The 57,671-nt window shown below is 65.6% G+C and carries 49 protein-coding genes (2 of these 49 only partly in view); 26 read left to right on the top strand and 23 right to left on the bottom strand.

Annotation, left to right across the window (positions count from 1 at the left end):
- The 4 genes from VGM20_14870 to VGM20_14885 form a co-directional block, all read left to right on the top strand.
- Nucleotides 1–298 carry the 3' portion of a hypothetical protein gene (locus VGM20_14870; GenBank protein HEY4102150.1) on the top strand. It extends 56 nt beyond the left edge of the window, so 298 of the gene's 354 nt are visible here — the last part of the coding sequence; its start codon lies beyond the left edge, outside the window; it ends in the stop codon at nt 296–298.
- 104 nt (nt 299–402) lie between these two features.
- Nucleotides 403–2,031: an L-glutamate gamma-semialdehyde dehydrogenase gene (gene pruA, locus VGM20_14875; GenBank protein ID HEY4102151.1), complete on the top strand. Its 1,629-nt coding sequence runs from the start codon at nt 403–405 to the stop codon at nt 2,029–2,031.
- Complete coding sequence (locus tag VGM20_14880) at nt 2,031–3,440, top strand: M20/M25/M40 family metallo-hydrolase (GenBank protein HEY4102152.1); 1,410 nt, start codon at nt 2,031–2,033, stop codon at nt 3,438–3,440. The genes pruA and VGM20_14880 overlap by 1 nt, the downstream gene beginning before the upstream one ends.
- A gap of 24 nt (nt 3,441–3,464) precedes the next feature.
- Complete coding sequence (locus tag VGM20_14885; protein ID HEY4102153.1) at nt 3,465–4,760, top strand: Xaa-Pro peptidase family protein; 1,296 nt, start codon at nt 3,465–3,467, stop codon at nt 4,758–4,760.
- Here the strand turns inward: VGM20_14885 and VGM20_14890 are convergent.
- The 4 genes from VGM20_14890 to VGM20_14905 are packed head-to-tail and all read right to left on the bottom strand — an operon-like array spanning nt 4,757 to nt 9,465.
- Complete coding sequence (locus tag VGM20_14890) at nt 4,757–6,343, bottom strand: DHA2 family efflux MFS transporter permease subunit (protein HEY4102154.1); 1,587 nt, start codon at nt 6,341–6,343, stop codon at nt 4,757–4,759. The two genes, VGM20_14885 and VGM20_14890, sit on opposite strands and share 4 nt — an antisense overlap.
- Nucleotides 6,344–6,346: 3 nt before the next feature.
- On the bottom strand, nt 6,347–7,393 hold the full coding sequence (locus VGM20_14895; GenBank protein HEY4102155.1) for an HlyD family secretion protein: 1,047 nt from the start codon (nt 7,391–7,393) through the stop codon (nt 6,347–6,349).
- A gap of 27 nt (nt 7,394–7,420) precedes the next feature.
- Nucleotides 7,421–8,752, bottom strand: coding sequence for a TolC family protein (locus tag VGM20_14900; protein HEY4102156.1), 1,332 nt, complete (start codon nt 8,750–8,752; stop codon nt 7,421–7,423).
- Complete coding sequence (locus VGM20_14905; protein ID HEY4102157.1) at nt 8,749–9,465, bottom strand: TetR/AcrR family transcriptional regulator; 717 nt, start codon at nt 9,463–9,465, stop codon at nt 8,749–8,751. Before VGM20_14905 ends, VGM20_14900 begins: the two co-directional genes overlap by 4 nt.
- A 191-nt stretch (nt 9,466–9,656) precedes the next feature.
- Between VGM20_14905 and VGM20_14910 the strand changes: the two genes are divergently transcribed.
- From VGM20_14910 to VGM20_14925, 4 genes are all read left to right on the top strand, one after another.
- Nucleotides 9,657–10,778, top strand: a complete 1,122-nt coding sequence (locus VGM20_14910; protein HEY4102158.1) for a tetratricopeptide repeat protein — start codon at nt 9,657–9,659, stop codon at nt 10,776–10,778.
- 61 nt (nt 10,779–10,839) lie between these two features.
- Nucleotides 10,840–13,494 carry a pitrilysin family protein gene (locus VGM20_14915; GenBank protein HEY4102159.1) on the top strand — a complete coding sequence of 885 codons (2,655 nt, stop codon included), beginning with the start codon at nt 10,840–10,842 and terminating at the stop codon, nt 13,492–13,494.
- A 10-nt stretch (nt 13,495–13,504) separates the two neighbouring features.
- On the top strand, nt 13,505–14,047 hold the full coding sequence (locus VGM20_14920) for a CDP-alcohol phosphatidyltransferase family protein (GenBank protein HEY4102160.1): 543 nt from the start codon (nt 13,505–13,507) through the stop codon (nt 14,045–14,047).
- On the top strand, nt 14,044–14,457 hold the full coding sequence (locus tag VGM20_14925) for an OsmC family protein (protein ID HEY4102161.1): 414 nt from the start codon (nt 14,044–14,046) through the stop codon (nt 14,455–14,457). Before VGM20_14920 ends, VGM20_14925 begins: the two co-directional genes overlap by 4 nt.
- Nucleotides 14,458–14,490: 33 nt before the next feature.
- Here VGM20_14925 and VGM20_14930 read toward each other — a convergent pair whose 3' ends face one another.
- A complete protein-coding gene (locus tag VGM20_14930; GenBank protein ID HEY4102162.1) occupies nt 14,491–14,778 on the bottom strand; it encodes a hypothetical protein in 288 nt (95 codons plus the stop codon).
- A gap of 241 nt (nt 14,779–15,019) precedes the next feature.
- On the opposite strand from VGM20_14930, the gene VGM20_14935 reads away from it, so the two are divergent.
- Complete coding sequence (locus VGM20_14935; GenBank protein HEY4102163.1) at nt 15,020–15,721, top strand: thioredoxin domain-containing protein; 702 nt, start codon at nt 15,020–15,022, stop codon at nt 15,719–15,721.
- The gene (locus tag VGM20_14940) at nt 15,718–17,646 is read left to right on the top strand and encodes a potassium transporter Kup (protein HEY4102164.1); all 1,929 of its coding nucleotides are present in this window, start codon (nt 15,718–15,720) and stop codon (nt 17,644–17,646) included. The genes VGM20_14935 and VGM20_14940 overlap by 4 nt, the downstream gene beginning before the upstream one ends.
- A gap of 30 nt (nt 17,647–17,676) precedes the next feature.
- Here the strand turns inward: VGM20_14940 and VGM20_14945 are convergent, their stop codons facing one another.
- Together VGM20_14945 and VGM20_14950 are read right to left on the bottom strand one after the other, a co-directional pair.
- Nucleotides 17,677–18,120, bottom strand: coding sequence for an SgcJ/EcaC family oxidoreductase (locus tag VGM20_14945; protein HEY4102165.1), 444 nt, complete (start codon nt 18,118–18,120; stop codon nt 17,677–17,679).
- The gene (locus VGM20_14950; protein HEY4102166.1) at nt 18,117–18,776 is read right to left on the bottom strand and encodes a helix-turn-helix domain-containing protein; all 660 of its coding nucleotides are present in this window, start codon (nt 18,774–18,776) and stop codon (nt 18,117–18,119) included. Before VGM20_14950 ends, VGM20_14945 begins: the two co-directional genes overlap by 4 nt.
- A gap of 170 nt (nt 18,777–18,946) precedes the next feature.
- Between VGM20_14950 and VGM20_14955 the strand changes: the two genes are divergently transcribed.
- Nucleotides 18,947–19,744 (top strand): DUF5602 domain-containing protein, encoded by a 798-nt coding sequence (locus VGM20_14955; GenBank protein ID HEY4102167.1) that lies wholly within the window; start codon nt 18,947–18,949, stop codon nt 19,742–19,744.
- Nucleotides 19,745–19,803: 59 nt separating this feature from the next.
- Here the strand turns inward: VGM20_14955 and acs are convergent, their stop codons facing one another.
- Nucleotides 19,804–21,750: an acetate--CoA ligase gene (gene acs, locus VGM20_14960; protein HEY4102168.1), complete on the bottom strand. Its 1,947-nt coding sequence runs from the start codon at nt 21,748–21,750 to the stop codon at nt 19,804–19,806.
- A 215-nt stretch (nt 21,751–21,965) separates the two neighbouring features.
- Here acs and VGM20_14965 point away from each other — a divergent pair, with 215 nt between their 5' ends.
- From VGM20_14965 to ccsA, 4 genes are all read left to right on the top strand, one after another.
- Nucleotides 21,966–22,277, top strand: coding sequence for an STAS domain-containing protein (locus tag VGM20_14965; GenBank protein HEY4102169.1), 312 nt, complete (start codon nt 21,966–21,968; stop codon nt 22,275–22,277).
- Nucleotides 22,278–22,347: 70 nt separating this feature from the next.
- Entirely contained in the window at nt 22,348–23,058 is a 711-nt protein-coding gene (gene ccmA, locus VGM20_14970; GenBank protein HEY4102170.1) for a heme ABC exporter ATP-binding protein CcmA, read from the top strand.
- Entirely contained in the window at nt 23,055–23,732 is a 678-nt protein-coding gene (locus VGM20_14975) for a heme exporter protein CcmB (GenBank protein ID HEY4102171.1), read from the top strand. The genes ccmA and VGM20_14975 overlap by 4 nt, the downstream gene beginning before the upstream one ends.
- Nucleotides 23,729–24,424 carry a cytochrome c biogenesis protein CcsA gene (gene ccsA / locus VGM20_14980; protein HEY4102172.1) on the top strand — a complete coding sequence of 232 codons (696 nt, stop codon included), beginning with the start codon at nt 23,729–23,731 and terminating at the stop codon, nt 24,422–24,424. The genes VGM20_14975 and ccsA overlap by 4 nt, the downstream gene beginning before the upstream one ends.
- 131 nt (nt 24,425–24,555) lie before the next feature.
- Here ccsA and VGM20_14985 read toward each other — a convergent pair whose 3' ends face one another.
- Together VGM20_14985 and VGM20_14990 are read right to left on the bottom strand one after the other, a co-directional pair.
- Nucleotides 24,556–25,134 carry a hypothetical protein gene (locus VGM20_14985; GenBank protein HEY4102173.1) on the bottom strand — a complete coding sequence of 193 codons (579 nt, stop codon included), beginning with the start codon at nt 25,132–25,134 and terminating at the stop codon, nt 24,556–24,558.
- Between the two features lie 28 nt (nt 25,135–25,162).
- Nucleotides 25,163–25,342: a hypothetical protein gene (locus VGM20_14990; GenBank protein ID HEY4102174.1), complete on the bottom strand. Its 180-nt coding sequence runs from the start codon at nt 25,340–25,342 to the stop codon at nt 25,163–25,165.
- Between the two features lie 63 nt (nt 25,343–25,405).
- Here VGM20_14990 and VGM20_14995 point away from each other — a divergent pair, with 63 nt between their 5' ends.
- Nucleotides 25,406–26,332: a fibronectin type III domain-containing protein gene (locus VGM20_14995; protein HEY4102175.1), complete on the top strand. Its 927-nt coding sequence runs from the start codon at nt 25,406–25,408 to the stop codon at nt 26,330–26,332.
- Between the two features lie 81 nt (nt 26,333–26,413).
- On the opposite strand, the gene VGM20_15000 is transcribed toward VGM20_14995, so the two are convergent.
- Genes VGM20_15000 through VGM20_15035 form a run of 8 tightly spaced genes read right to left on the bottom strand, consistent with a single transcriptional unit; the run spans nt 26,414 to nt 32,139 of the window.
- On the bottom strand, nt 26,414–27,100 hold the full coding sequence (locus tag VGM20_15000) for an aquaporin (GenBank protein HEY4102176.1): 687 nt from the start codon (nt 27,098–27,100) through the stop codon (nt 26,414–26,416).
- 57 nt (nt 27,101–27,157) lie between these two features.
- A complete protein-coding gene (locus tag VGM20_15005; GenBank protein ID HEY4102177.1) occupies nt 27,158–28,408 on the bottom strand; it encodes a beta-ketoacyl-[acyl-carrier-protein] synthase family protein in 1,251 nt (416 codons plus the stop codon).
- Entirely contained in the window at nt 28,401–28,877 is a 477-nt protein-coding gene (locus VGM20_15010; GenBank protein HEY4102178.1) for an SRPBCC family protein, read from the bottom strand. The genes VGM20_15005 and VGM20_15010 overlap by 8 nt, the downstream gene beginning before the upstream one ends.
- Before the next feature lie 6 nt (nt 28,878–28,883).
- Nucleotides 28,884–29,630, bottom strand: a complete 747-nt coding sequence (locus VGM20_15015) for a methyltransferase domain-containing protein (GenBank protein ID HEY4102179.1) — start codon at nt 29,628–29,630, stop codon at nt 28,884–28,886.
- Nucleotides 29,627–30,133, bottom strand: a complete 507-nt coding sequence (locus tag VGM20_15020) for a flavin reductase family protein (GenBank protein HEY4102180.1) — start codon at nt 30,131–30,133, stop codon at nt 29,627–29,629. The genes VGM20_15015 and VGM20_15020 overlap by 4 nt, the downstream gene beginning before the upstream one ends.
- Nucleotides 30,130–31,350: an FAD-dependent oxidoreductase gene (locus VGM20_15025; protein HEY4102181.1), complete on the bottom strand. Its 1,221-nt coding sequence runs from the start codon at nt 31,348–31,350 to the stop codon at nt 30,130–30,132. The genes VGM20_15020 and VGM20_15025 overlap by 4 nt, the downstream gene beginning before the upstream one ends.
- On the bottom strand, nt 31,340–31,591 hold the full coding sequence (locus VGM20_15030) for a zf-HC2 domain-containing protein (GenBank protein HEY4102182.1): 252 nt from the start codon (nt 31,589–31,591) through the stop codon (nt 31,340–31,342). The genes VGM20_15025 and VGM20_15030 overlap by 11 nt, the downstream gene beginning before the upstream one ends.
- On the bottom strand, nt 31,588–32,139 hold the full coding sequence (locus VGM20_15035) for a sigma-70 family RNA polymerase sigma factor (GenBank protein ID HEY4102183.1): 552 nt from the start codon (nt 32,137–32,139) through the stop codon (nt 31,588–31,590). The genes VGM20_15030 and VGM20_15035 overlap by 4 nt, the downstream gene beginning before the upstream one ends.
- A gap of 78 nt (nt 32,140–32,217) precedes the next feature.
- Here VGM20_15035 and VGM20_15040 point away from each other — a divergent pair, with 78 nt between their 5' ends.
- The 7 genes from VGM20_15040 to VGM20_15070 all read left to right on the top strand — a co-directional run bounded on the left by VGM20_15040 (nt 32,218) and on the right by VGM20_15070 (nt 45,944).
- Nucleotides 32,218–32,838, top strand: coding sequence for a hypothetical protein (locus VGM20_15040; protein ID HEY4102184.1), 621 nt, complete (start codon nt 32,218–32,220; stop codon nt 32,836–32,838).
- The gene (locus VGM20_15045; GenBank protein HEY4102185.1) at nt 32,835–34,010 is read left to right on the top strand and encodes a M24 family metallopeptidase; all 1,176 of its coding nucleotides are present in this window, start codon (nt 32,835–32,837) and stop codon (nt 34,008–34,010) included. The genes VGM20_15040 and VGM20_15045 overlap by 4 nt, the downstream gene beginning before the upstream one ends.
- A 226-nt stretch (nt 34,011–34,236) precedes the next feature.
- The gene (locus VGM20_15050) at nt 34,237–37,641 is read left to right on the top strand and encodes a TonB-dependent receptor (protein ID HEY4102186.1); all 3,405 of its coding nucleotides are present in this window, start codon (nt 34,237–34,239) and stop codon (nt 37,639–37,641) included.
- 89 nt (nt 37,642–37,730) lie between these two features.
- Nucleotides 37,731–41,750 carry a T9SS type A sorting domain-containing protein gene (locus VGM20_15055; GenBank protein HEY4102187.1) on the top strand — a complete coding sequence of 1,340 codons (4,020 nt, stop codon included), beginning with the start codon at nt 37,731–37,733 and terminating at the stop codon, nt 41,748–41,750.
- A 108-nt stretch (nt 41,751–41,858) separates the two neighbouring features.
- A complete protein-coding gene (locus VGM20_15060) occupies nt 41,859–42,956 on the top strand; it encodes a PorV/PorQ family protein (protein ID HEY4102188.1) in 1,098 nt (365 codons plus the stop codon).
- A gap of 64 nt (nt 42,957–43,020) precedes the next feature.
- Nucleotides 43,021–44,439 (top strand): GWxTD domain-containing protein, encoded by a 1,419-nt coding sequence (locus VGM20_15065; GenBank protein ID HEY4102189.1) that lies wholly within the window; start codon nt 43,021–43,023, stop codon nt 44,437–44,439.
- Nucleotides 44,440–44,501: 62 nt separating this feature from the next.
- Nucleotides 44,502–45,944: a hypothetical protein gene (locus VGM20_15070; protein ID HEY4102190.1), complete on the top strand. Its 1,443-nt coding sequence runs from the start codon at nt 44,502–44,504 to the stop codon at nt 45,942–45,944.
- A gap of 100 nt (nt 45,945–46,044) precedes the next feature.
- Here VGM20_15070 and VGM20_15075 read toward each other — a convergent pair whose 3' ends face one another.
- From VGM20_15075 to VGM20_15085, 3 genes are all read right to left on the bottom strand, one after another.
- Nucleotides 46,045–46,392, bottom strand: a complete 348-nt coding sequence (locus tag VGM20_15075) for a hypothetical protein (protein HEY4102191.1) — start codon at nt 46,390–46,392, stop codon at nt 46,045–46,047.
- Between the two features lie 880 nt (nt 46,393–47,272).
- Nucleotides 47,273–49,069, bottom strand: coding sequence for an ABC transporter transmembrane domain-containing protein (locus VGM20_15080; protein HEY4102192.1), 1,797 nt, complete (start codon nt 49,067–49,069; stop codon nt 47,273–47,275).
- Nucleotides 49,070–49,071: 2 nt separating this feature from the next.
- Entirely contained in the window at nt 49,072–50,088 is a 1,017-nt protein-coding gene (locus tag VGM20_15085; protein HEY4102193.1) for a heme o synthase, read from the bottom strand.
- Between the two features lie 117 nt (nt 50,089–50,205).
- Here VGM20_15085 and VGM20_15090 point away from each other — a divergent pair, with 117 nt between their 5' ends.
- The 3 genes from VGM20_15090 (at nt 50,206) to VGM20_15100 (ending at nt 55,494) form a co-directional block, all read left to right on the top strand.
- Nucleotides 50,206–51,537 (top strand): amino acid permease, encoded by a 1,332-nt coding sequence (locus tag VGM20_15090; protein HEY4102194.1) that lies wholly within the window; start codon nt 50,206–50,208, stop codon nt 51,535–51,537.
- 143 nt (nt 51,538–51,680) lie between these two features.
- Entirely contained in the window at nt 51,681–54,989 is a 3,309-nt protein-coding gene (locus tag VGM20_15095; protein ID HEY4102195.1) for a carboxypeptidase regulatory-like domain-containing protein, read from the top strand.
- A gap of 118 nt (nt 54,990–55,107) precedes the next feature.
- Nucleotides 55,108–55,494, top strand: a complete 387-nt coding sequence (locus VGM20_15100; protein ID HEY4102196.1) for a hypothetical protein — start codon at nt 55,108–55,110, stop codon at nt 55,492–55,494.
- Here VGM20_15100 and VGM20_15105 read toward each other — a convergent pair.
- Together VGM20_15105 and VGM20_15110 are read right to left on the bottom strand one after the other, a co-directional pair.
- Nucleotides 55,419–56,510, bottom strand: coding sequence for an LptF/LptG family permease (locus VGM20_15105; protein ID HEY4102197.1), 1,092 nt, complete (start codon nt 56,508–56,510; stop codon nt 55,419–55,421). The genes VGM20_15100 and VGM20_15105 overlap by 76 nt on opposite strands.
- Nucleotides 56,507–57,671, bottom strand: partial view of an LptF/LptG family permease gene (locus VGM20_15110; protein ID HEY4102198.1) — the 3' portion only. It continues 437 nt past the right edge of the window; 1,165 of the gene's 1,602 nt are visible here — the last part of the coding sequence; its start codon lies beyond the right edge, outside the window — the gene reads right to left on this strand; it ends in the stop codon at nt 56,507–56,509. Before VGM20_15110 ends, VGM20_15105 begins: the two co-directional genes overlap by 4 nt.

Below are 57,671 nucleotides of genomic sequence, written 5' to 3' on the forward strand. Positions count from 1 at the left end.
CGATCTCGCACCGCATGCCACCGTGATTTTTTCGCTCAACGCGCCGCTCTGCAGCAGTACGATCCCGGCGCAATTCCTGGTCGACAGCGTCCAGGTCGGCATCGATACGTTCCGGGTCAATCTCCCGCCGGCCCACACCAGTTCGCAGGGATTCCCGATCGTGACCGGCACCCATCGGATCGGCGCGCGACTCGGCCTCAACGGATCGTACGTCCCGTGGCCCGGCGTCCCCGACACAGTCGTCACGCTGAGTGATGGGGCAACGTTCACGAGGGTGCTACCACTCGCGTGCTCATAAGTCCGTGAACGCCCAGTCCTATATTTGATCCCGCGCGAACCCACCTCACGACTCGACGGAACCGCCGTCGCGCGGGGTGGTACCGCTTTACTACCGGACCCCCCATGAGCGCCGTCGGCAATATCCCTGTCCCGATCAACGAACCGGTCCTCACCTACGCCCCGAAGACTCCCGAACGCACCGCGCTCGCCGCGGCGCTCAAGGAGCTGAGCGGCACGACGACCGACATCCCCGCCGTCGTCAACGGAACGGAGCACCGCACAGGGAAAACCGTGGCGGTCACCTCGCCGCAGCACCATCAGCAGCGGATCGCCACGGTGCATCAGGCGCCCGCCGCGCTGCTGCAGGATGCAATCGACGGCGCCACCGCCGCGCAAAGGGACTGGGAGCATTGGTCGTTCGCCGATCGCGCCGCCGTCTTTCTCAAGGCCGCTGATCTTCTCGCCGGCCCGTGGCGCCAGCGAATCAACGCCGCCACGATGCTCGGCCAGGGCAAGACATCGCACCAGGCCGAGATCGATTCCGCCTGCGAACTGATCGACTTTCTCCGGTTCAACGTCCATTTCGCAGAACAGATCCTGCATCAGCAGCCGATGTCGACGCCGGGCGTCTGGAACCGGCTCGACTATCGCCCGCTCGAAGGGTTCGTCTACGCGATTACGCCGTTCAACTTCACCGCGATCGGCGGCAACCTCCCGACCGCGCCGGCGATCCTCGGCAACGTGACGCTGTGGAAACCGTCGGCGACCGCGGTCCTCTCCAACTGGGTCTTCTATCAGGTGTTGCGCGAAGCGGGTCTTCCCCCCGGCGTGATCCAGTTTGTCCCCGGTGAATCGGGGACGGTGACCGACGTCCTGGTCTCCGATCCTCGCCTTGCGGGGATTCATTTCACCGGATCGACCGCCGTCTTCCATACGCTCTGGAAGGGGGTTTCCGATCGCCTCGATCAGTACCGCGGCTATCCGCGACTCGTCGGCGAAACCGGCGGCAAGGACTTCGTCCTGGCCCACCCGAGTGCCGATGTCGAGGCGCTGGTGACGGCGCTGATTCGTGGCGCGTTCGAGTATCAGGGGCAGAAATGCTCGGCGGCGTCGCGCTGCTACATCCCGCGTTCGCTCTGGCCTGCGGTCGAGAAGCGGATGAAGGAGGAGATCGCCGCGATCAAGATGGGCGATCCCGCCGATTACGCCGTCTACGTCGGCGCGGTGATCGACGAGCGCGCGTTCAAGCGCCTGGAGCAGGTCCTCGCGGCGGCAAAGAGCGATCCGCGGGTGCGCGTCGTCGCCGGCGGCAACTGCGATCGAAGCGAAGGATGGTTCATCGAGCCGACGCTCCTCGAAACCACCGACCCGCGCCACCAGATCATGACGGTGGAATTCTTCGGGCCGATTCTCTCGGCGTACGTCTACGATGACAACGCGTGGGATGAGGTGCTGGCGCTGGTCGACACGGCGTCGCCGTACGCGCTCACCGGGGCAATCTTCTCGCAGGATCGAGCGGCGATCATTGACGCCGACCGGAAGCTTCGCCACGCGGCGGGCAACTACTACATCAACGACAAGCCGACCGGAGCCGTCGTCGGCCAGCAGCCGTTCGGCGGCGCGCGCGCGTCGGGAACCAACGACAAGGCCGGCAGCGCGCTCAATCTCTATCGCTGGGTCTCGGCCCGCACGATCAAGGAGACCGGCTCGCCGCCGCGCAGCTGGAAGTATCCGTATCAGGGGCTCGATTGATGGGTCGGCTCGTCGCGGCAGCGATCATCGTCGTCGCAGCGCTCCCGCTCGCCGCGCAAGCGCCGAGCGAAGCGGCACAACGCGAAGCGCGCGAGATCCTGACCGAGATGGTGTCGATGAACACGTCGCTGCAGCGCGGCGACGTGACGCCGCTCGCCGAGAAGCTTGCGGCACGGTTCCAGAAGGCCGGCGTTCCCGCGGCCGACGTGCAGGTGGTCGGCCCGGAGGCAAAGAACCGCAACCTCGTGGTGCGTATCCGTGGGAAGGGAACCGCAAAGCCGGTCCTCTTCCTCGCCCATCTCGATGTGGTCGATGCCCTGCGCGCCGACTGGTCGCTCGAGCCGTTCGCGGTAACGGAGAAGGACACCTGGCTCTACGGTCGCGGCACCGCCGACGACAAGGGACCGGCTGCGACGCTGGTTGCCGGCGCGCTGGCACTGGTACGCAGCAAGGTGAAGCCCGATCGCGACATCATTCTCGCGCTTACCTCGGGCGAAGAGAATGCCGATCTTCCCGGCGCGGGCTGGCTGATCCGCGACCACCGGCCGATGGTCGATGCCGACTGGGTCTTCAATTTCGACGCCGGCGGTCCGTACATCGATCGCGGCAAGCTGGCGTGGATCGAATTGCAGGGCGCGGAGAAGGTCTACTGGTCGGTGACGATGACTGCCCGCAACCCGGGCGGGCATTCCTCGCTCCCGCGCGGCGACAACGCGATCTTCTCGCTCGTCAACGCGCTGCGCGGGCTCGAGGCGCTCTACTTCCCGATCGACCTGACCGACATCGCGCGCGCGCAGCTTACGGCCCGCCTGCCGTTCGTTGCGCCCGCGGAGGCCGAGGCCGTTCGTGCCGCCATCAAGCAGCCGCTCGATTCATCGGCAGCGTACCGGCTGGCGCGCTTCTCGCCCGCGTATAACGCGTTGCTGCGCACCACCTGCGTGCCAACGATGCTCGCCGCCGGTCACGCCGAAAACGCGCTCCCCGCGCTCGCCGTGGGGACCGTCAACTGCCGCATCATTCCCGGTGAGACATCCGCCCAGACCATGACCCGGCTCAAGGAAGCGGTCGCCGACACCGGCGTCATCATCGCCGAAATCCAGCCGGCGAAGGCGTCGCCGGCATCACCGCTCCTTCCCGATCGCATCGCGCTGGTCAAGGCCGCTGCGAGGGCGACATGGGGCCGTGATGTGCCGATCACGCCGGTGCAGGAGAACGGCGCCACTGACGGCCTCTACTTTCGCAATGCCGGGATTCCGGTCTACGGCGTCACCGGGATTCCGATGCCGGTTGGCGAAGAGCGCGCCCATGGCAAGGACGAGCGGATCCCGGTCAAGTCGTTCCGTGACGGCGTCGCCTTCGCCACGGCTCTGATCGCGGAAACCGCGGGCGTTCGCAAGGGCAAGAAGTAGATCATTTCGGTGCCTGGAGAGATCATGACATCACGTCGTTCGTTCCTCGCTACGTCGTCGCTGGCGCTCACCGGTGTCGTCCTCGACGGCAAGACACCTCTGTCGGCCCAGCCTTCCGATCAGCAGGACTGCAAGCCGCTGCCGCCGAGCATCACGGCACTTGCATCGCGCGCGCACGAAGCGACGCCGATCACCATCGACGAACGCCGCGCGCGGCTCGATCGCGCCCGCGCGCTGATGGCACAGAACCACCTCGATGCGATCGTCGTCGCCGGCGGGACGACGCTCAACTACTTCACCGGGATGCGGTGGGGCAACAGTGAACGGCTCACCGCCGTGGTGATTCCGGTGCGCGGCGAGGCGTTCATCGTGACGCCGGCGTTCGAGGAAGAGCGCACCCTCGAGCAGGCGCACAGCGGGCCGCTTGGCCGCGGCACCAGTGTCCTCGTCTGGCAGGAGGACGAGAATCCGTACGATCGGGTGGCACGCGGCCTCAAGACGGCGGGAATCGCCACCGGCACGATCGGTATCGAAGAGACCGTCAAGTACGCCTTCGCCGACGGGATTGCGCGCGCCAATCCGGCGATGCACGTGGCGAGCGCCACGCCGGTCACCGCTGGCTGTCGGATGATCAAGAGCGCGCACGAACTGGCGCTGATGAAACTCGCCAACCAGGTCACCCTCAAAGTGTACGAAGCGGTGTATCACGCGCTGCAGCCCGGGATGACGCAGGACGATGCCGGCCGGCTGATTGGCGCCGCGTATCAGCGAATGGGCTTTCCCGGCGACGCGACAGTGCAGGTCGGTGAATACACCGCGTTGCCGCACGGATCGGCGACGCCGCAGACGATCCGCGAAGGGACCATTGTGATGATCGACGATGGCTGCACTGCGGAAGGCTATCAATCCGACATCACCCGGACCTTCGTCCTCGGCCGGGCCACCGATCGGATGAAGAAGGTCTTCGACATCGAGCACGCCGCGCAGACCGCCGCCCTCAAGGCGGCGCGCCCCGGCGTTGAGGCGCAGTCGGTCGACGCCGCCGCGCGCAAGGTGATCAGCGACGGCGGCTTCGGCCCCGACTACAAGTTCTTCTCGCATCGCGTGGGACACGGGATCGGCATGGATGGCCACGAATGGCCGTATCTCGTGCGCGGCAATACCCTCAAGCTGCAGCCGAACATGACCTTCAGCGACGAGCCGGGGATCTACATCAAGGGAGAATTCGGCATCCGGCTTGAGGACGACATGCACATCACCGAGAACGGCGCAGAGCTCTTCACGCCGCAGAGCCCGTCGCTGGAACACCCGTTCGGCTAGTGCGCGTCGACCTTCCCGGTCAGCCGCCCGGTGCGGAAGAGGAGTAGCAGCGGCAACGCGGCGGTGAATGCGACACCCATCGTCAGGTAGATCTTGTCGTAGGCCAGCAGCGCCGCCTGTTGCTGCAGCTTGTAGCTCATCAGCTGGTACGCGCGTGCCGTCGCCTCCGGGAGCGAGGCCCCCAGATGTGCCATTCCCGACGTCACCTGATTGATCCATCCGCCGACCTGCGGATCCGACGGATCGAGATGGGGCAGGAGTCCCTCGCGCGCACGCGCCGTGTAGCGCGTCACCAGCGTCGCCGCCGCGGCGATCCCGAGTGACCCGCCGAGTTGTCGCGCCAGATTGAACAGCCCGGTCCCCTGTGCCATCTGCTGCGGCGCGAGTTCGGCGACGGTCATCCCCGTGAGCGGCACGAACACGAGCCCGATCCCGATGCCGCGCAGGATGATCGGCAGCAGCGTGTCGTGCAGCCCGATCGCCATGGTGAACTGCCAGTGCATCACCATCGAGACGAGGTAGAGCAGCACGCCGACCACGACGAGCGGTCGCGCATCCATCTTCTGCGCCAGTCGTCCCACGACACCCATCGTCACCGCGCTGGCGATGGCGCCGGGGAACATCACCAGCCCGGTGTCCCACGCCGAATATCCCAGCAGTCCCTGCAGGAAGACCGGCAGCACGAACACCGACGCGTACAGCGCGAATCCGAGAATCACCGCGAAGAGCACGCCGACCGCCAGCTGCCGATTCCGCAGGATGTGCAGGTCGACCATCGGATGCTCGGCGACGAGTTCGCGCCAGACGAAGGCGATCACGCCGCCTGCGGCGAGGATCGCTTCGAGCACGATCTCCTGCGACGAGAACCAGTCCTTGCTCTGGCCGCGTTCGAGCATGATCTGCAGGCAGCCGATTCCGACGATGAGAAAGAGGATGCCGAGCCAGTCGACGCCCTTGTCGCTCCGTTGCACGCTCACCGACGGCTCGGGGACGTATTCCCAGCAGAGCAGCGCCGCGATGACGCCGAGCGGCAGGTTGATGTAGAAGATCCACGGCCACGAGTAGTTGGCGGTGATCCACCCGCCAAGCGTCGGGCCAAGGAGCGGCCCGACCATCACGCCGACGCCGAAGATCGCGGTCGATGTGCCGCGTTCCTCGCGTGGGAAGACGTCGAAGAGGATCGCCTGCGCCGTCGAAATCAGCGCGCCGCCGCCGATTCCCTGCACGACGCGCCAGAAGACCAGCTCGTACAGCGACGTGGCATGGCCGCAGAAGAACGACGCGATGGTGAAGAGGGCGATCGAGCCGGTGTAGTAGTTGCGCCGCCCGAAGGTGTCGGAGAGAAACGACGTCATCGGCAGGACGATGACATTCGCCACGATGTATCCGGTGCTCACCCAGGCGATCTCTTCGAGGGTGGCGCCGAGATTCCCCATCATGTGCGGAATGGCGACGTTGACGATGCTGGTGTCGACCAGCTCGAGCACCGAGGCCAGGGTGACGGCGAAGGCGATGAGATACCGCGAACGGTAGACATCGGAGCCGGCGCGCGCGGCCGGCTCCGGAAGGGCGATGGCGGTCATCGATCAGGACTTCAGCGTGCGGATCGCCACCTCGACAGACATGCCGGGGCGCAGCGGGTATTTCGGATCGGCAGCCGAGGTGATCGCGATCCGCACGGGGACGTTCTGCACCACCTTGGTGAAGTTGCCGGTGGCATTGTCGGGCGGAAGGAGCGCGAAGCGCGCACCGGTCGCCGGCGAGAGGCTCTGCACCGTGCCCTCGAACTCCTTGCCGCCGTAGCTGTCGACAGTGAAGCTCACCGAATCGCCGACCTGCACGTGGCCCAGGCGCGTCTCCTTCACATTCGCAGTGACCCAGATCTCCTTGAGCGGCACCAGCGTCATCGCCGTCTGGCCCGGCTGCATCAGCATCCCCGGCTCCGCACTCCGCTTGCTCACGATCGCGGGGAACGGCGCGGTGACGACCGCATACGATCGCTTGAGTTCGGCGGTCTCGAGCGTGGCGCGCGCAGCCTGAACGCGCGCATCGCCGCCGCTCAGCGCTGCGCCGGCCGCCCCGACCTGGGCCTTGGCCGCGGCTTCCTGGCGTTGCGCCGCCTGCAGGTTGCCCGCTGCGGCATCAGCGGCAGCCTGCGCCGCATCGAGCTGCTGCGCCGCGACGATCTGCTTCGCGGCGAGCCCCTTGATCCGTTCGAGGTCGGAGTTGGCGCGGCGCGACGCGGCCTCGGCGGTCGTCACGGCGGCGGCGGCACCGGAGGCGGTGGCTTCGGCTGCGGTCACCTGCGCCGACAGCTGTCCAGTGGCGTGTCCGTTCCCCGCCATCGCGATTGCCGCCGCGAGATCGGCCTGCGCCTTCGCCACATCGGCGTCGAGGTCGCGCGCGTCGAGGACGAGAAGCGTGTCGCCGGTCTGCACGACCTGGTTGTCTTCCACCGGCACGCGGATCACGAACGCCTGCAGCTTGCTTGCCACCGGTTCGAGCCGCCCATCGATCTCCGCATTGTCCGTGGTGACGTGGTTGCGCGAATAGAGATACTTCTTTCCGCCCCACACGCCCGCCGCGATCACGAGCACACCCACGATGATGAACGGCGTCTTGTTAGCAGCCATGGAACCTTCCTGAGAGAATGCCCGACATCAGTGCACCTGGTTGAGCAGGCCCATCGCCTCGGCGGCGCCGATTTCGGCGGCGGCGGCGGCGAGTCGAGCCTGGATCACGGCGTCATGCGCGGTCGCGACCTCGGCCTGGGCGTTGGTGGTTTCGACCGACCCCGCCACACCGGCGGCAAAGCGTTCGCGTGCTTCGGTGAGCTCTTCGTCGGCGAGACGCGCGCGGTCGATGGCGAGCGCCAGCTGGTCGCGCGCGCTGGCGCGATCGATCGCTGCCTGCCGCACGTCGGCTTCGACCTGGTTCTCCAGATCCTGCAGTCGCACGCCTTCCGCATCGAGCCGGAGCCGCTGCTCGTCGACCCGCCGTTCACGGCGAAAGCCGTCGAACACCGACCATGACAGGTAGACGCCGACGTTCCACGTGCCGGCGAGCGACGGCACTGCGGTGCCCGACGATTGCACGTAGCCCGAGGTCGACAGCGTCGGGATGAATTCGTTGCGGATCGCCGCCAACCCGCGCTGCAGCACGTCCTGACGCTGCTTTTCGGCGGCGAGGTCGGCGCGATGCGCCCGGGCAATTGCGATCGCGGCGTTGATGTCGCTGGGGAGCGTGTCGGCGGCGATCGCCATCTCCGTGCCGACGCTCAGCGGCGTGCCGGGCGGGAGATTGATCGCCCGCGCCAGGTCGAGCTCGGCGCGAGCGCGCTCGTTGCGGGCGACCGCGACCTGGACCCGGACCGCCGCCGCCTGCGTCTCGCTGCGCGTGCGATCGATGCGCGGGGCGGTACCCGCGTCAACCTGCGAGCGCGCAATGTCGAGGAGCGCGAACGCCGTCACCGAATCCTGCTCCCGCGCCACCACCGTCTCTTCGGCGCCGGCGAGGCGCAGCCACGCTGCCCCGGCGGCGGCGGCAGCGAGATCCCCGGCGCGATCGGCGTCGAGCCCTGCGGCGATCGCGGTGTCGCGTGCTTCGCGAAGCCGCGCCGCCAATGCCGGATCGAAGATCACCTGCGACGCCGCGGCGCGACCGCGGAAGAGCGTGAACGGATCGGTGATCGCGGGGAAGCCCGGAATCGACAAGCCGAATTCGCGCAGGTTGAGCGTCTGTCGCTGCATCGTGCCGGTGAGATCGACCTGGGGGAGGCGTGCCGCAGACTGTTCGCTGGTCCGGAGCGACACGCCCTGGGCGCCGAGACGCGCCAGTGCGGCACTGACGCCGCTGGCGCGACCGCGCGCGAGCGCTTCGCCGACGGTAATGGTCATCGGCGCGGACTGTGGCGCCGGCGTCGTGGCCTGCGCCGCGAGCGGTACGGCCGCGCCGGCGAGGAGCGCGGCTGCGGTGATGGTGCGCGAGATCATCGAGCCTTCTTTCTGCCGAGCGACTTGGTGCTGCGTCGAACGCCGGCGGCACGGCCGCTGCCGGTGCGCGCGCGGCCGGGCGGCATGCAGATCCCGTCGAACACGAGCGCGAGAATCGCGTCGCGCATCGCGCGCGGCGTCGGAGTCGACTTGTCGAGATCGCCAAAGAGGAACCGGGTCTGGTTGAGTTGCATCACCAGCGCCGGAATCATCCGCGGCACCACCATCACGGCGTCCCGGCGGAACTCGCCGCTCGCCACGCCGCGCTCGGCGATGCTGCGCAGCAGGCGGCGGTGGCGCAGGACGACGTGCTCGAAGTAGAAGCGGCGCACTTCGGGAAACTGGGTCAGCTCCGACTGCACCAGCCGTCCCATGCAGACCATGTCGGTGCGCGACATCCCGTCCCACATCCGGTGGACCATCTCGGTCAGGAGCGCGCGGGCGGTGCCGGCGTGGGTGCGCGCCATTTCCTCGGCGCTCTCGATCAGCGACACGATCTGCTTCTCGACCACCGCGCGGAAGAGGTCGTCCTTGGAGTCGAAATAGAGGTAGACGGTGCCCTTGGAGACGCCGGCGCGGGCCGCGACTTCCTCGAGGGTGGTCTGGCGGAAGCCGCGCTCGCCGAAGACGGCGAGGGCAGCGTCGAGCAGTTCCTCCGGGCGGGCCTCGGGCCGGCGATGGAAGCGCGGGGTGGTGCGGGCGGCGTCGGGCACGGCGGCGATCCTGACCTCTTAGTTACTGACTGGTCAGTAAGATAGACGCCCACCCCCGCGATGCAAGCACACCGCCTCCGGGGTCGCGCCACCGCACCGATGGGGTCGTGCATCCCGCGCTGCGCCACACACTTCACCAACCCGGTCGCTGCCACTACCTTGCAGGCAACCCCACGCGAGGCCATTCACACATGGCGGAGCCCTTCCTCAGCTCCGATGAGTACGATGAACAGGCCCACCAGTTGTACAACGAAGCTCGTTACGACGCCGCACTCGCCCTCCTGCGTGAAGGGCTGATCCGCTACCCCGAAGCTGTCGAACTGCATGTCGGCGTGGGCTACGCCCAGCTGGCGCGTGAGGAATACGCCTGGGCTCGACAGGCGTTCGACGCCGCACTCACTCTCGATCCTGAACATGAGGACGCACTCGCGGGACTCGGCGAGACCCTCCTCGTCCTCGGCCAGCTCGAAGGTGCCCTCCGTGCCTTCCAGCGGCTCCTCGACCTCGGTTTTGGTGACGACCACGAACTGATGCTGCAGGTGGGACGCGCGCTCTTCCGCGAAGGCTTCTTCGTCGAGGCACGCCGCTTCTTCGAACTCTGCCGCGAACACCACCCGACGTCGGCGGAGATCTCGGCGTCGCTGGGATACACCGCCCACCGCCTCGGGATGGACGCCGACGCCTTCTTCTGGCTGCGGCGCGCGCTCGAAGTCGATCCCGAGTACCCCGAACCGCGGATCTACCTCGCCAACATCCTCTACGACCGCGGCGAGACGTCGGCAGCGCTGCTGCACTTTGCCCGCGTTCGACCCGACGACCATTTCGACGATCTCGGCGTCTGGCGCACCATCGAACTCCTCAAGGCCGCTCGCAACGCCGGTGACGACGATCCCGAAGTGCGTCCCTGGCTCGCCCGCCTCGCCGAACTTGGCCGCACCGCCGACGCCGAGGAAATGCTGCTGGCGGAAATCGAGTCATTGCAGCCCGACGGAACATCGCGCGATCCCAACCAGCTCGAACTCTTCGGGACGCTCATGCGCGAAGTCCCCGAGATGCAGAAACGGCCGTCGGGCGGCGTCGGAACGCACGTGATCGAGACGCTGACCGGCCTCTCGCTCCGAGGCACGTGGGATGAACTCGTCCTGCATCTGCAGACCGCCGAAGGGGCATGGGCCGACGGCACACTGCACGAGTTCATGCAGGTCTTCGCACGGCGCGGCACCGCGGAGACCGGCGTCAAGATTCCGGTGGGCAATGCGGAGGCATTCCTCCGCGGCGCCGCCGCCGCGGGAGTGATCCGGATCCTGCAATGACCCACGCGACATCGCTGCCGCGCGCCACGCGCGCGCTGCAGCATCCCTCCCCGTGGGGCAGGTGAGTCACCCGCCCACCTTCGGACTCCGGCGCGAACAGCTCTCCAATGGCCTGACAGTGCTGGTGCAGCGGCGGCGCTCCGTCCCCGGCGTCGCGGTGGTGACGCACGTCCGCGCCGGGTTCCTGGACGAGCCCGACGAGATCGCCGGGATCTCGCACGTTGTCGAGCATCTCCTCTTCAAGGGAACCCCGTCGCTCGCCCCGGGTGAACTGGCGCAACGCACCAAGGCGCTCGGCGGATCACTCAACGCCTACACCGCGTACGACCGGACCGTCTACTTCGTCAACGGGCCGGCGCGCCACGCAGCCGAGCTGATCGCGCTGCAAGCCGATCAGGTCCGAAATCCGACGGTCGATCCCGACGAACTCGCGCGGGAACTCGGCGTGATCATCCAGGAAGCGCGCCGCAAGCTCGATACACCCGGCGCCGTCGCGGGCGAAGCGCTGCACCAGCTGCTCTTCGAGCAGCACCGGATTCGCCGCTGGCGGATCGGGGAAGAAGCGGTGCTCGAGCGCTTGACTCGCGATGACATCCTCGGATATCACCGCTCGCGATACGTCCCGTCGCGGACGATCGTCACGGTCGTCGGCGATCTCGACGAAGCTGCCGCGCTCGATATGGTGCGCGCGTCGTGGAGCGACTGGGAACGCCCGTCATCATCGATCAGCACGGGCCCCTACGAGACATCCGCCCCGACAATCCGCGCCCGCCGTCTGGACGGCGACGTCATGCTCGCCGATCTCGTCATCGGCTGGCGCGCCCCCGGGATGTTGAGCGACGACGCGCCGGCGCTCGAGCTCGCCACCGCGCTCCTGGCGCTCGGCCGGGGCGCACGACTCCCGCAGCTGCTGCGCGAGCCCGGCCTGGCGACCGACGTCGGTGCGTCATGGTACGGCGTCTCCGATCTGGGTGTCTTCGCGATTGGCGCCGAGGTGCCCCCGGCAAACATCGACCGGGTACTGGAGGAGATCGCGGCGGCAACGACCGATCTCGCGCGGCGCGAGGTGAGCGCCGCGGAATTCACCCGCGCGCAGCATCTGGTGCTGGCCCGCATCAGCCGAAGGCTCGAGCGCTTCCAGAGCCGTGCCGTCGCACTCGCCGACGCCGAGGCAATGGGCGACGTGAGCCGCCTCGACCGGGAACGCGCCGAACTTCTCGCGGTGTCACCGATGCATCTCCGGGAGGTTGCTGCCGGCATCTTCAACCTCGACGCGATGTCCGGCGTGGCATACCTGCCGCGCAACAGCGAGGCGGCGTTCGACGTCGATTCGCTTCGGCGTGCAGCTGCAGTCGCAGCATCAGCCACGACCGCAACCGCATCGACTGGGGACGATGCCGGTGTCGATCTTTCCGGCGTTGCAACGACCTCTGACGCAACGTCGCCGCCGAAGCGGCGCACCGCGACCGCCGTCAAGCACGGCGTCCATCATCTCGCCCTCGACGGCTGCGATATTCTCGCCGCACGCTTCGGCGATATCGGCCAGACGGCGATCACCTTGTACCGGCCGCGTCTGCTGCGCGAGTCGGCGGCGAATGCCGGCCTCGCGGCACTCGGTCTCCGCTCCATGCTCCGCGGCAGCGACCGGCTCGACGCCGTACAACTTGCCTTCGCAATCGAGTCATTGGGGGGAACGATCTCTCCCAGCCTCGGTGCTGACACCCTCGGCCTCGGCGCAACGGTGCTGACCGAACATCTCCATCGAGCGACAACCCTCCTCTGCGACGTGTTGCATCGCCCGCGCTTCGACGAGCCGGCGGTCCTGATCGAACGTGGACTCCTCGCCGATGATGCGCGCGGCGTCGCCGACGATATGGTCCGCTTTCCGGTCCAGCTCGCGCTTGGCGTGGCGTTCGGCGACGCCGGGTACGGTGTGCCGACACTCGGAACGCCGGCATCGGTGCTGGCACTCGACACGTCTGCAGTTCGACGCTGGCATCAGCAGATGCTCGGTGGCGGAACGACCACGATCATCGCGGTCGGAGATGACGACCCCGCGCGGGTCGCCGAGATGATCGCCGGCATTGTCGATCGTCACGGCACGGCATCCACCGCCGACGTGATCGGGGGATCGGCCGAGCCGATGACATCGATTCTTCCCGGCACGCGAATCGAGCGCCGCGACCGGCGGCAGTCGGCGCTGGCGATGCTCTTTCCCGGGCCGTCGCGCGGCGAGCACGAGCGGTTCGCGGCGGAGACCTGGAGCGCCATCGCCGGCGGCCTTGGCGGGAGGCTCTTCGAGTCGCTCCGGAGTGCGCGCTCCCTGGCGTACACGGTGATGGCCAATTCGTGGCAGCGAAAAGAGGCCGGTGGCCTCCTGACCTACATCGCGATGGCGCCGGAACGCCTCGACGAGGCCCGCGCCGCGATGCTCGAGGAACTGGCGCAGTTCCGCCGGGAGCCGCCGTCCGCGGAGGAAGTCGAACGGGCGCGGGCGCAGCTGATCGGCGAGGTCGAGCTGTCGCGGCAGACCGCCAGCGCCTTCGCCGGCGAGATCGCGGATGCATGGATCCTGGGTGAAGGTCTCGCCGAGCTCGACGATCCCGCCGCGGGATACCGCGCCGTCACGGTCGACCAGGTCCACGCCGTGGCGCAGCAGTCGTTCGATCCGGCAGTCCGCGCCGAGGGCGTCGTCGCCGCGGTCGCCGCGGAGTAGCTTTGGCGCCATGACTCCCGCGCAGACGGCGGTGCACCGTCAACCCTCGTCGTTCTCCACCGCGGACGCGATCACCCTCGTCAGGATTCCGCTGGCGATCGCCTTTCCGCTGGTGACGAGCGTGCCGGTCCGCCTCGCGATTCTCGGCGTCGCGGCGGCGACCGATCTCGGCGACGGCTGGGTGGCGCGCCGCTTCGGCGGGTCGCACATCGGTGCTGTGCTCGATCCGATCGCCGACAAGCTCTTCGTCACGGTGGCGTTCGCCGTGGTCTGGGCGTCAGGACAGCTCACCTGGTTCGAAGTCGTTGGCGTGCTGGCGCGCGATATCATCGCGACGGTCGCCTTTGTCATCACGATCATCACGGGGAAGGCGACGGCGGTGCCTGCGCGCCTCGGTGGGAAAGCGGTGACGCTGCTGCAGATGGTGACGCTCGTGCTCTTCGTGCTCCAGCTCAATCTCGTGCGGCGATTCGCGTGGGCAACCGCGGCTGTGGCGCTCTACGCCATTTATGATTATCACCAACCGTTTTTCAGGAAGCTCAAGACGCGATGACCGACGATCACAAGCGGTACGCCGACCTCGACTGGATTGGTGGCTTGCGTTTCACCGCGGGCGCGCCCGGCGGCCCGCAGATCCTCCTCGACGGCGACGGGAAGGAATCGACGTCACCAGTCACCACGCTGCTCTGTGCGGCAGGGGCGTGTTCCGGCGCGGATGTGGTGAGCATTCTCGAAAAGAAGCGGATCAAGATCACACGCTTCCATGTCGAGGTAGGCGGACGCCGCGCCGAGGAGTATCCGCGGCGCTTCCTCGAGATTTCGTTGCGATTCGTGTTGTCGGGCGAAGGGCTGACCGAGGCTGCGGCGCGGCAGGCGGTCGACTTGTCGGTGCAGAAGTACTGCAGCGTGCTGCTCTCGCTCAATCCGGATATTCCGATCCGGACCGACATCGTCATCGACTAGCAGAACGGGCCGCCAGATGGCGGCCCGTCGTCGTTACTCCTGGCCCACCTCGACCGGTTCCGGCTCGGGCACCTGGGCCCGTTTCACCACCGGCTGGCAGAAGCGATCGCCAAGGACCCGGACCTGGGCCAGTTCTTCCGGCTTCAGGTCGGAATACCGCTCGGCGATGTACTGCATGGTGTCGTCCAACCACTCCTTCTGGTGCTCGGCCGCGGCTTCGAGGACGCCGCAGCGCAGGATGTGACTGAACAGCTCGTCGCGTGCCTGATCCAGTGCCGTCGGCATCGACGGGGTACGGGGGGCCGCCTTCTTCTTCGTCAATCGACCTTCCTTCATGGGTTGTTCAGGGCGTCGGTGCCCCAGTCTCGCATTTTGCTCGGCACAATAATATAGAGAATCGAGGTACCTCGGGGCAATTCCGCCCTCGCGGACGTTAGATTGCCGTCGGCGCCGATGCAGTTCTTTTCCGGCGCGAGCGCGGCATCATCGAAGGTTTCCGCGCGTTGGCCGCCGCGATCCCATCCGGGGTCCTGCGCTCGCCGGCCATCGCGATTGAGGCAGCATGGCGTCCGGCCAGAAACAGTTCTACATCGCCCTCGCGGTCATTGCCATCGGCGGTGCCGCGTTCATTGTTTCCCGGATCGTGAGCCATCCTGCGATCTCGATTCCCGCCAACGTGGTGGTAACAGCAGGCGACACCTCCGGGTTCCATGGCTACGAGCTGGGCCTGCCGAGCGCGCCGATCGAGATCACCGAGTACGCCGACTTCCAGTGTCCCCACTGCGCCGATTTCGACCAGGTGCAGTTTCCGGACGTGAAGGCGCGCCTGATCGACAACGGCAAGGCACGGCTGCGCTTCCGCGATTTCCCGATCGAGGGCGATCAGAGCCGCGTCGCCGCCCACGCCGCGGCGTGTGCCAACGATCAGGGGAAGTTCTGGGAGGTCAAGGGATCGCTCTTCCAGCGCCAGGCCGACTGGGCGTTCCATTCCAATCCGATGTCGACGATCAGGGATATCGTGCGCCAGGCCGGCGTCGATGTCGCCAGCTGGGAGGCGTGCATGAAGTCGGCGAAATACGCCGGCCGCATCCAGGCCTCGTATGACGAAGGGGTCAAGCTCGGTGTCACCGGTACCCCGACCTTCCTGATCGACAAGCACCTCTATGTCGGCGTCGGCAGCGACCGGCTGGTCAAGATCGTCGATTCGCTCACGGCGCTGGGACCTCAAACGACGGCGGGCACCGCGAGCACAACAGGGCAGTGAGCACCGATTCCGCTGACCCGTCGGGGAAAGTCCCGGCGGGACTCGCCCTGGCGGCGTTGGGCGTGGTGTACGGCGATATCGGGACGTCGCCGCTCTACTCGCTCAAGGAATGCTTCAATGGTGACCACGCTGTTCCGCTGACGCGGGACAACGTCCTCGGCGTCCTCTCGCTGGTCTTCTGGGCACTCAACTTCATCGTCTCGTTCAAGTACATCGCCATGGTCCTCCGCGCCGACAATCGTGGCGAGGGAGGAATTCTCGCGCTCCTCGCGCTGGTGCGCCCCAAGGGAAAGTCGGGGCACAGGCGTGAGATCCTCCTGATCCTGGGACTCTTCGGCGCGGCACTCCTCTACGGCGACGGCGTCATCACGCCGGCGATCTCGGTGCTGTCGGCGGTCGAAGGGATTCACATCGCGACGCCGGCGTTCCAGCGATTCGTGATCCCGATCACCGTGGTGATCCTCTCCGGCCTCTTCTGGATGCAGAAGCGCGGCACCGCCGGCGTCGGTGCGGTGTTCGGTCCGCTGATGGTCCTCTGGTTCGTCTGCATCGGCGCGCTCGGTATCTACGGCCTGTCGCGAGATCCCGGCGTCATTGCAGCGATCAATCCCGGATATGCGCTGGAATACTTCCGGCATACCGGCTTCCGCAGTGTCTTCGTGCTCGGGTCGGTCTTTCTCGTGGTGACCGGCGGCGAAGCGCTCTATGCCGATCTCGGCCACTTCGGCCGCCGCCCGATCCGAATGGCGTGGTGGGGACTCGTCCTCCCGGCGCTGTCGCTCAACTATCTGGGCCAGGGCGCGCTCCTGCTGCACGATCCCCATGCGGCGGTCAATCCGTTCTTCTCGCTGGTGCCGCAGTGGGCACTCTATCCGATGGTGATGATCGCGACGATCGCGGCGGTGATTGCGTCGCAGGCACTGATCTCCGGGGCGTTTTCGCTGACGCAGCAGGCGATGCAGCTCGGGTTCGTGCCGCGCATGCGGCTGGTGCACACGTCGCGGACGGCGATCGGACAGATCTTCATGCCGGGGATCAACGGCGCGCTCTGGGTCGCGTGCGTGGTGCTGGTGCTCGTCTTCGGGTCGTCGGATGCGCTCGCCGCAACGTACGGCGTGGCGGTCACCGGGACGATGATGATCACCACCATCCTCTTTGCGGTCGTTGAACGGAAACTCTGGCACTGGCCGATGTGGCAGGTCGCGGCGCTCACCTCGGTCTTCCTCGTCGTCGACATCACCTTCTTCGGCGCGAACATGGTGAAGTTCTACGAGGGAGGGTGGTTCCCGCTCGCGGCGGCGGCGGTGGTCTACCTGCTGATGAGCACGTGGCGGCGCGGCCGGCAGCAGGTCACGTCGATCCTGACCGAGAGCTCGCTGCCGCTCGATCTCTTCATCCCCGACATCGAGCGCCGCAAGCCGACTCGTGTCCCCGGTATCGCGGTCTTCATGACGTCGATCCCGAACGTGGCGCCGCCGGTGATGCTGCATCATCTCAAGCACAACAAGATCCTGCACGAGACAGTGATCCTGATGACGCTGGCGTCGCAGGAGATCCCGCAGGTGGACGACGGCGAGCGGGTCCAGGTGGAATCGCGTGGTGCGGGGTTCTACCAGGTGAAGGCGCAGTACGGCTTCATGGAGTCGTTCAACGTGCCGCAGCTGCTGCAAGCGGTTGCACCATACCTGCACGAGGACGGGAGGGCGACACCGTCGCTCAACCTTCACGACGTGACCTTCTACCTCGGGCGCGAGACGCTGATTGTTCCGCCGAGACCGCCGGGGTCGCGACGGCCGCCGGGGACGATGCCGGCATGGCGAGCGGAGTTGTTCGCGATCATGAGCCGCAATGCGATCAGTGCCGCGTCGTTCTTCCGCCTGCCGCCGAATCGGGTGGTGGAGTTAGGAGCACAGATCCAGGTCTGAGACGAAGAGGGCGCGGGCCGAGCGCGGGCTCTAGCCGGTGACCCGAGCCCGCGGCTGGTCGGGGCGTTCGCGAACCGCAGTGTTGTGGCACGCCACGATCGCCCACGCGCCGCCCGATTTCACGAACACCTCCAACATCCTCGTTCGCAGGCGGCCATCGGCATCGGCCGGAATTCCAGGCGGAAGTCCGCGAAAATCGCTCAGCTCGGTCAGCAATTCCGCGACGGCCACTGTCGAACCGTGGAACCGCAGTCGTTCGACGACGATCGAAAGCCGGCTGCCGGAAAAGACGTTCCGGAACATCTCGGCATGGCGCTGGTTGAACCCCGCGCGGGTTTCCCACCGCATGCCGAGGATATTCGTGAAGCCGACGTCGTCGCTGCAGGCCGCGCCGTAACCGTCCGCATCGCCCCGGGTCCAGGCGGCCGCCTGTTGTGCGATGATACCGTGGATCTCCTCTTCGTCAGCATTCATCTGTCGCGTTCCGCCTCTGCCACGCTGGCCGCCAGCAGTGCCTGCGCGGTCCAGAGCGTCACCCGCTCGGCGGCAGCGGGTGTCAAGCCCTGAGTGTCCTGCAGCAGAAAGAGCGAATCCATCCCGACGCACGAAACCAGGGCCGATATCAGCCGGGCGAACCGCCGGTGGCCGAGTCGAGCGCGCACGGGCGAGACGGCTGACGTCAGCCATTCGATGCGACGATAGCCGCGGACCGGGCGGGTTCCGGTCGTCCGCCCGGTGGTGAGCCGAATCATCGTTCGCAGCAGCGCGGCGTGCTCCACCGCGAGGCGATGCATCACGTGCACCGTGGCGGCCAGTTGCAGCTCAGCCTGTTCGATATCGTTCAGCGCGGTGGTCGTTGCCGGCAGGGCGGCCGCGACGGCGGTTTCCACTTCAGGTCGCAGCCCCTCGAGCGCGGCTTCGACCAGCAGCTGGTCCTGTGTCGGGAAATACCGATAGGCGGTGCGCCGCGAGATGTCGGCGGCATCGGCCACTTCGGTCACCGACGGCGTCTGCCCCATGGCGATGAGCCGCGCTGCGGTCGCCAGCAGTGCGCCCCGGGTGCGCCGTTTCTGGCCGCCGCGCGGGTCCGCCGGAGAAACGTTGCCACCCCCACTTGATGATCGGGACATCGATGGCTCCGGCTTGACGGGGACCGGGACGAAACGTAAACTTGGCCGCAAATGGCACAACAGTGTCATTGTGACATTTCGTTGCCATTCCGTCTGGATCCGGTCCGCGGCCGGCATCGGTGCGATCCAGGCCCATCCGTCGATGCCGGTCTCCGCGCAGGGAGGGGTTCATGACCAGGAATCAGAAATCCGCGGCGGCAACACGTGTCGCTGCCGGTGTGCTCGCCGTGGCAACCGCCATCATCACGATCGCGTGTTCCGGAGACTCCGCCACCGATCAGGCTCCCGTGACTCAGTACGGGACTACCGTCACGGTGGGCAACGGCATCGCCCGGTCGTATCTCGTGCTGCGGAACGGCACGCCGATCGAGTTGGGAGTGGCGCTGAGTCAGGGCGCGCTGGACGGCCTGCCGACCGCACCCCAGATGGGCGGCTACGAGTATCTCCTACCGCTTCCGGCTGGCAACACGACGCAGTACCAGGTGGTGGGATTGAACTGGAACCCGACGGGCCATCCGCCGCCGATGGTGTACACCGTGCCGCATTTCGACTTCCACTTCTACATGCAATCGCTGGCGGACCGAAACGCCATCGATCTCTCGGATCCGTCCTTTGCCACCAAGGCCGCCAATCTGCCGACCGCCGACTTCCGTCTGGCCGGCTACGTTGCCGACCCTCCGGCGAACGCAATTCCACACATGGGCCTGCACTGGACCGACTCAAACGCCCCGGAATTCCACGGCCAGGCGTTTACGCGGACCTTCATCACGGGATCGTGGAACGGCCAATTCACCTTCTTCGAACCGATGGTGACGCGCGCCTATCTCCTGACCGATCCGAACGACTCAGTGCCGGTAGCGAGCGCCACCGAACGCGCCATCAGCGGGTATTATCCGACGGCGTACCGGGTCAGCTGGGATCAGACCACGACGGAATGGCGGATTGGGTTGGCAGGGCTCACCAAATAGCAGGGATGTAGTGGTCGCGGGCCAACGCCCTTGCTTGGCCCACGTCCATCTCCGATGCGCTATTCCTTGTCTTCGTACTGCTCCTTCAACTTCGCCACCACCTTGGGATCCGCGAGGGTGGTGGTGTCGCCCAGGGCCCGTCCCTCCGCCACGTCGCGCAGCAGCCGGCGCATGATCTTTCCTGAACGCGTCTTCGGCAGGTCGGCGGCGAAGATGATGTCGTCCGGCCGTGCGATCGCACCGATCTTGGTGGCGACGTGCTTGCGCAATTCGTCGGCGAGCTCGGGCGTCATGGCGCGACCGTCCTTGATGATCACGAACGCCGCGAGCGCCTGTCCCTTGAGCTCGTGCGCCTTTCCGACCACCGCCGCTTCTGCCACGGCGGGGTGATCGACCAGGGCACTCTCCACTTCCATCGTCCCGATCCGGTGGCCGGCGACGTTGAGCACGTCGTCGACGCGGCCGAGGATCCACCAGTAGCCGTCTTCGTCGAGCTTCGCGCCGTCGCCGGCGAAGTAGCGTCCCGGGAATCGGCTCCAGTAGGTGTCCTGGTATCGCTGGTCGTCGCGATAGATGGTGCGAAGCATCCCCGGCCACGGCGACGTGAGCGTCAGAAACCCGCCGCCCTGTGCCATCGGCCTGCCACTTGAATCGACCAGTTCTGCATCGATCCCCGGAAACGGCACCGTCGCCGATCCCGGTTTGGTGGTGATCACACCAGGGAGGGGCGTGATCATGATGCCGCCGGTCTCGGTCTGCCACCAGGTATCGACCACGGGACAGCGGCCGCCGCCGATCTGTTCGTGATACCAGATCCACGCTTCGGGGTTGATCGGCTCGCCAACAGAGCCCAGGAGGCGCAGCGACGAGAGGTCGTGTTTCGCGGGATGCTCGGTCCCCCACTTCATGAACGCGCGGATCGCCGTCGGCGCGGTGTAGAGAATCGTGACTTGATAACGCTCACAGATCTCCCAGAAGCGGTCGCGCTCCGGCCAGTCTGGTGCACCTTCATACATCACCACCGTGGTGCCGCACGCCAGCGGGCCGTAGACGACATACGAATGCCCGGTGACCCAGCCGATGTCGGCGGTGCACCAGAAGACGTCGCCGTCGCGGAGATCGAAGACGTACTTCGTCGTCGCGGCAACCTGGGTGAGATATCCGCCGGTGGTGTGAACAATCCCCTTCGGCTTCCCCGTGGTCCCCGATGTGTAGAGGATGAAGAGGAGATCCTCCGCATCCATCCGCTCCGGTTCGCACTGCGCCGATTGCGCGTCAATCGCAACATGCCACCAGAGATCGCGTCCCGCAGTCATCGGACATGCCGCCGGATCGATGTCGCCGCCGCGCTGCACCACGAGGCAATGCCGAATCGTCGGGCATTCTGCCAGTGCTTCGTCGGCAAATTTCTTGAGCGGCACCACCTGGCCTCGGCGAAAGCCGCCGTCGGCGGTGATGCAGCAGACCGCTTCGGCGTCGTTGATCCGATCGCGCAGCGACTCCGCGGAGAAGCCGCCGAACACCACCGAGTGCACCGCGCCGATCCGGGCGCATGCGAGCATCGCGATCGCCGCCTCCGGGATCATCGGGAGGTAGATCGCGACGCGGTCGCCGCGCTTGACGCCCAGGGCGCGCAAGGCGTTCGCCGCGCGGCAGACGTCGGCGTGCAGCTGGGCATAGGTGAGGACGCGGCGATCGCCGCGCTCACCCTCCCAGAGAAGCGCCGCCTGATCGCGCTTGCTCCCGGTGAGATGGCGGTCGAGGCAGCTCACCGACGCGTTGAGCTGTCCACCGAGGAACCACCTGGCGTGCGGTGGATTCCAGTCGAGGACGGTGTGCCAGGGAGTGAACCATTCGAGTTCTGCGGCCTGCGCGGCCCAGAAGCCGATCCGATCGGTGCGCGCCGCGGTGTAGGTCGCGGCGGTCGCCTGCGCCTTGGCGGCGAATGCCGGTGAGGGCGGAAAACGCCGCTCTTCGGTCAGCAGGGTATCGAGTTGGTCTGTCATCAGAGGAAGGTGCGGCCGGGCCGGGCGGAGGAAAAGGGGGTGAGGGGGGACGGTGGGGCGGCAAGGATCGGCACGGGGCGGCGATATGGCAGGGGTCGGACCGATGCGCCGTTGCCACAGTCATCCCGGTTCCGGTCACCCTGCCGATTGCCGCGCCCCATTGGCAAGGCCCTTGCTGTTTTGGGCCATACCAGCGGGGTGGAGGCCCTTTGACCGTGTCGACCGTACAGCCCCAGAATCGGGTGCTGTTCGCACCAGAAAACCTCGGACTTGCGACCCGTGAGGGATTTCGCGAGCAGGCCAACGTCCTGCTCGACGAAATGGGCGCGGGGCGTGGCCAACTGGTGATCGACCTGGCGCAGACCCGCGAGATCGATTCGTCGGGGCTGAGCGCACTGGTGATGATCCATCGGCACGCGACCGAGCGCCGCCAGCGCGTGGTGCTGAGCAACGTCGGCGCCGAGATCCAGTTCCTCCTGGTCCTCACCAAGCTCGACGACCTCTTCGTCTTCGCCGCCGAGGAGTGATCGGGAGGGGCGCCACCACGCCCTTTCGCGCTGATCAGCCGCGTTCTCCACCACTATAATTCCGCCGCAGATGACCCCAACCGGCACCCCTCTCGTCGAGGTCCGTGGGCTCGGCCGCCGTTTCGGCGCGGTCCGGGCGCTCCGGTCGGTCGACCTCGTGATCGGTCCGGGCGAGGTCGTTCTCCTCGCCGGCCCGAACGGCGCCGGGAAGTCGACGCTCCTCCGGTCGCTCGCCGGGTTGTCGCGCGCCGACACCGGCTCGGTGCGAATTCTCGACCGCGTTCTCGCCGGGAATCCGGCGGCTCGAAGCGCGGTGGGATTTCTTTCCCATCAGAGCTTTCTGTACGACGATCTCACTGCGCGGGAGAACCTGCGTTTCGCGGCGACACTGCACGGAATCGCGTCATCGGAGCGCGAACTCACCGCACTCCTCGATGCAGCGGGACTGTTGCAGGCGGCCGACACCCGCACCGGGACGCTGTCGCACGGGTTACAGCAGCGGCTCGCAATTGCGCGCGCCACGCTGCATGCGCCGGTGCTCCTCCTCCTCGACGAACCGTTTACCGGACTCGACGCCGCGTCGTCGGATCTGCTGCGAAGCAGGATCGCCGATGATCGCGCCCGCGAACGGACGGTGGTCTGCGTCACGCATCAACCGGCCGAGATCTGGGAGCTCACCACACGGGTGGTCGTGCTGGCGCGCGGAATGGTTGTCTTCGATGGGCCGCGGCCGGCGTCGCTTGACGAGTTCGCGGCAACGTACCGCGGCGCGATCATATGACGTTCGGTCGTGCCGTGCTGGCGATCGCCGGCAAGGATTTGCGGATCGAATGGCGACACCGCACCGCCTTCACCAGCGCCGTGGTGTTCGCGGTGCTGGTGCTGGTGATCTTCGTCTTCGCCCGAGACCAAGGGAGCGTGCGGCTCGCCGACGTGGCGCCGACGGTGCTCTGGGTGATGCTCGCCCTCGCGACGGTGGTGACGCTCAATCGCGCATTTCTCCTCGAGCGGGAGCATCGCGCCCTCGAGGGGATTCTCCTCGCACCGATTCCCGTCGTGGCGCTCTTCTGGGGAAAGTGGCTTGGGAACCTGGCGCTGGTGCTCGTGGTCGAACTGGTCGCGATTCCACTCTGGGTGCTCTTCTTCAACGTTGCGCCCGACACAAGAATCCTCGGCATCGGTGTCGTGGCGATCCTCGCATCGATCGGATTCACTGCACCCGGGACGTTGTTTTCGGCGATCGCGGTGCGGACGCGATTCGCCGAGCTCCTGCTGCCGGTGTTGTTGCTGCCGTTCGTCATTCCGCCGCTCTTCTTCGCGGCGCAGGCGACGGTGCGACTCCTCGAAGGTGCGCCGGCAGGGGAGCTTTTTGGCTGGCTTAGATTGCTGGCACTCTATGACATCGCATTCCTTGCGCTGGCCAGCATCCTCTTTCCCGCGGTGATCGACCAGTGACATCGGGGAACAATGTCGACCGTGTCATCACTCGCGGCCGCGTGATCACGATCGTGGGACTGATCGGAGTTGCCGCGGTCTACGTCCTCTCGCTCGGCTTCACGCCGCCCGAGGCGAACCAGGGACTCGCCTTCAAGATCCTCTACGTGCACGCGCCGTCGGCGTGGGCGATGGAAACGTCGTTCGTCATGGTCGGCGTGACGGGAGCACTCTTCCTCTGGCTGGGCGATCGGAGGCTCGACGTCTTCGCCGAAGCGTCGGCGACGGTCGGGATGGTCTTTGGCGCAATTTTGCTGCTGAGCGGACCGATCTGGGGGAAGACGATCTGGGGCGCGTGGTGGGTCTGGGATCCGCGGCTGACGTTCACGTTGCTGCTGTATTTGTTGTTCGCGGGTTACTTCGCGCTGCGCTCGTCGCTGCGCGATCCGATCGAGCGGGCGCGCTTCGGTGCGGTGATCGGAATCATGGGCACGGTGCTGGTCCCGTTCATTCATCTCACGGTGTACCTGTTCAACTCGCAGCATCCGATGCCGGTGCTGATGGCGCCGCAGAAATCGCCGTTGCCCTGGGTGCTATTGCGGCCGCTGCTGTTGTCGCTGGTGGCGTTCACCGTGCTGTACGTCGGCTTCGTGACCACGCGGTACGGCATCGGGCTGCGACGACTGGCGGAGGAGATGCGCGATGCCGAATAACGGCAACTATCTCGCGGCGGCGTACATCGTGGCGGCGGTGATTCTGGTGGGGTACACGATCGCGTTGTGGAGAGCTGGAAGGAAGTAATTCCGCTCAGGCGGTCATATCGGTCGATCAATCTGTCATAGGCTCAATTCGTCATAGCGGCGCATAACGCGTTGCGCATATCGTCACGCTCCTTCAACAGCGAGGACGCTGTGACCAATGAGCATCCGGCAGGACCGGCGCGAATAGCGCAATGCATGCGCCGGGGAATTGAGCTGCTCCAGCGGCGGCTCGGAATCGTTCTGGCACTCGGGATTGTCGCGTGGGTGGTTGCATGCAATCCGGACAACGCCGTGCCGGCTCCGAAGAACACGACTGCTGTCCTGCATCCGGGGAAGCGCGCCAACGCGACCACCGATCCAGTGGTGACCCCCATCGCCGCATACGGTTCGAGAATCAACGTCGAGGACTTCAGCGGATTTGCGCGCATCGGAGCGGCGATTACCGTTGCCGAGTCGTTGTGGGGCGGCGCGCATGCCGATGCGGGCGGAAAGAGTCGGACGTTCTTTACCTTCGGTGGATCACCGTTTGCCGCAGCGATCTTCGTCGTCTCGGACGGTTCGGTCCACAGCAACTCGAATTCCTTCTGCGGAGCGACCTCCGCCGACACGATCACCGTTTTCGCGGGCGCCGCGTGCGGGTCGGGCGACGACGGGACGATCACTGTGGATAGCCTCCACCTCGCATTGCTGCTACAGCACGAACTCGGACATGCCCTTGGGTTCGGCGGCGAAACCGGCCATCTCCAAACCGCCATGACGAACAACTGCGTGATGAATACGGACCGGGGCTTGTTCAATAACGGGCCACTCTGTATGCACGAAATCGAATTCTTCAAATACGCATTCGGGCAGCGCGATAGTGCGCCGCATCAGATCGAGAACCTCCTTGACCCCGGAGTTGGCGGGTCGATCGTAGCCTCACCCAGCGCGCCGATGCTCGGAGACACAATCGGTCTCAGTATTCCGACGATCTACGCATTCGCCGACGGAGACGACGCGGCCAGCGGCGGCATTTCGACCACCGGCAGCGATGATTTCAACTGGTATTCGTCACTTGCGGGGGGCGCGACGTCGGCAGGGCCGAGCTTCACTCTGATTCCATCGTCTGCCGGATCGGTTTCAGTCTGGGCCAGGCTGGTTTCGCAGCACAGCGGGAACTGGATCCCCGAAGACGCTGACTCAATTCCACTCTCGGTCACCGTCGCCGGGGTGCCGACGCCGAGCGGGCTGGCGGCAAGTTCCGTCGACTCGACGCACGCGATCATCAGCTGGACCAACGGTAGTGGCATCGTAACGGCCGGGGGTCGCACCGTTGTGCAGATCGAGGCGGACACTTCAGGTGCTTCATGGGTGACGGTTGATTCGACCGTGGTGACGAACACGGCAGACACGTTGAGTTCGCTCGCCAAGGGCATGTCCTACAACGTTCGCATCAAGCATATACACAAGGGTATTTCGGGCTCGTGGCAGACGGAGTCCGATCTGTTCTCGACAACCGGCGGCGACCCGGTCATCACCTCGTTCTTTGTCGCTTCGTGCAGCACATTCTCAACCAACAAAGTCTTCAACGACTGGATTCTCGGGTGGACGAAGACGGGATCGACCACGGGCTGGACCTGGGAGATCTACATCAACAACGTCAATAACCCCTCGACCGCGTCGCTGCAGACCTCCGGCACCACCGGCACTTCGAACTCCTCCGGCACGATCGATGACTGGTCGCAGAATCCGACACCCGCGTACTTCTATTTCTGGGTGCGGTATACCAATGGAGGATCGGCTACGGCATTCGAACCTCTCGACGCCAATCCGCTCAATGTTGCGGACGAGTCCTGCGGCATGGCCGAAGATCGGCGCTGATATTCCGCTGAACGTGCAACGGCGCCGCGAGAGAATATCCTCGCGGCGCCGTTGTCCGTTCGTCGCAGGACTGAGCCGCCCCTACCCCGCGATCTCTTCCTTCCCCCAGATCCCGTACTGAAAGAGCAGTGCTGCGAGCACTGCGCCAACGATCGGCCCGATGATCCACACTGCCAGCGCCGTCGAGGTGCCGCTGATCACCGCCGGCCCGATCGCGCGGGCCGGATTCGCCACGCCACCGGTGAGCGGTCCGCCCACCATGATGATCGGAATCAGCGTGAGCCCCACGCCGAACCCGGCGATCCGCGGCGCATTCCGCGCGACGATCGTCCCGAGCACACCCGACATCAGCAGGAAGCCGAAGATCGCTTCGAGGACGATGCCGTTGCCGAGGGTGATGGTCGAATTGAGCGTTGGCGTGCCGTAGGCGACCACATGGCCCACGTTCGGCGCGAGGAAGCTCCGCACCAGGAACGCCGCCACGAGGGCACCGACCAGCTGCGAGAGGATGTAGACGAACGCATCGCGTCCATCGATCTTCCGGATGGCGAGCAACCCCAGCGTCACCGCCGGATTGAGCTGCCCCCCCGAGACATCCATCGTGACCGAGATCGCGATCGACAGGATGATCGCATGCACCATCGCGATCCCGAAGACGTGATAACCGGCGCCGGGGAAGAAGTCGGCGACGATCACGCCGCAGCCGAAGAAGACGAGGAACGCGGTGCCGAGCATTTCGGCAATCGCCCGGCGGGCAAGGGTTGGCATCAGGCCAGGTCTCCTGCAGATCGAGGGTGTAGATGGTTCGCGGGAACAACCGCGAATCTACACGCCCGGATCGCGAAGCAGGAGCGTCGCGTTGCAGCCGCCGAAGCCGAACGAATTCTTGAGGACCGCCCGGGGGCTGCGCTCGAGGCCGCACGGCGGGACGCGATGCAGCTCGCCGGCGGGGTCGGGGTCGATGCAGTTGAGCGTCGGCGGGATCCAGCCACGCTGCATCGACATGCAGACGATCGCCGTCTCGATCGCACCGGTCGCGCCCAGGGCGTGCGCGTGCCAACCTTTCGTCCCGCTGACAGGGAGGCGATCGGTATGGTCGCCGAAGACCTCGCGGATCGCGCGCGCCTCGGTGCTGTCGTTGAGCGGCGTCGACGACCCATGCGCGTTGACCCACTCCACGTCGTTCGGGGCGCAATCGGCGCTGTCCAGCGCCAGCCGCATCGCACGGATCGCCTCCCGCCCGTCGGGGCGCGGCTGCGTCATATGGTAGGCGTCGTTGGTGAGTCCGAAGCCGGCGATCTCGGCGTAGATCGGCGCGCCGCGCGAGACGGCGCGTTCCAGCTCCTCCACCACGACGAACCCCGCGCCTTCCGCCATTACGAAGCCGTCGCGGCCGATGTCGAACGGGCGCGATGCCGTGGCGGGATCGGCGTTGCGGGTGCTCATGGCGCGGATCAGCGAGAACGATCCGTAGCACAGCGGATAGAGCGGTGCTTCGCTCCCGCCGGCGATCATCACATCGGCGTCGCCGCGGACGATCGCATCGCGGGCGCTGCCGATCGCCAGCGTTCCCGAGGCGCAGCTCATCGCGTTGGTGGAATTGACGCCGACGACTCCATGCGTGATCGCGATGTTGCACGAGATCGCGCCGCCGAAGACGGTGAGCGCGAGCAACGGATCGACTTCGCGCGGACCGCCGGTCGTGTACTTCATCATCTCCAACTCGGCAAAACCGACGCCGCCGAGCGCGGTGCCGGCGAAGACGCCGACGCGATCGGGTTGTTCGCGGGCGAGATCGAGCGACGCGTCGTCGATCGCCATCTGTGCCGCGGCCAGGGCCAGTTGCGAGCAGCGGTCGGTGCGGCGTGCCTGCTTCGACGACAGCATCTCGACCGGATCGAAGTCGTTGATCTGCGCCGCGACGTGCGAGCGAAACGGCGACGAGTCGAAGCGCGTGATGCATTGCACCGCGGAGCGCGGTTCGTGCAGCCGCTGCCACACCGCGTCGGTGCCGATGCCGATCGGCGTCACCAGTCCGAGCCCGGTGATCACCGCACGACGGCGTGACTCAGTCATCGGCCACCGCGCCGGCCGATGCGGCGTGGTCGATCCCTGCGAGCGTGCGCGACGCGATCCCGTGGATGAAGACCGGCCCGATGATCGTCTTCGCCACGATTCCGCCGATCAGCGGCCACTGCGGGCCATTCCACTCGTGCACGATCGTCACGTCGCTCCATCCTTCCGGCGTTGGCTCGATGGTCCAGAGCACATCCATTCCCTTCGTCATCCCGCCGATGTGGCGGTAACCGATCCGGTGCCGCTCGGCATCGGTCGTCATCGCGGACCGCCACCAGGTCGGCCAGCGAAAGAGGCCGAACGGACGCCACGCCGCCATCTCGACGGTCCCGGCGCTCCCCGCGTCACCGCTCTCCCGGGTGACCCACCGGTAATGGGAAAGGATGTCTGGCCACCGCTCAACTGCTACCGCATGGCGCCAAACGACGGCAGGGGAGGCACGAACGACGCGTCGGTCCACCGTGCGCATGACTGGTCAGCCGATCGAGGGCGGCGAATCGACATCGGTCCGCCACCACGCCACGATCCGGCCGATCCCGAACGGGACGACCGACGCGTGCCCCGCGCCTGCCCCCGCGCAGAGCGACCGGAGTGCCGCGACAGTATACCCGCGGCGCAGCGACGTGACGCCGTCACGGATCGTGATGCGATGCATCGCCAGTGCGGCACCGGCAACGCAGAAACCGGCGGCGGCGAAATAGCCGGGACGGAGATCGGCGACGAGAACCCCACGCCGGGCGACGGCGCTGCTCGCGCGAAAGAGATCGATCGTCGCGTCGCGGCCGAGATGATGGGCGACCTGGGAGAGCAGGACGATGTCGACGCTTCCGGGGCGCAGCGGCAGCGAGCCGGCGCATCCGACGATAGACGGCAGGCCATTGTGCATCGCGAGCCGCGCCGCGACCGGCGTCCGTTCGAGACCGATCGACCGCAGCGTCACGCCGCGCTTCCTTGCTACCGCTGCCGCGCGCGGCGGCAAGTCGCCGGCGCCCGTGCCGATGTCAACGAGGGTGAGCGTCGCCCCGCGGTCCTCCGGAGTGAGCAGCTTTCCGATTCCGTATCGCACCGCTGCGGCGCCGCCGAGCCAGCGATTGGCGCGCGCGATGTCGGTGAGCATCCGGCGAACCAGCGCCGGATCGGTCGACGGATCGTCGAGCGCCTCGGTGCCGATCGGCGAGAGGAGCATGCCCTGACCGGCAGTCTGCGCGCCGCCGTGGGTCACAGGGCGTCGCCGTCGGCGTAGCCGCCGCGGTAGTGGAGGAGCGGCCGTCCGTGATCGGCGGCGTCGCCACCGGTGACCCGGCCGATGAAGAGGGTATGATCGCCCGCCTCGACCTGTCCCCACATCTCGCAGCTGATGTGCGCCAGCGTCCCCGACAGCACCACGTCGTTGTCGCTGCTTCGCGTCCACCCGATCCCGTCGAACCGATCGGAGAGACCGGCGGCGAACCGCCGCGACAGCGCCTCCTGCGAGGCTTCGAGGATGTTGACGGTGAAGCGTGTCGCGACCAGCATCGCCGGGTGCATCTCGGCGGCGTGATCGACGGCGATGGAGATCAGCGGCGGTTCGAGCGACACCGATGCGAACGAATTGGCCGTCATCCCGGCGGGGTGGCCCCGGTCGTCGAGTGTGGTGACGACGGCGACTCCGGTGGCAAAGCGCCCGCAGAGCCTGCGGAAGTTGTCGGGGTCGATCGGCGGCATGGTGCCGCGTGGTGCGGTCACCAGACCATCCGCGTGAGGTACACCGGATTGATCACCCGCCACGGCGAGACGAATTGTCCGGTGACACCGATCAGCGTATCGGCCATTCCCTTGCGCTCCAGCCGCGACACGGCGCGATCGAAGAGCGCCGGCGCGATCATCCCGTAGCCAACCAGCCGCTCGACCAGCCATTTGCCGAGAAAGGCGCGGCGGCGATCGTGGCGATAGCGTGCCAGGCGGCGCGCGGTGATCGGTCCGGGGCGCGACAGCGCCTCGTCGATCGCGATCGCGGCGAGCGCGGCGCCCCGCAGCGCGCTGCAGATCCCTTCGCCGGTAAAGGGATCGAAGAAATCGGCCGCGTCGCCTACGAGGAGAACGCCGTCGGCGGTGCTTCGGCGCGACATCGCGTCGAACGGACCGGTCACCAGCACCTCGCGCGTCATCCGCGAGAAGTCGATCCGGTCACGCACGCCCGGAAACGCGGCGACCCGATCGCGGAAGAACTGCATCGAGTTGCCGCGGGCATGCGCCGCACTCGCCGCCGGAACCACCAGCGCGACGTTGGTCATCCCGGAATCGAGCGCATTGATCCCGGCATACCCGTCGGGCGACACGTGCAGTTCGGTGACCGGCGTCACGTCACGCACGCCGTCGAAATGCGCCACGAACGCCACGCGGCGCATGGCGCCGCGACGGTGCAATCCAGCGCGCCGCGCCACCACGCTGCCGAGGCCGTCGGCACCGACGACGACGCGCGCGGCGAAATGGCAGAGCGCGCCGGTGCGGTCCCGGGCGGCGACACCCGACACCGCGCCGCTGCCGTCGTGGAGCAGTTGCTGCACCGTCATCTCTTCCATCACGACCGCCCCGGCCTCGCGCGCCGCATCGACCAGGATTGCATCGAGGATCCGGCGGCGGAGGCCGAGACCGGTGGCGCGGAACGGCGTGCCGCCGGCGCGGACGAAGCGGCCGGCGAGCCGCGACCCGAACGGACCGATCACCTGCGAGCCGTCGAGCGCCGCGCCACAGGCTGCGTCGACCGCATCGAGGACGCCGAGCTGATCGAGGTGCCGGACCGTCTCGGGACTCATGTATTCGGAACACGCCTTGTCGCGCGGGAAGCGAGCGCGATCGAGCAGCACGACCCGACGGCCGGCGCGCGCGAGATGAAGTGCCGCCGCACTCCCCGCGGGACCTGCACCGATCACCAGAACATCGGCGATCGGCTCAGTTGTCACGCGATTCCTTGGCCATCATCTGATAGATCGTGGCGCGAAGTTCGTCGGGACAGGTCGCGTTGTGCGCCGCCGAGACGAGCCGGTCGAGGAACGCTTCCTCGTGCATCTTGATGCAGAGGCACCGCCGGCAGCCGTCGAGGTGCAGGCGGAGGAGCGCCGCTTGATCAGGCGGAAGCTCGCCGCGACGCAAGGCGTCGAGTTGATCCACGGCGGCTTCACATTCAGGTGGGAGCATGGTCATTCCGAATTCGGGTGCGTAAGAATTCCCGTCGACTCTGCATAACGTCGCAGCCGACCCTGAAGGATCCTGCGGGCGCGGAAGAGCCGCGACTTGACCGTCCCCACCGGGATCTCGAGCGATGACGCGATCTCGGCATACGGCAACCCCTCCATGTCGCTCAGGACCAGCACTTCACGGAACTCCTCCGGGAGCGCGTCGACGGCCTGCAGCACTTCGTCGTCGACCAGTTCGTTGAAGAATCGACCCTCGGGATCGGGGTCGTTCAGGTCGGCCGGTTCGGGAACGCTTTCCATGTCGATCCCTTCCGGTGCCCGCTTGCGCGAACGCCAGCCATTGATGAACTGGTTCCTGAGGATGGTGACCAGCCAGGCACGGGCGTTCGATCCGGGACGGAAGGAGTTCCAGGCGCGGAGGGCGCGGAGCATCGTGTCCTGCACCAGGTCCTCTGCCGCCGCGGGGTCGCCGGTCAGGCGAAGGGCCACGCGGTACAGCGTGTCGAGGTGCGGAACGGCTTCATCTTCAAACAGCGCGATGGGGGCGGCAGCCATGAGCAAAGCTCGTTGGAGTCGAGGGGAGACGCCAGCGCGCCGGTGGCCGGACACGCCTCCGCTATCTTCTCACCACTCATGCACCCCACGCCGGCGCTGATCCCGCTCTCACTGCTCGAAGCCGTCCAGAATATCGATACCCCAGCCGACGACGGGCTGGGCGCCCTGGAACAGGAGCTCGCCGCCAAGCGACTTGGCCTTTCGCCGACGGTCGCGGCGCAGGTGGCGCGCTACCGGCAGCAGGTGCGCGCCGGAACCGACGTCGCCGCCGACGATGTGCTGGCGATCTTCCGTCTGGTGGGACGCCGGCCGGACGCGGCGCTGGTCTACGCCGATGCGGGACGCCGCGCAGCCCGCTACGCCGCGAAGCGCCGCTCCCTCGGCCAGCGGATCGGGATCGCCGCCGCACCCGGGAAATTCGGCGTCTCGCTGGCGTTGCGCGCCTCGTCGCGGATCGGACAGCGATGGCTTGGCGCCGACCTGCGGACCACCGACGGCCGGCTGCGCTGCGAGATGCACGACACGATGGCCTTGCAGGCGCGCGAAGATGGCGCCGCATGCCAGTTCTACACCTCGGCGTTTGCCGAGCTGTTGCGGCAGGTTGGTGGACTCGAGTGGAGTGTCACGCACGAACTCTGTTGCGGCCGCGGCGATCGCCACTGTCTCTGGCGCGCGATGCGGACGGAGGGATACGAATGACGGCGCTGGCGGAACTCGATCGCGACGAAGTCGCGCGGATGCTCACGCAGGTCGGAGCCGACGGCTGGCTCCTCTTCGACTTTCACGGCTGCAACCCGGTGGCGCAGCGGATTCTCCCCGGAGGGATGGGGACGCGGCGCGTCTTCGTCTGGGTGCCGCGACAGGGAGAGATGACGGCGATCGTGCATCGGATCGAGATGCAGCCGTTCGAGACATTCACCGGCACGATCATTCCGTTCTCGCGCCACGCCGAGCTGCACGAGGCACTGCGGAGCACGCTCGCGGGAAAGACGGCAGCGATGGAGATCTCCGCGAAGGACGCCGTGCCGTACCTGGACCGGATTCCCTGGGGAGTGATCGACCTGTTGCAGTCGCTCGGCGTGAAGATCGTCTCGAGCGCCGACCTGGTGACCCGGTTCGCCGCGACATGGACCGCGGCGGAAACTGCCGAGCACGTGAAGGCTGCCGAAATCCTGCGCGAGGTGGCGCTGGCGGCGCTGGCGAAGGCGGTGAAACTGGGGGGGGCAGGGTATACCGAATCGGCGATGCAGCAGGAGGTCGTCGGTGCGATGACCCGGGCCGGTCTGTCGCTGACCACGCATCCGATCGTCGGGTTCGGGCCGAACGCCGCGATGCCGCATTACGAGCCGCACCCCGGCGCCGACCGGACCCTGGCGAAGGATGAAGTGGTCCTGCTCGACCTCTGGGGCGGGATGCGTCCCCGGGCAGTCTTTGCCGACCAGACCTGGATGGGGTTCTCCGGAAGTGCTGTTCCCGCAAAGGTTTCCGAGGTCTGGGGAGTGGTCCGCGATGCCCGGGACGCGGCGATTGCGATGATGCAGGGGCGGCAGCAGCGGGGTGAACCGGTGCTGGGGTATCTCGGCGATCAGGCAGCGCGGGGAGTGATCGAAAAGGCGGGGTATGGGGAGTACTTCGTTCATCGGACCGGCCACAGCATCGACCGCGACCTTCACGGGTCGGGACCGCACCTGGACGACTACGAGACGCATGACGACCGGGGGCTGCTGCCGGGGACCGGCTGTTCGGTCGAGCCGGGGATTTATCTCCCCGGGGAATTCGGGGTCCGGAGCGAGGTCAACCTCTATTGGGGGGACCGGGGGATTGCGGTCACGCCACACCAACCCCAAACCTCGCTCGTGACCATAACTTGACACTTTTCCGGGGGGCCGACATATTCTCGGCAACCCGACAAAGCTCCGTACACCGCACCAAGCACCTCACCACTTCGCTCCATGATGCGCGACCATGATGTCGCGTCGCAGTGGTTTCAGTGTGGTTCCGCACCAGCGGAACATCGCAGGATCAGTCCCGTGCAGCTTCGGCGGGCGCTGAACACGAAGGATTGCTCCACCTCGTACCACGCCTTCGGAGGTTTCCATGACGCAGCGTTGTTTGAGAAGTCTGGCCCGCGCACTGTTTGCGACAGTGGCGCTGGTCACCACCGCCGGGATTGCGTCGCTCAGCGCGCAGTCGACCGGCAAGGTGCAGGGCTACGTGAAAGACGCGCAGGGGCAGCCCGTGGCGAACGCCAGAGTGACGGTGGTCGGCACGGCGTTCAGCGCGCCGGTCAATGCCCAGGGGTACTACTTCATCGAGAACATCCCGGCAGGGACGTATTCGCTCTCGGCGAAGTTCATCGGGTACAAGGAGAAGATCGTTGCGGGTCTCCGTGTCCTCGCGGGTCAGACGGTCAACCAGGATTTCCCGCTCGAGGCCCAGCCGGTCAACATCGCTGAACTCGTGGTGCAGACCTCCGCGGCGCAGAACGCGCTGGTCCCGCGCGACGAACCGACGACCAAGCAGGTCGTCACCGGCGACATGGTGGACAAGCTCCCGGTCGATCGTATCGGCCAGGCATTGGCACTCCAGCCCGGTATCGTCCAGGTGACGAGCTGCGCCACCAACTCGCCGTGCACGCCACTCTTCTCGGTTCGCGGCGGCCGCGTCGACCAGAACGCCACCTACATCGACGGCGTTCCGGTGCAGAACGGCATTCACACCGGCCAGGCGACGGCGACTGGCGGCAATGCGGTGGCAGGCGCACCGCAGCTGCAGGTCGCGACCAACGGCTTCGAAGAAGCCGACGTGACGACCGGCGCCAACTCGGCGTCGTTCGGTAACGCGCAGGCCGGTATCATCAACATTTCGACCCGCACCGGCGGCAGCAAGTTCACCGGCAATCTGTCGTACGAGACCGGCATGCTTGGCGGCGCGTACTACGGTCAGGGGAACAACAACTTCGCCGGTTCGTTCGGTGGTCCGATCACCAAGCGGCTGACCTTCTTCGCATCGGGCCGGCTCGAAGGCAACAATGCGCAGAACGGCGGCCCCTACGGCTGGCTCTTCCCGAGCTACTCGGCGGTCAGCATCGACACGACGTACCGGATCGCCAACGCGTCGAAGGTCGGTCCCGGCCTCAGCTCCGGTGTCACGGACAGCGTCGACGTCAAGGTCTACAACTACGCCGTCACCGAGGGTCCGTGCAGCTCGTTCCAGGGGAGCAGCTCGACGTACGCTCCGATCGCGAACAACTACGGCGCGACCTGCCACGCCAATCAGTCGTACCAGAGCCCGAACACGAACTACTTCACGACCGACAAGCTGAACTACACCTTCGGTCAGGGTTCGCGTCTCGCGCTGAGCTACCTCTATAGCGGCAACCAGCGTCGCAACACGCTCAGCGACGGGACGGCAACCGGCACGATCGATGGTTCGAACGTCGCCACGCTCAACTGGACCCAGACGATCATCCGCCAGGCAAACCACCAGCTGACGCTCGATGCCTACATCTCGCGCCAGTGGAACAACACGACGGTTGGCAAGCTGACGCAGTCGTCGGAGTCGGCAACGCGGTCGTCGCCGCTGGGGATCATCACTCACAAGCTCGACTTCCGGATCAAGCCGTCGGATTTCCCGATCGACTCGACGCTGATCTACAACGTGCTGCTCAACAACGTCGGCCACCGGATCGGCCTCACCGATCCGAAGAACACCGGGCAGTACGGTGCCGTGCCGTCGTACACCGCGAACCTTCCGCCTGATGGCGTCTGCGGCTGCGCGGCAGGAGGCAACGGTGCCGATGACACGCAGCTCTCGTACGACATCGAGAATCGCTGGGTCGGCAAGGCCGATATCGACTTCCAGGCCGATCGCTACAACCGCCTCAAGATCGGCGGCGAATACACCGGCTACAACCTGACCGACTTCCAGAACTCGTCGACCGGTTCGACGACCTTCACCGGCAAGCCGGTTCGGTACGATGCCTACGCCGAAGATCATCTCGATCTCGGTGACGTCGTCCTCGTCGCCGGCGTCCGCTACGACTACTACTGGTCGAAGGCGTGGCGCTGGAACGAATTCCCGAACATCTCGTCGCGTGCGGTACCGGCCAACAGTGGCGGGCCGGCTCGGACGCTGACGCAGTTCGGCACCGACTCGCTGTTCTGCCCGGCCGGCCAGGCGCCAAGCGCCGACGCAGTCTGCGGCCTGGTGCAGGATCCGTCGCACAACTACGTGTCACCGCACATCCAGGTCTCGTTCCCGGTGACCGACAAGACCAACTTCCGGCTCTCGTACGCGCAGGATGTGGAAGCGCCGGACTTCGGTCTGATCTACGCGAATTCGCTCTCCGACATCAACACCAGCGGCCAGAACTCGCGTTCACGCTGGGGCCAGGACCTCGACTTCGGCAAGACGGTGGCCTTCGAGTTCGGCGCCCGTCACGCCTTCAGCGAAGACATGGTGCTCGACGTGGCGGTGTACAACAACGACATCGTTGCCGACCCGTCGTTCGCCTTCGAGCACCCGATCAATCCGCAGACGCTCGCGGGGCAGGTGCTGTACGAGGTCGAGAACACCGACTTCGGCAACACCCGCGGTATCGACGTCCGCCTCGACCGTCGTATCGGCAATTACTTCAACGGCTCGCTGGCGTACTCGTTCCAGGATTCGAAGAACACCGGTACCGATCCGTTCTCGTACCTCGGCTTCTTCGAGCCGCTGTCGGGCTTCACCGGGACGCCGCCGACTGCGGCGCTTCCGACCGGCACGTCGCGGCCGCACTCGTTGACTGCGCTCTTCAGCATCCAGCTCCCGGGCGATTGGGAGAAGGGGACGCTCCTCAACACGATCCTCAAGCGGACCGGCTTCTACGTGACCGGACGCATCGCATCGGGGCTGCCGTACACGCGCTGCAATCCGACTGACCCGGGCTCGGTGGGTGTCGTGACCGGTATCGTCAACGGCGCAAACCAGACCGGAACCTGCGGCGACCTTGGCGCAGCAGAAGGCTTCAACACGTCGCGGTTCCCGATGCTGAAGCAGCTCGACCTCCGGGCCACCAAGGACTTCCGGGTCGGCCGGTACCAGTTCACCGGCTACGTCGACGCGCGCAACCTGCTCAACCTGACCAACGTCGTCGGCGTCTTCTCGCAGACCGGCACGACGAACTCGGGCGCGAACGCAGCGGTCAACTACACCAACGACTCGACCACTTTCGCCACCTTCGGCAAGACCACCGGGTTGTACAACGCAGCCGATGGCTCGTTGAACCTCCCGAAGACGATTGCCGGCTGCGGTGCGGTGAACAACGGGCAGGTATCGTTCGCGCCGGAATGCTTCTACTACATCCGGTCGGAACAGCGGTTCGGCAACGGCGACGGGGTATACACGATCGCCGAGCAGAAGGCTGCGTCGAATGCGAACAATGCCAAGATCAACAGCGTCTATGACTTTGTCACCGGTGGGCGAACGATCAGGTTCGGACTTGAAGTAAACTTCTGACCCGGCCCGGAGCGGCGGCAGCGTGAGCTGCCGCCGCGTCCGGACGACTATTCAGACCCGAGGAATCATCAATGCACGCACTGCGTAGTATGCGGAAACTTTCCGCCGGGGTTGCCTTGGCGGCGTTCGCGGCAGCACTCCTCCCCGGCACGGCCTCGGCCTGGCCGGCGCCGGGAGCGAAGCCACAATTCAAGCTCTTCGCTCGCGCCCTCGGATCGATCGGGGTCAACCGCGTCGAGCTCGGATTGGCGAGTCTGGGCAACATCGGTGTTGACTCGTCGGGTCGCGGTACGACGCAGGGCGGCTTCTGGCCCCGCGGTACCATCGACAACTACATCTTCAACTCCGGTATTCAGGTCGCCGGCCAGATTCAGGGGACCAAGCCGACCAATCCGTGGGGCGGCGACACGGCGGGCGGCCTGTTCTTCGACGCCACCGGTCTCCATGAGCATTCCGAAGGTGTCGAGAACGTCTTCAACTCGGCGAACTCCGCCGACGTCGCGTCGTGGCCTTCGGACGCCTTCGTGCCGCAGGGCGACGCGGTCGCCGATCTGTACGCTACGCCGCTGCAGGGATTGGTCAGCGCGTCGCAGGGCGACGTGCACTTCGTCGCGTGGGAAGGGAATCCGGCGCTCATCAACGGCCGCGCCCACCCACTCGGCATTCTCGCCGACCACCGGCTCCTCGCGTGGAACTATCCGGCCGGCAACCAGGACGTCGTCTACGTCGTGGTGACGCTGTACAACGTCACCTCGGCCAACTGCTCGGATTACGCCGCCGCACGTGCCGGAATTCGAGACCTCCTCTGCGCCCAGGGGCAGAAGTTCCAGTCGCTCAACAACGCCAAATACGGCATTACGCTGCCGACCGGTGGCTACACCATCGGCCCGATGCTCATGGCGTATGCGGCTGATCCAGACGTCGGCAACGCCAGCGACAACTACGCCACGGTCAACCTGCCGTTCGCGATGGGGATGGCCTACGACGCGACGTTCGGCAAGGGGACCGGTGGGTGGTCGTTCGATCCGGCGATCTTCGCACCGCCGTTCTTCGCCGGCGTCGGCTTCGTCGGCATGAAGTACCTCAAGGGACCTGATGGCCCGGGGGCGATCCAGCTCTTCACCAACTCGGTGAACGGTGCCGGGAACGCCGACCCTGCCAACACGACGATCCTCTACCGCATCCTCGCGGGGACGCCGACTCAGACCGATGGTTCATGCGATGTCCCGGGCGACCCGAAGGTCACCCACATCTGCTTCGTCAAGAAGGGAACGTTCACGGACATCCGGATGATCGAGTCGTCGAGCCCGCTCACGCTGGCGCCGGGTGAATTCCGTACGATCGTCGTCGCGCTGATCTTCGCACCGCCGGTGGCATTGCCGGGCTTCGTGCCGAACGCGACGACGAACGTTGATCCGGGTGATCCGACCTGGACCTCCTCGTCCGACTCGATGGTGAAGTACAATGGTGCCAACCGGATCGACTCGCTGGCAGGGTTCGCCGGATACAACGGCGGATTGACCAATGGCGACGGCAGCCATCACGACCCGGTCCAGACCGACTTCTCGGTGATCAAGGGTTCGGTGATGGCGAAGGCGCTGGTGGCGCAGGCCGTCTTCAACGCGAAATTCCTCCAGGAATTCGCGCCTGACGCACCGCAGTTCTTCCTGATTCCGGGTGACAAGCAGGTCACGGTCCTCTGGAAGCCGTCAGACACCGAAACGCTGGGCGATCCGTTCTTCGCCGTCGTCGGTTCGCCGCTGACGAAGGACGCGGACGGCAATTCCATTCCGAATCCGCTCTACGATCCGAACTATCGTCAGTTCGATGTTGAGGGGTACCGGATCTACCGCGGCCGCAGCGACTCGCCAACCGGCCTTCAGCTCCTGGCGCAGTTCGACTACGCCGGCACGACGTTCAAGGATTTCACCGGCACCGTGGTCAGCGGAAACTGTGCCCCGGAACTCGGCATCGAGACCGATTGCCCGGTGACCTTCCCGACGCCGACGAATCCGACGCATGCGGGAACGGCGCCGACCAAGTTTGGGACCTTCAACATCGGGCCGCAGCCCTCGGGCGCTCCGCTGATCTTTGAAGACCAGAGCTGCACGACCTGCCGCGTTCCGCTGGCAGGTGGGACGACGTCGCTCACCGTGACCGCCGATACGGCGGTCTCTGGTGCACTCGACGGCTCATTCCCCCCGCTCGCGGACACCGGTGTACCGTTCGTCTTCATCGACCGCCTCGGCGCCTGTCAGATCTGCGGCGTCGTGAACGGCATCAACTACTTCTACTCGGTCACTGCATTCGACGTGAACGCACCGGGCCACGGCCCGACGTCGCTCGAATCGGCGCGTGTCACCAAGCAGGTCACGCCGCAAAGCGCGGCCGGGAACACGTCGTCAAGCGGCACCATCGCGGTGAGCGGGCTCAGCGGCCGCGGTGTCGCATTGACCGACACGACGCAGCCGACGATTGATACCCTCACGGGCGAATTCTCGAAGAAGATGCCGATCAGCAACTCGGCCTCGCTCTCGGTCGGCATTCTCGTGACCCAGGTCCTCAAGACTGTCACGGCCACCGTCAAGCTCGACTCGATTCTGCTCAATACCGCTGCATCCGGCGGTGGTGGCAACGAAGTCTTCACCGAATACATGTCGGTGACGAATACGGCCGGGACGAGCGTATTCTCCATTCCCGCCACGATGAACGAAGCGGACTACGGCGGTGGTGCGACGACGACGTTCTCAGCCGGGTTCGGTGCGCTGGCAGTCGATTCCGCGTCGTCGAGCGTCTTCGGCGGCGGCAACGGGTTCTCGATCCCCGCAACCATGACCATCCACGTTCCCGGCGGCTACACCACAGGGATCATGGGCCGTGGCTGCATCAACGGCGGTACCAGCGGGACGCCGTTCGCAACCAACCCCGCGCGTCTGTGCGCCTATAACGGACCGCGCTGGTTCATCGGCGACAACGAAACCACGGCCAATCCGAACAGCGACAACGGCGATGCCTTCAATGACGGTTCGCTGCCGGCAACGCTGAACAATGCAGGCGCGCTCGCCGGTGTGACTCACATCTGGCGGCCGATCGAGTACTTCATGGTCCCGACGAACTATCGCGATGTGGCTGGTGCGATGTCGCCGTTCATCACGGATGCGGATTACCGGATGTACTGGGGCGCCGGCGGCAAGGTCGATTCGGTCATCGATCTGACTGACAACACCGTGGTGCCGTTCGACACGCGAATCACATCCTCGTGGGGCTTCCTGAATCCATCTGCGGTTACTCAGGCGGGGACATTCGCCAATCGCTCGGATGGCGCCTTGACGTGGACGGCGATCAGCTGCGTTCAACCGCTCAAGAGCCAATCCGCAATCACGTCGCTGTATCCATGCAGCGGCGCCGCGGCAGCGCTTTCGCAGACCGCTGTTCCAGGACCGGTCCTGATCTGCGTCACAGGTGACGCGGTCGTTGGGACCTCTGGTCCCTCGGCGGCTTGCGACCAGGCCGTGACGCAGGATCCTTCGTCGGTTTCTGCGACTGGAACCGGCTTCATCCTGTACCTCAAGGGTCACTACTACATGATGACGCTCGCCGCCGGAGTGCCGGCGTCGGGGACCCAGTGGACCGTGCGCGACTACACCGGGGCAATCACCGGCGGCAATGGGCGAGCCGGTGCTGGCGGGAAGTATGTGTTCCACCCCGATCCATTCCGGCCGTTCACGGCTCCGGGAATCGGCTTCCAGCTCACGGTCAACACGACCAACACGGTCGCCGACGTCACGGGTGACGTCCTGGCGAAGGTGCACACGGTCCCGGATCCGTACTACGTGACCAGCGCGTTCGACCAGTCGGTCGATACCAAGGACATCCAGTTCGTGAATGTCCCGGCAAACGCGATCATCCGGATCTACACGGTCAGCGGCGTCCTCGTTCGGGTGCTGCAGAACAACACCAGCTCGTTCTCGGCGATCGTCCACTGGGACGTGCGTAACCGCACCAACCAGTTCGTGTCCAGCGGCGTGTACTTCTACAACATCGAAGCCGGCGGCCTCAACCGCACTGGCCGCATGACCATTGTCAACTACGCGAGCACCGTCCAGTAACGTCCAACGTTCTACACCTGGTCCGGCGCACCGCGTGGGCGGGCGCCGGACCGAAGGAGACAAAACCAGATGATTCGGTTCTCTGTTCTGAAGGGCGCTACTGCAGGCATGCTCCTCCTTGCTCCCGCCATTGCCGCGGCGCAGTCCACGACCGGCAATGACAACACCGGCTACGGCACTACTGCCGCCGAATTCCTTCTTCTTGGCGCCAACGCCAGGGGGATGGCGCTCGGTGGCGCCTATGCCGCGGTCGCAACCGACGTCGGCGGCCTCAACGCCAATCCTGGCGCCGTCGCGCTTCTCAAGCGACCGGCGATCCAGGGATCGCAACTGCAGTACGTCGGCGACACCAAGCTCGATTGGGGTGCAGTCGCACTCCCGTTCGGCGGCGGCTCGAGCGTCCTGGGATTCCAGATCGGGACCTTCGGCTTCTCCGACCAGCCGGTCTACACCGTTGGCGATCCGGAAGGCACGGGCGCCTTCTACTCGGTCAACGAAACTTTCATCGCCGGTACACTGGCGAAGAACTTTTCGGACCGATTCTCGGTTGGTATCACAGCCAAGGGCGTGATCGATCACCTCGGTGACGTCAACGGCAGCGCGTTCGCCGTGGACTTCGGGACGCACTTCCATTCGCAGCTCGGGGGCAAGGCAGTGCAGTTCGCCTTCTCACTGTCGAACCTCGGCACCAACATGAGTTATTCCGGTGAAGGGCTGAATCAGAAGATCGACCGCGGCGCGACGCGCGATACCACACCGGGCCAGGGCGGAATCGTTTCGCTCCCGGTCCCCGTCGGATTGCTCGCCTCGTCGTTCGGCCTTCCGACCCTCTTCCGGGTGGCACTCGCCTACGATGTGGTCGAAACGAAGGGCGCCAAGCTGGCGCTGATGGGTGAATTCAACCAGATGCGGTCGAATCGCGGCGCCTTCGGTGGCGGTGCGGAGTTCGCGGCCGACCACATCGGTGGATCGGGATTCGGCGTGGCGCTGCGCGGGTCATACACCTACAACCCGTCGCTCAGCTACGGCAACACCGGCCTGGTCGGATACGTCGAGCCAAGCGATGACAAGAACGCCGGCATTGCCTACGGCGGAGGGGTCTGGCTCGCGTCGAAGGGTGGATTCCAACTCGGCTTCGATTACGCCTGGAAGCGGATCGGCGTGATCGGCGACGTGAACTTCTACACCATTACGCTCGGCTGGTAACGACACCCATGACGGGGATTCTGCCACGGGGCATTACGGCCGGGATTTGCAAGGGAGACAATCCATGCTGATCGCTGCCGTACTTGCTGCCGCGCTCGCGAGCCAACAGGCTCCCGCGCCTGGCGGAATCCAGATGCGCGCCGTGCGGTTCTGGCTACCGGAAGCGCACAAGACAAGTGTGCTGACGATGGTCGAAGTGCCGTACTCGCTGACCACACCGGTCGGCACGGGGCCCGACGCCTACCTCGCATACCAGGTCGTGGTACGCGTCAAGGACGATGCGGGGAAGCTTCTCGACGCCGACCGGTGGACCAAGCACGCGGCTGCATCGTTGCGCACCGACAATGCATCCGCCATCGAGCAGATGAGTTTCGGAGTGCTCCCGGGGCACTACTGGGTTCAGGTCGAAGTCACCGACTCCGCAACCGGGCGCGTGACCACGGACAGCGTTCACTTTGACGGGTACATGCAGTCGCCGGGAGCATCGGACCTCCTCCTGGCAAACCGGATCCGCGTCGTTCCGTCGGGAGACACTGCCCTCGATCCGGGGGAAATCGCTCGAGGGAACTATCGGTTCGTGACGGCGCCGCAAGTACATGTCGACGTGTCGCAACCGGTGGTCGGATTCCTGATGGAAGCGTATTCGCCCGATTCGACCAGTGCCACGCTCACGCTCAAGGTCGCGATGGCCGACGGCAAGGAGATCGCGACACTGATTCCGGTGCAGAAGTCGATCCCGGCGGGCGGCGGCGTGATTGCGTCGCAGTTCTCGGTGGAGGGGCTTCCGGCGGGGTCGTACCTGATCAAGGCGGCGCTCGCCGTCAATGGCCAGACGATCGACCGCCAGGCATCGTTTGTGGTCAACGCCATCGAGCCGTCGTTGCAGCGTGAAATCGCGGTCAACAACGCATCACGCGGACTGGACGAGTCGTATTTCAACTCGATGCCCGAAGATTCGCTCGACGCCGCGGCGGAAGAACTCCAGATCCTTCCGGAAGTGACCAGGCGCGATCTCGAGCCGTACAAGCGCGACGAGCTCACCCTGGCCGCGAAGCGCCGTTTCCTGATCGAGTTCTGGGCCAAGCGCGACAACAACAAGGCGACACCGGAGAACGAAGCGCGGATCGCATTCTACAATGCGATCGCGTACGCCAACGCCCATTACGCGGTGCGATATGTCCCGGGGTGGAAGACGGCGCGCGGCCGGGTCTTCGCCAAGTACGGTTCGCCAACCGATTCGCTGAACGACAACCTGGGTGGCCAGAGCAAGGTTCGATATCTCGTCTGGCGGATTACCCGGTCAAAGGATCGCTGGTTCATCTTCGGCGATCGGGACAACAACGGCAACTACGTCCTGCTCCGTTCCAACGAGACATCGGAGCCGGGGACGCCAGGGTGGCGCGAGCTCATCGACCCGCAATCGGTCATGGATATCGCGAGCTGGTTGGGATTGCCGCGGGCCTATTTCAACAACGACAACTAGCACAGCGTTACACAACGGACTGGTGTCTGGTGGCACCAAGGACCTTTCCTCAGGAGTCCAGCATGAAGCAGATCACGTGTGGTGCGGTCGCGGTTCTCGGGATGTTCACGCTGGCAGGCTGCTATAGCTATGCCAGCAAGGATATCAACAACAGCAACTACGATCTGGTGCAGGCGAATCCGGTCTTCGCCACGATGAATGCCGGCGATTCGGACGAAGTCATTTTTCGCCTCGTCAACGACGCCAACCTCGGCGCACTGACCAGCTACACGATCACCGGCGTCCCGGCCGGAATCGCGGTGAACCCGATCCCCAATTATCGACCGCAATTCCTGAACGACACGCTCAATCCGACCGGCGACAAGACGGCACAGGCGTATTACATCAGGGGCATCACGCCTGGGCGTTACACCTTCGTCGCCACACCAACCTCGGTCAACACCGGGATCTCGACGACGGTGACGGTGCTGGTCCGCCCGATCACGCTCGGATCAGCCTTGTCCAAGCACACCGTCTCCTTCGGCGACACGCTGGTCCTGAGCGCACCGGCCGGGTCAGTCTTTTCGCACGCGTCAGCGGTGACCTTTACCACCGGGGCCGTCGGGATTGTGTCGCTCTCGGCCGATTCGACGAAGCTCACCCTGGTTGCAGGCCCGGGAATCACCGGACCAGCATCGGTCACCAACGTCGGTGAACTTGCCGCTCCGACGATCGTCAAGAAGACGCTCGTGACGCAGGATTCGCTGGTATCGAACCTGCTCACGACGGCGCCGACTACGTTTTCCACGACCACGCCGGATATCGGCGTTCCGATCACCGTGGCGCTCGGCAGCGCGCTCCGCTTTACGTCGACCTCGCAGGTACTGGTCGGCGGGACAAAGGCTGGCATCGAATCGATCTCGGCCGACAGCTCGACGGCGCAGGTTGTACCGCTCGCTGGAACGACCGGTGCGGTCACCTACACCGGTATCGTGCTGAGCTATCTCCCGGGCACCGCGCTCTCTCTGCCGTCTGGCCAGTCCGTGACCCCGACTTCAGTCTACGGGGGTCCGAGCAGCACGCACCCCAATTCGATCGCGACCGCTGACACGATTCCTCTGACCGGAAGCCGCTCTTACGTCGTGAGCAATGGCGGCGGAATTCCGACCGCGTGCTCCGCCGGCGCGGTGGCTGCCTTCGGTGGCGGTATCACCTGCGCATATTGGATTGTGACGATCGGGACTAACGCCAAGATGTCCGGCGACATTCGGTGGACTGCTTCGACTACGGACGATCTCGGCCTGATCCTTCAGAGCGCGGACGGTTCCGGCTGTCTCGCGGTTCTCGCGGATAACAAGGGTCCTGTGCTCGGCAACGTCGGCGATGATGCAACAACGCCACTGAATTGCGGTGAGTCTGCTACCCAGACGCTCACAAGCGGCACGTACCTCTTGACGCTGGTGAGCTTCAACGAAGGTGGGACGACGATCCCGTCATGGTTCCAGTTCAGGATTTCGCAGCCCTGATCAATTGCTGATCGCAGGGACAAGACAACCGCCCCCGTCCGGTCATCGGACGGGGGCGGTTGGTCTTTGGGCGATGGGTACAGCCTCACCTGTCGCGCCGTCAATGCCGATGTTCAAGCACCAGCGCGACGAACTCGTCGTGCGAGAGATGCCGCACTTCAGACCAGCTTCTTCCCGTGAGTCGTCGGACCGCGCGGTACGCCCACGCCGGTTCGTAGTTCACGTCGATCGTCTCGGCGCAAAAGGAACGATGATGCGCCTCCGCCGCATCGCGAAGTGCGAGGATCCGCGTCAGCGTGGAAAGCACCCTGAACGGCGGCAATCCGACTCGATGCAGCACACGATTGAGGTGATGTCGATTCCGTAGCCCGACGCGGTGCGCAAAGCCATTGGCCGATTCGTACGCGTATGGGCAGGAGAGGATGGCGAAGAGCAGACGAGTCGCCATCTCAACCGAATCCTTCGGAGCGGCAACGGGTGCAACAGGGTTGGACAATGGCCTGAATGGCAACATGTCTTACGCCTGAGATGGGACAACAAACGGTCAACTGATCTGACTGATGCCATGGACTATCGGTACTGCCGCTGCCATTTGAAAGGGGGATGATCAAAACGTCATAGGCGACCAATTTCTATACATGTGGAGTACGGCGCGGTCGCAATTGCGATTGGATACAATGTCACTGCGCGGTGAAGCCTCGAGGCCAGTGATGCCTCGGCGGATTGGTGATCATTGAAGAAGCTCTCGCTGCGCGGAGTGTTCGTTCCCGTCTCGGGTGTTCTTGACGACAGCAACTTTCATCTCGTAATCGGCTCAACTGGTTTCGTTTGCTGACCGCGATATCCCGTTTCCGTCCTGGCGGTATCTGGAGCGCGTCGTTGGCGAATAAAGATCGTTCTCTCTCCTTCGGGAATGTGCCGCGATGGTTTGGCTCCCGGTATGATTGTGTTGGCCAGCGTCACGACTGCTCTTGCCGGCATGTCGATTGGTTTGGCGTCCAGGTCGCGAAGAGTGATCGCCGGACCCGGAGGTTTGGGCGTTCGGCGCCGTGGTTGGGAGGTACGGCGCGGTGGTTTGGATGTTCGGCGTATTGGTTAGAACATTCGGCGCAGGGGTTTGGACGCGCGGCAACGCGGATTCGGTGCCGGGTCGAGCTGGATGGCTGTCAGCCGCGGAGGAAGACCGATCAATGCAACAGTCTCGACAGGCGTGCTCACCCGGGTGAGGCGCAGTCGCGGAAGATCAGCGGTGCGGCGCAGAGTATTGCCCAGGCGGCGCGCGTCTCGCCCCACTCGCTCCGGTCGCGGACCCTGCGGCACCCCCGATCCTACTGCATCGCCGCCATCGCCGCCGAGATATCCTCGCCGTTGCGCCACTGCATCTGGAAGAGCTTGGCGTAGATGCCACCGTTGCGCAGCAATTCCGCGTGGGTTCCCTCCTCCACGATCCGGCCGCGATCGAGGACCACCAGCCGGTCGGCGCGCTGCACCGTGCTCAGCCGGTGCGCGATGATCAGCGTCGTCCTGCCGTAGAGAAGCCGCTCCAGCGCCGCTTCGACCAGCCGTTCGCTCTCGTTGTCGAGCGAACTCGTCGCCTCGTCGAGGATCAGCACCGCCGGATCCTTGAGCACTGCGCGCGCGATCGCAATCCGCTGGCGCTGGCCGCCCGAGAGCTTGACGCCGCGTTCACCGACCAGCGTGCTGTACCGCTCGGGGAGCCGGTCGACGAATTCGTGCGCGTTGGCGACCCGTGCCGCCGCTTCGATCTCCTCCGCCGTGGCATCGGGACGCGCGTAGGCGATGTTGTCGGCGATCGTCCCGCTGAAGAGCACCGGTTCCTGCGGCACCGTGCCGATCGCGCGGCGAAGGTCACCGAGCGCGAGATGGCGGACGTCTATGCCATCGAGCAATACAGCGCCGCCTTCGACATCCCAGAAACGGGGCAGCAGCGATGCGATCGTCGTCTTTCCCGCACCCGACGGTCCGACCAGTGCCACGACCTCGCCGGGGCGCATCTGGAGCGAGAGATTCTCCAACGTGAGCGCCGTGGTTCCCGCCTGATAGCGGAAGGCGACATCGCGGAACTCCACCTCGCCGCGCACCGGCTTCGGCAGCACCGCCGGCGCGACCGGATCGGCGATCTCCGGCGACCGCTCGAGGAGTCCGAAGACACGATCCGCCGCGCCAATCGCTTCCTGATACGCCGCGTAGAACGAGGTGAGCCCGCCGATCGAGGCCGCGATGTTGATGCTGTACAGCAGGAACGACATCAACTTGCCGGGAGTGAGATCACCGGCGAGCACCATCCGCCCGCCCTGCCACAGTACCACCGTGACGCCGCCGAAGACGGTGAAGGTGAGCATCCCGAAGAAGAGTGCTCGCGTCCTGGCGCGCTTGAGCGCCGTCGTGACCATCTGCGTGATCTGGCTGCCGTACCGTCCCCGCTCGTACTCCTCCTGCGCGAATCCCTGGACCACCCGGATCTGCGAGAACGCTTCTTCGGCGACCGCCGTGGCGTCGGCGACCTGATCCTGCACCGTGGTGGTCATCCGCTTGAGGCGGCGTCCGAAGAAGAATCCCGACGCGATGATCACCGGAACGACGCCGAGGGTGGTGAGCATCAGCTTCCACTGCATGATGAAGAGGATCACCACGCTGCCGACGAGCACCAGCCCCTGCCGCGCAAATTCGGCCAGCTGGTTGCTCATGATCGCCTGCACCAGCCCGACATCGATGGTGAGCCGTGAGGTCAGTTCGCCGGTGCGGCGGTCAGCAAAGAACGCCGGTGGCATCTCCAGCAGCTTGCCGAAGAGTTCACGGCGCAACCCGGCGATCGCGCGTTCCCCGGTGGCGGAGAGGAAATAGACCTGGATGTAGTTGAGGATCGACTGGAAGATGAAGAGTGCGCCCAGCGCTTCCGCGATCCGGTCGAGGAGCTGGTGGTCGTGCTGGACGAACGCGGCGTCGAGGAGATGCTGCGCCACGAGCGGGAACGCCAGCGTGATCGACGACGCCATGATCAGGGTGATCGTCGCGATATAGAGCCCGACGCGGTACGGCCGCACCCGCGGCCAGAGCCTGCGCACCGATTGGGGAACGAGGGCCCGGCGACTGCCGTTTCGCACCATCACCGTCCCGAATCCGCCATTGGCATCGACATCGGGGTCGGCGTGGCGTTGGCGACCGGCGCCTTGTCGAGGATGTACATCTGCGGCGGCGGGGCGCGATGCCCGAACGGAATCCACCGGTCGGCCGCCATCGCCACGAACAGGAGCGCCAGGTACGAGAGCGAGTACTTGTACAGCTTCCACGTCGTTGGAGTGACGCCGTCCTCGCGCATGATTCGCCAGCAGAGCTGCACGAAGCGCGCACCAAGGAGGACCGCGGCGACGCCGTAGACGAGCCCGGTCACGCCGACGATCGACGGCATGATCGTGAGCGGGATCAGCATCAGCGTATACAGGAGCATCTGGCGCTTGGTCTCGTGCACGCCATGGACATTCGGCATCATCGGGACGCCGGCTGCGCCGTAGTCGCGCTGCTTGTTGAGCGCCAGCGCCCAGAAATGCGGCGGTGTCCAGTAGAAGATGATCGCGAAGAGGTAGGCCGCGCCGAGGGAAAGTGATCCGGTCATCGCCGCCCAGCCGACCATCGGAGGGAAGGCGCCGGCGGCGCCGCCGATCACGATGTTCTGCGGCGAGGAGCGCTTGAGCCAGATGGTATAGACGAGGACGTAGAAGGCGAGCCCCGCGAGGGCGAGCCCGGCGGAGAGCGGATTCACGAAGTGCCAGAAGAGGACGAACGAGACCGCGCCGAGGGTCAGGCCGAAGAGGAGCGCCGCGTTCGCCGGGATCCGCCCCGACGGGATCGGCCGGGTCCGGGTGCGGGTCATCTTGTCGTCGATATCCCGGTCGAACCACATGTTGATGGCGTTGGCCCCCCCCGCCATCAGGTAGCCGCCGAGGGTCACCCACGCGACTTGCTGCCAGGTCGGCAGTCCGGCCGGGGTGATGAACATCGGAGCGATCGTCGTGATCAGGAGGAGCGAGATGATGCGCGGCTTCGTCAGCGTGACGAGGTCGGCGGCGAGCGACGGGTTCCGGACGGCGGTCGCTTCCGCGCGCGCACCAGCTGGGTTTGACATCAGTCTGACGGACCTTCCAGCCTCCCCCTAGGCGGGGCGGCAATTCAGTGGCAGTTTTGGGCACCGCAAAATACTTGGTGTGATCCGGCTGTGCAGGGCAAACACGAAGGGAGATCGGTGACCGAGCCTGCCGTGTCCGAAGACCGTCTCCCGCGCAATCTGGGGCTCTGGAGCGCCGCTGCCGTGCTGATCGGGACGACGATCGGGAGCGGCATCTTCCGGGTGCCAAGCGTCGTGGCGAAGGACGTCGGCGCTGCCGGCCCGATGCTCCTGGTCTGGGTCCTCGGCGGGATCGTGACCCTGACCGGTGCCTTGTCGATTGCCGAGATGGCGGCGGCATTCCCGCGGTCGGGGGGGATCTTCGCCTACATCCTCGAAGCGGAGGGGCGCTTCTGGGCCTTTCTGTACGGGTGGGCCGAACTCACAGTGATCCGGGCGTCGGCGATCGGCGGGATATCATCAGTCTTTGCCACCTACCTCGCCCATTTCATCCCGCTCGACGCCCAGCAGCAGCGCTACGTGGCGGCGATCGCGGTCGTCCTGATCGCCGGACTCAACTACGTCGGGATCTCCTACGCCGCGGTGCTGATGAACTTCACCACCGTCCTCAAGTACGGCGCGCTGGTGGGGTTGGGGCTCTTCGCCTTCGCGGCGGGAACACCGGCTGCGGCCGCGGCCCCGGTGACGGCGGTGGTCACGACCTCGGCGCTGCTGACCGCGCTCGTTCCGGTGATGTACACCTACGATGGCTGGTCGAACCTCTCTTTCATCGGCGGCGAGGTGAAGAATCCCGGCCGCTACATGCCGCTGGCGCTGATCCTCGGCACCGGCGCGATCGTGGTGATCTATCTCCTGATGAATGTCGCGTACCTGCATCTCCTCCCGGTCTCGGTGATCGCAGCGACCGATCGCGTCGCCGACGCTGCGGCTGGGCGGATCCCGCTCTTTGGCGCGGCCGGCGGTGCGATCGTGTCGGGGATCGTCATGGTTTCATGTTTCGGGTCGGTGAACGGGTCGCTGATGACCGGGCCGCGGGTCTTCTTCGCGATGAGCGACCGCGGACTGCTTTTTCCGGTGGTGGCGCGGGTTTCACCGCGATTCAAGACGCCGTCGGTGGCGATCTGGCTCGCCGCCGCGCTGGCGGTGCTCTACGTGCTGCAGAACTCCTTCGCCCAGCTTGCCGACCGTTTCGTGCTCGGCACGTGGCCGTTTTACGCGCTGGCAGTGGCGGGGGTCTTCATCCTGCGGCGCCGGCGTCCGGAGATGCCGAGGCCGTACCGCACCTGGGGGTATCCGATCACGCCGGCGCTCTTTCTGGTGGCGTCGGTGGGGATGATGGTCAACGCGGTGGTGACCAATCCGCGCGACAATGGGTTCACCTTCGGAATCATTCTGGCGGGGGTCCCCGTATACTGGCTCTGGCGTTGGTGGGAGTCGCGCCGGGCCTGATCTGGCGCCAATGTCACCCTCCTGCCACGGCTGCGGTTTTTCCGGGTTTCCCAACTTGCAACTCCCGGCTTTGGGAACGACATTATCCCCCGGCGGTGCCACCGCCCACACGCGTTCACCATCTTGACAAAACAGGAGCAGGCATGCAGCGGATAGTGCGTCTGATGCTGGCCAGTGCGGCCGCGTTTCTGGTGCTGCTGATCGCGCCGGGAACGGCGATGGCCCAGGGGGCCACGACCGGTGCCATTGGCGGCTTCGTCCAGGACAGCGCCGGGAATCCCATTCCGAATGCGACCGTCCGGGCTGCGAGCAGCAGCACCGGGCTCACGCGGTCGGCAGTGAGCGGGTCGAACGGCCGCTACGTCATCAGCGGACTCGAAGTTGATCACTACAAAGTCTCGGCGACCGCGATCGGCTACAAGCCGAAAGAGGAAGGTGATGTTCGCGTCACGCTGAGCAACACCACGCAGCAGAGCTTCAGCATGGAGCACCTGGCGGTCCAGCTCCAGGAGATCGTGGCGAACGCCGCGCCGTCGACCGGTGATTTCGGCACCTCACGGACCGGCGCGCAGACGACCGTTTCCGACACGATGATCCGCCGGCTTCCGACCCTCAATCGCCAGCTGGAAGACTTCATCCGATTGACGCCGGAAATCACCACGACCCCGCAGGCGAGCGGCGGCACCACCGGCCAGGCGATCTCGATCGCCGGCCAGAACAACCGCTTCAATTCGATCCAGGTCGACGGGACCGATCAGCAGGACCGTTTCGGCCTCGGCAACACCGGTGAACTCGGTGGCCAGGCGAGCGGGCGCGGTATCTCGCTCGAAGCGGTCAAGGAGTTCGACGTGGTGCTGGCGCCGTACAACGTGACCCAGGGCGGCTTCACCGGCGGTCTGGTCAACGCCGTGACGAAGAACGGCACCAACACGGTGGCGGCGACGGCGTTCTACACCTTCCGCAACCAGGACATCGCCAGCAACGTGCCGTTCATCGCGAACTCGCAGTTCTCCATCAAGGAGTTCGGCGGGTCGATCGGCGGCCCGATCATCAAGGACAAGCTCCACTTCTTCGTGGCCGGCGAACTCAACCGCGCCACCAAGCCGGCGGCGGGACCGTACCTCGGCCAGTCCGCAAGCATCACCCCTGGGCCGCCGATCGACCAGGCAACGTTTGACCGGTTCACGCAGATCCTGGGAACGTACGGTATTCCCGGTGGCTCGGCGGGGCTGATCAACGACCAGAATCCGATCACCAACCTCGTCGCCCGCGTCGACTGGACGCTGAGCGACAAGTCGCGCATGGTCTTCCGCAACATCTACGACAATGCCAAGGGCGACGATTTCTCGCGCTCGGCGTCGACCTTCTCGTTGACGTCGAACCAGTTCCGCCGCGCCGAGATCGACAATTCCAATTCGTTCCAGTGGTTCCACAACAGCACCAATGGTGGCAACAACGAATTCCAGCTCGGCTACATCCACCAGAACTTCTCGCGGGCGCTGAGCTATGTCGGTCCGCAGATCCGCGTCTTCTCGGTGCCAGTGGCGTCGGGGTCGGGGACGTATTCGCTGATCGCCGGTGCGGACTCCAACTCGCACATCAACGGCCTGCAGCAGGACATCTACGAATTCCACGATGACTACACCTTCCCCTTCAAGGGGAATGCGGCGCACCTCGTCACCATCGGTACCCGCAGCGATCTCTACAAGTCGGTCGACTTCTTCGAACAGAATCTCTATGGCGCCTGGTCGTTCAACGGGCTCGATTCGCTGGCGGCGGGGAATGCGCACAGCTACGCGGTCGGTCTCCCGCGCGGCGGCGTCGATCCGGCGGCGCGATTCAAGACCGCCGATCTGGCGTTCTACCTGCAGGATCAATGGACGGTAAGTCCGCGCTTCAATGTGGTGTACGGTCTCCGGGGCGAGGCGCCGGTCTTCCTCGACAAGCCGGTGCACAGTGATTCGATCGCGAATCATTTCCAGCGCAACACCGAAGAAGTTCCGTCGAACTGGCTGATTTCCCCGCGGGTCGGCTTCAACTACAACAGCGCCGACGGTTATACGCAGATCCGCGGCGGTATCGGGACGTTCGCCGGGATTCCGCCGTACGTCTGGATGGCGAATCTCTTTACCAACAACGGCTTCGGCCTGGGCCAGCTCACCTGCGCCAGCGGGAGCACCGCGGGTCCGGCGCCTGGGCTCACGGCGGGTGAAGTGGGACCGGGGAACAACCCGCAGGAGTGCGCCAATGGTGCCGGCCTCAATTCGGGCCAGATCGGCGTCGTCAACACCGTCGATCCGTCGTACAAGCAGGCCGAAAATCTCCGCGCGACCCTCGGCATGGACCACAAGCTGCCGATGGGCTTTGTCGGGACGATCGACCTGACCTGGACCAAGGTTCTCGAGGCGCCGTTCATGACCAACCTCGACCTCGATCTGGCGCAGTCGTCGATCGCGGTGAAGACCGATCCGAATGGGCGGGTGATGTACGGCACGATCGCCGCGAACGGTGCCTCAACCAAGGCGCTCAAGCCGGGCGTGCCGAATATCTACAGCGGCGGCGCCTACGACCTCGAGAACACGACGCACGGTCATGCGTACAGCGCCGCGTTCTCGCTCAAGAAGGCGTTCTCGCGTTCAATCGCCATCAACGCGTCGTACACCTATTCGCGGTCATACTCGGTGCAGGACTTCACGTCGAGCGTGGCGGCGTCGAACTTCAACTTCGGCTGGGAAACCGCAGGGAACCTCCTCGACAAGACGACGACCGCTCCGGCGGCGTGGGATCAGCCGTCGCACCTCGTCGCTGCGGTGACCTACACCGCGCCGTGGAAGAAGCTCCCGACCGACATCTCGTTCATCTATCAGGGATTCTCGGGAATCCCGTTCACCTATACTTATGGCAAGGTTGGAAGTGCGAGCGGCGACCTCAACGCCGACGGCGTGAGCGGCAACGACCCGATCTTCATCCCCAACACGACGAACATCGACACCACCATGTTCGTCAACTTCACCGGATCGGTCGGTGGCGGCGCCTCGCGCAACATTTCGCGCGAAGAGCAGGCCGATTCGTTCAAGTCGTTCGTCAACCAGATGTCGTGCCTGCAGGACCAGCAGGGGAAGCTGATGTCGCGGCGCAGCTGCCGGAATCCGTTCTTCAGCACGCTCGACCTCTCGGTGCGGCAGTCGCTGCCGTCGCTCAGCGGCCACAAGCTGACGCTCGAGGCGGAGATCTTCAACTTCCTCAACTTCCTTGACGGGAGCTGGGGCCAGTACCGTTCCAACGGCACCTTCCAGGACGTCTTCCTCTTCACCCAGACGGCGATGAAGGCGGACGGAACGCCGATTGTCCGCTTCGACCCGAATCTCGCGAACCTCAACACCCGGTTCCCGAAGGTGGTCAACGCCAACAACTTCTGGCAGGCACAGCTGACATTGCGGTACGCCTTCTAGACATCACGATTGTTCGATGAAAAGGGTTCCGCAGTTCGCGGAGCCCTTTTCATTTGTCCGTCACGTCGCGACGATCTCGCGTTGACCCGCTGTTGACGGTGGCGCGGTCAACTTGGTCATGGACGCGGTCATCATCTCACTTCGGCTCGTTCCCGGATCGCCGGTGCTGGCGACTGACACCGGCCGCGCGACCCTCTTCGGGGTCTGGCTCCGCGAGCGGGTGATCGCCGCCGCGGCGCAGTCGCCGGCGATTCGCTGTCACGTCATCGCGCTCGAGGGCCGCGCGATGTCCGTCGTGCTGGTCCCGGCCGTTCCGCTCCGGACAAGATCTGCGATTCGCGGATGTGCCGATCGGATCCGTCGGAGGACCGAGCTCGCCGCGCTGGCGATGTGCGGATTGTCCGAGGGCAATCCGCTCTGGCTACCGGATTACGACTTCACTCTGGCGAGGAGCACCACGGCGATGAGAAGGAAGACGACATTCATCGACCACGCGGCGACGTGATAGTCGATGATTCCCTTGCCGCCGACCGCCTTCATGATCTGCAGGCCGGTGAGGTACGCCAGCGTCGTGCCGAGCGCGATGGCGAGGCCGATCGCGGCGCCCGCGCGGGCGTTGGTGATGGCAAGCGGGGCGCCGAAGAGGGCCACGATAAGGCAGGCAACCGGCACGGCGTACTTGAGCGGCAATTCGACGCCGAGAGCTCCCGGGTCGGCGCCTGAGAGCTTGAGGCGCTTGAGATAGTCCCGCAATTCGGCGGTGGTCATCTCCTCGGCCTTCTTGTCCTGGGTCATCAGCGCGGCCGGTGATTCGCTGAACGGCCTGAGCCGCATGCTCCTGAACTGGAAGGTCGCCAGGACGTCGAGAGAATCCGACACGAGATAGGCGTTGCCGCGCCGGAGTGACCACCACCCCTTCGACGGGATCCACACAGCGCTGTCGGCGGCGACAGTCCAGCGCTGCCCGGCCGCTGTCTGCGCGCCTTCGCCGACAAAGCCGATCGCCCGCGGCGGCTGGGCGTGCATCTCCTTGATCCCCCAGGTCCATCCGCTCGGCGATGCGTACGCGAAGGAGCTCCGGAATTGATCGCGCGCCGACGCCTTCTCATGGTGCAGCTCCTTCTGGCGCGTCGTGCTGTACGACGCCAGCTCCTGCAATTCAAAATCCGCCGGTACCGCGATCGTGGCGAGGATCAGCATCGGCGCGATGAGGCGGTAGAACGAAATCCCGCCACCCTGGACCGCCGTCAGCTCGCTGTGGCGGCCCAGCGCGTTGAGGGTGAAGACCGTCGCGAAGAGGACTGCGGCGGGGACGAGGATCGCCATCTTGGATGGGAAGAGAAAGAGCTCGCCCAGGAAGATCTGGTTGACGGGAACGTGCGCGTCGGAGAGGCGCGCAAAGCGTTCCGACAGATCGATGATGACCGCGACCGCCGGCACGCCGAAGGCGGAGATGACGAAGGTGATGCACCATTGCTTCAGGACGTAGCGATCGAGGACGCCGAAGGAACGAAGACTCATCGTCCCCGCCGCAATCCGCGCACGAATTCGGCGATCGCCGTGAACGGTCCGCCGGTGCGTGACGTGCCCATCTCCCGGTTCGCCGATGCGAGCGCGAGGATACCGGCCGCAGTAAAGAGGATCAGCGGCGAGTAGAGGGCGACGGCGGGGTTGAGCGCCCCGGTGCGCGCGATGTTCTCACCACCCTGCAGCAGGATGTAGAAGCCGAGGAAGATGACCAGCGACCCGCCGATGACGAGTCCGATCCCGCTGCCGGGATACTTGAGCGCCAGTGCCATGCCGATCAGGACGAAGCAGAATGACGCGAGCGGAATCGCAAAACGCTGGTGATACTCCACCTGGTACCGGCGAACCGTCTCCACGGTGCTGTGGAGGCCGTCGCGCAGATCACTGACCTGTTGCGCGGTGGTGCTGAGGCCGTTCGTCACGGGAACGATCGGCGGCACGAGGAAACGTTGCGGCTGGAGGACGGTGCCGTTTGTATTGAGTGGCGACCCGTGCGGTGCAGTTGATGGCGGTGCCACTGGTTGCTGCGGTGTTGGAGCCACCGGCTTCTGCGGTGATTGTGCCACTGGCTTCTGCGGTGTCTGTGCCGCCGCCTGCTGCGGCAGCATCAACCGCTTGAACCACGCCTCGACCTTGCGATAGGCGCCGCAGTGCGGTGCGAACTTGACCGGTGCGCGGGCCGACGGAGGCGGAAGGGCGCCGAGGCCCGAGAGGATCCGCAAGTCGCTGGCGGTGTACTGTTCGATCTGTCGTCGCTGGTTGTCGACGCTCCATTGCTGCGGACCGTTCATGTCGAGGAGTTCGCAGCTGCTCAGCTCCTTCTCACCGCGATTGGTCTGGTTGCCGGCCAGGTCCAGCTGCGTCTGGACATTGCGAATCGTGACCTTGTTGTTGACGAACTGCGTCTGCTGCAGCTGGCCCGATTGATCGTTGGCGAATTCGTAGATCTCGCCGTGGTGCAGGAGGAGGACCAGGTCGGTACCGTTCGCCGATTCGGACATGGTGCCGCTGTCGGCGATGATCAGGCGCCGGGTGTTCTCATAGAAGGGGAGATCGAAGATCGTGACATTGTGCATCCCGCCACTGACCGGATCGATGCGGTCGGCGCGGAGGACGTATCCCGACGGGGCCGGCAGGACGTTGAGCACCTGCTGC

Source organism: Gemmatimonadales bacterium (assembly GCA_036500345.1).
Classification (GTDB): Bacteria; Gemmatimonadota; Gemmatimonadetes; order Gemmatimonadales; family GWC2-71-9; genus Palsa-1233.

Coding starts and splice junctions, on each gene's coding strand:
- VGM20_15040 (HEY4102184.1), top strand. CDS start 32,218: ATGCACCCCACGCCGGCGCTGATCCCGCTCTCACTGCTCGAAGCCGTC.
- VGM20_15050 (HEY4102186.1), top strand. CDS start 34,237: ATGACGCAGCGTTGTTTGAGAAGTCTGGCCCGCGCACTGTTTGCGACA.
- VGM20_15055 (HEY4102187.1), top strand. CDS start 37,731: ATGCGGAAACTTTCCGCCGGGGTTGCCTTGGCGGCGTTCGCGGCAGCA.
- VGM20_14995 (HEY4102175.1), top strand. CDS start 25,406: ATGCTCGGAGACACAATCGGTCTCAGTATTCCGACGATCTACGCATTC.
- VGM20_14935 (HEY4102163.1), top strand. CDS start 15,020: ATGGCGTCCGGCCAGAAACAGTTCTACATCGCCCTCGCGGTCATTGCC.
- VGM20_14950 (HEY4102166.1), bottom strand. CDS start 18,776: ATGTCCCGATCATCAAGTGGGGGTGGCAACGTTTCTCCGGCGGACCCG.
- VGM20_15095 (HEY4102195.1), top strand. CDS start 51,681: ATGCAGCGGATAGTGCGTCTGATGCTGGCCAGTGCGGCCGCGTTTCTG.
- VGM20_14955 (HEY4102167.1), top strand. CDS start 18,947: ATGACCAGGAATCAGAAATCCGCGGCGGCAACACGTGTCGCTGCCGGT.
- VGM20_15065 (HEY4102189.1), top strand. CDS start 43,021: ATGCTGATCGCTGCCGTACTTGCTGCCGCGCTCGCGAGCCAACAGGCT.
- VGM20_14945 (HEY4102165.1), bottom strand. CDS start 18,120: ATGAATGCTGACGAAGAGGAGATCCACGGTATCATCGCACAACAGGCG.
- VGM20_14890 (HEY4102154.1), bottom strand. CDS start 6,343: ATGACCGCCATCGCCCTTCCGGAGCCGGCCGCGCGCGCCGGCTCCGAT.
- VGM20_15000 (HEY4102176.1), bottom strand. CDS start 27,100: ATGCCAACCCTTGCCCGCCGGGCGATTGCCGAAATGCTCGGCACCGCG.
- VGM20_14910 (HEY4102158.1), top strand. CDS start 9,657: ATGGCGGAGCCCTTCCTCAGCTCCGATGAGTACGATGAACAGGCCCAC.
- VGM20_14895 (HEY4102155.1), bottom strand. CDS start 7,393: ATGGCTGCTAACAAGACGCCGTTCATCATCGTGGGTGTGCTCGTGATC.
- VGM20_15035 (HEY4102183.1), bottom strand. CDS start 32,139: ATGGCTGCCGCCCCCATCGCGCTGTTTGAAGATGAAGCCGTTCCGCAC.
- VGM20_14885 (HEY4102153.1), top strand. CDS start 3,465: ATGACATCACGTCGTTCGTTCCTCGCTACGTCGTCGCTGGCGCTCACC.
- VGM20_14925 (HEY4102161.1), top strand. CDS start 14,044: ATGACCGACGATCACAAGCGGTACGCCGACCTCGACTGGATTGGTGGC.
- VGM20_15030 (HEY4102182.1), bottom strand. CDS start 31,591: ATGACCATGCTCCCACCTGAATGTGAAGCCGCCGTGGATCAACTCGAC.
- VGM20_14975 (HEY4102171.1), top strand. CDS start 23,055: ATGACGTTCGGTCGTGCCGTGCTGGCGATCGCCGGCAAGGATTTGCGG.
- VGM20_15005 (HEY4102177.1), bottom strand. CDS start 28,408: ATGACTGAGTCACGCCGTCGTGCGGTGATCACCGGGCTCGGACTGGTG.
- VGM20_15060 (HEY4102188.1), top strand. CDS start 41,859: ATGCTCCTCCTTGCTCCCGCCATTGCCGCGGCGCAGTCCACGACCGGC.
- VGM20_15105 (HEY4102197.1), bottom strand. CDS start 56,510: ATGAGTCTTCGTTCCTTCGGCGTCCTCGATCGCTACGTCCTGAAGCAA.
- VGM20_15075 (HEY4102191.1), bottom strand. CDS start 46,392: ATGGCGACTCGTCTGCTCTTCGCCATCCTCTCCTGCCCATACGCGTAC.
- VGM20_15085 (HEY4102193.1), bottom strand. CDS start 50,088: ATGTCAAACCCAGCTGGTGCGCGCGCGGAAGCGACCGCCGTCCGGAAC.
- VGM20_15070 (HEY4102190.1), top strand. CDS start 44,502: ATGAAGCAGATCACGTGTGGTGCGGTCGCGGTTCTCGGGATGTTCACG.
- VGM20_14900 (HEY4102156.1), bottom strand. CDS start 8,752: ATGATCTCGCGCACCATCACCGCAGCCGCGCTCCTCGCCGGCGCGGCC.
- VGM20_15100 (HEY4102196.1), top strand. CDS start 55,108: ATGGACGCGGTCATCATCTCACTTCGGCTCGTTCCCGGATCGCCGGTG.
- VGM20_15045 (HEY4102185.1), top strand. CDS start 32,835: ATGACGGCGCTGGCGGAACTCGATCGCGACGAAGTCGCGCGGATGCTC.
- pruA (HEY4102151.1), top strand. CDS start 403: ATGAGCGCCGTCGGCAATATCCCTGTCCCGATCAACGAACCGGTCCTC.
- VGM20_14920 (HEY4102160.1), top strand. CDS start 13,505: ATGACTCCCGCGCAGACGGCGGTGCACCGTCAACCCTCGTCGTTCTCC.
- VGM20_14990 (HEY4102174.1), bottom strand. CDS start 25,342: ATGCGGCGCACTATCGCGCTGCCCGAATGCGTATTTGAAGAATTCGAT.
- VGM20_14880 (HEY4102152.1), top strand. CDS start 2,031: ATGGGTCGGCTCGTCGCGGCAGCGATCATCGTCGTCGCAGCGCTCCCG.
- VGM20_15010 (HEY4102178.1), bottom strand. CDS start 28,877: ATGCGCACGGTGGACCGACGCGTCGTTCGTGCCTCCCCTGCCGTCGTT.
- acs (HEY4102168.1), bottom strand. CDS start 21,750: ATGACAGACCAACTCGATACCCTGCTGACCGAAGAGCGGCGTTTTCCG.
- ccmA (HEY4102170.1), top strand. CDS start 22,348: ATGACCCCAACCGGCACCCCTCTCGTCGAGGTCCGTGGGCTCGGCCGC.